Origin of the sequence: Brevibacillus sp. MCWH (genome assembly GCF_013096935.1) — a bacterium.
Taxonomy (GTDB): domain Bacteria; phylum Bacillota; class Bacilli; order Brevibacillales; family Brevibacillaceae; genus Brevibacillus; species Brevibacillus aydinogluensis.
The window spans coordinates 1-51,968 of the sequence record NZ_SDLF01000025.1; the positions used below are offsets into that span (position 1 = coordinate 1).

Here is a 51,968-nt window from a genome sequence, read left to right on the forward strand (position 1 = left end):
TCTGATAACGACCTTCGGCCTGTTGCTTGTTCAGCATGCTTCCACCTCTATAAAGCGTTGAATGTCATGTTTATTCGACAAAAAAGCGTGTAGACCTTGTACCTTCGGTACTTTGTCTACACGCTGAAACGCCCCTTGTATCCAAGGGGCGTTCCTCATGGTCGATGCGTAAGAAGATTGCTGCGGCCAATGGCGTTGGCGAGCCGGGCAAATTCCTCGATGCTCAGCGTCTCACCGCGGCGGCCGGGGTCGATGCCCAGCTCAACCAGCAGTCCAACCACGTCTTCTTTTTGCGTTTTGTCAAACAAGCCGTTCATCAGATTGTTCAGCAGTGTCTTTCTCCGCTGCGCAAAACAAGCCCGCACCACGCGGAAAAACAGCGCTTCGTCGTCCACCTCGACAGGCGGCTGCTTGCGGATCGTCAGCTTGATTACAGCCGAGTCCACATTGGGCCGGGGAATGAACACGCTGGCCGGCACCACCATCGCCACTTCCGTCTCCGCGAAAAACTGTGCGGCGACGCTGAGCGAACCGTAGTCCTTTGTACCCGGCTTGGCTGCAATTCGATCCGCCACCTCTTTCTGGATCATCACCACGATATGCTCCAGCGGCAGCCGTTCCTCCAGCAGCTTCATCAGAATGGGCGTCGTCACGTAGTACGGCAGGTTGGCCACGACGCTCACTTGTTCGTAGCCGGCCAGCTTGTCCGCCAGGAGCGCCCGCAGATCCAGCTCCAGCACATCCCCGTGCACCACTTCCACGTTTTCATAGGGAGCCAGTGTTTCCGCCAGGATGGGCAGCAGCCGTTGGTCGATTTCGACCGCCACGACACGGCCGGCCGCTCTGCCCAACTGTTCGGTCAGCGCACCGATGCCAGGGCCGATCTCCAATGCCGCCTTCCCCTTGTCCAGTTCGGCCGCTGCCACGATGTTGTGCAGAATGTTGGTGTCGATCAAAAAGTTTTGTCCCAGGCTTTTTTTGAACGAAAAGCCGTACTTCTCCAGGATTTCCCTGGTCCGCGTTGGCGTGGCGATATCTTTGCCGACGGCTCGGGTCATGGCTGCTCCCCTCCTTCGTCAATGGCCTTCATCGCGGCGAGAAACTCCGCCCGACTGATTTGAAAGGCGTTCAGGCGTTGCAGCATCTGTTTGGCATTGGCGTACCCGATGCCCAGCCGTTCACCCAGTTTGATGCGCCGCTGTTTGGAATCCGGACCCGAGGTCAACCCGTAGGCGATCATGTCGTCGGGCGTGATCTCCCCAGCCTGATCCGCCATATCGGTACGCACCTCGGAAAGCGCGCGAACGATCACTTCGGGAGAGGCGTTTTCCACGCCGATGTCCCCTTTTTTCGTCCCGTCTTCCTGGGTGATAAATGCGTGCTTGCAGCCCGGCACCGCCCGGCTGATGATCTTGCGGATTCTCTCCCCCTGATAATCGGGGTCGGTAAAAATAATAACGCCGCGTTTTTGCTGGGCCAAGCGAATCTTTTCGATCGTTTTCGCGTTGATGGCAGACCCGCCCGTCTCGATCGTGTCCGCCTGCACGGCCCGCTTGATGGCGGCCGTGTCGTCCCGCCCTTCCACGACGATGACTTCTTTGATCTTCATGTCGCTGCTCCCGCTTTCCTACCGTGTTGACATGGTATTAGTATACCAAAATCACGTACTGTTTCTGTGCGTGCGGCTGAAACGTTTCCGTTCCCCGCCCGTCATAATGGTAAGACGGCAAACAGAAGACAGGAGCGCAGGCTCCTGTCCTTTAAGGCTTGTGTGGTCCGATAATGTAAACCGTGCGATTTCGCTTGCGGCCGAATCGGATCGCTTCCGCTTCTGTGCTGACAAACACGTCAATCTTGTGACCTTTTATCGCACCGCCTGTGTCCTCTGCGCGACGATACCCGATTCCGTCGATATACACCCACCATCCCAGCGGAATGACTTTGGGATCGACGGCTATGGTATGCCCGGCTTCTGCCTTGACACCGGTAGCCGTGCGGCCATAACCCGGCGATCCGACAGGCTTGCCTCCCCCTGCCGGAGAGTAGGCGGTCAAGGTAACCCCGTTCAGTACCTTTTTCGGCCGGAACACTTTGCCACCGCGGGAGACCAACCCCGCTGCGGCAACGACCCGTTTTGACGTGTCGGCTTGAACGGATGCGGCCGTTCCTACCGCGACAATACGGTCTTTTTTCGGTGTGATGACATCTCGTTTTACCAGTTCACGGGATACTTGTTTTCCGTTTTCCGTAACCAGTCTGTAGTGCGCGATGACTTTCCCTTCCTGCCCGCTTTGCAGTACGCGGGTCTGTCCCTTTGTCAGAGAAGCATCGCCTTTGCGAATTTCCTGATATGGTACGCGCTCCTCAACCTTGACGATCTGTTCGCTGACCCGCGTGACAAAGATCGTCGAGTCTTTGGAGAGAGACGCTGTCAGTGCCGGTTCCACCCGGTCCTGTTTGCCCAGTGTAATGCCTGCGTCCTTCAAGACACCGGCCACATCACGGCTGAGCGTTTGCACGAGTTTTGTCTGCCCGTCCACGTGGACAGGGATTGCCCAGCGTGTATGTAAGGTGATGTTTATTCCGTCGGAAATTTTGGTGTCTGCTTCTGGCTGCAAGTTATCGTTATCTGTCACCGCAATCTGTCGTTCTTCCAAGAACTCTTTAACGGTTTTCGCCTTGGTCGCCACCTTTTTGGTGACACCGTCCAAGGTAAACGTGACCTGCTTCGGTTGCTTTGCTTGGGCAGATAAATAGCCAATCATGGGCACCAGCACCAGAGCGAGACAGCCCAGTATGGCAATTGCTCGCTTCTTTTGCCGTTCCCATATCGTGCGTAACTCCATTTCCCACACTCCTTTTTCCTGGAAAAGCACGAGGCTTTTCCCGTCTGGTCAGGCAAGGGTGATGAAATCGCACCAATATTTTGGAAATTGGCCAGTTCTGAACAAGGTCGGTCTTGATTGTATGCTACTTTCTCCGGTTTGTCAAATTGCCCCCTTCCTAGAACCAAATAATCGCTACCAGCCTAGCAAAAAGCTCATGGCGAATGGAAGCACGTTTGTGTCGAGCAGTTCTGTCGAGAGAAATGGAATCGTTCGACACATGGACTATGGTATGCAGGAGAAAACTGCGGGAGAACCTGGCTTGGCAGAAAATACTCGGCCACCTGCCGGAAAAACGCCGCCGGATGTGCGCAATCAACAAGCCGGAATTGGCAAAAAAGCCCTTCTGCGATGCGCTGATGCGCGTTCACAGAAGGGCTTTTGTCATAATAATGAGCTTTGAAGGCGCTATTCGGTACGGGCTTCCAGCCGGAACAGCCGGCGGGCGTTCTCGGCCGTGATCCGGGCCATTTCCTCGCAGGACAGACCGTGGATGTCGGCCATCGCCTCGCAGACGTAGCGGACGTATCCGCTCTCGTTTCGCTTGCCGCGATACGGATGCGGGGTCAGGTACGGGCAGTCGGTCTCGATCAACAGCCGATCGAGCGGCACCTTGGCCGCCACCTCTTTCGGCTGCTTTGCGTTCTTGAATGTGAGCGGACCGCCGAACGAGATGTAGAAGTTCATGTCGAGCGCCATTTTGGCCGTCTCCCAGCTCCCGGAAAAGCAGTGCATGATGCCGCCCACTTCAGCCGCCTTCTCCTCCCTCAGAATCGTGATGACGTCCTGATGAGCGTCCCGGTTGTGAATGATGATCGGCAGGCCCAGCTTTTTGGCCAGGCGAATCTGCTTGCGGAACACCTCCGCCTGCACATCCCGCGGCGAGGTGTCCCAGTAGTAATCCAGACCCATTTCTCCCAGTCCGACCACTTTCGGGTGGCGGCTCAGCTCCTCCAGCCACTCCAGATGCTCGTCTTTCATGTCCTTGGCGTCCTGCGGGTGCCAGCCGACCGCGGCATAGATGAAGTCGTAGCGCTCTGCCAGCTCCAGGCAGGTGGGGATCGTCTCGGCGTTGAAGCCGATGTTGACGATGGTGCTCACGCCGTTTTCCCGCGCGCGGGCAATCACCTCTTCTCGATCCTCGTCAAACTCCCGGGCATTGAGGTGTGCGTGCGTATCGAATAACACGGGATCTACCTTCCTTTCCCCTACTTTACGACCGCTCCGTTCGGCATGCTCGGGTCAACGGTCGCCAGCGTCAGTTGATCGCCTGCGGACGCGGCCAGGATCATGCCCTGCGACAGTTCGCCGCGCAGTTTCACCGGTTTCAGGTTGGCCACCAGGATCACCTTTTTGCCGATCATTTCTTCCGGCGTGTAGTACTTGGCGATGCCGGAAACCACCTGGCGCTTCTCATAGCCAAGGTCCAGCTGGAGTACCAGCAGTTTGTCGGCGTTGGGGTGTTTCACGCATTCGACGACTTGCGCCACGCGCAGTTCCACTTTGGCAAAATCGTCGATCTTGATTTCCTCTTTTACGTCGGCCGGTTTTTCGGCTGCCTGTGTTTCGGTTTGGTTCGCGGTTGTCTCGTTCACAGACACTTCTCCTTTCAATGCTTCCTGTTTTCGCTTGTTCTCTTCTGCCTGACGGCGCGCTTCCGCCGTGGATTCGTCGATGAACGCCAGCTCCGCCTGCACGTCCAGACGCGGGAAGAGCAGCTCCTTGCGGCTGACCGTGCTGCCGACCGGCAGACCTCCCCAGACGCCAGCCGACTCCCAGGTCAGCGCTTCCGGCTTGTCGAGGATGCCCAATTGGTCCCAGATTTTCGCCGGGGCTTTTGTCATGAACGGCTGAATCAGGATGGAGGCAATGCGGATGCTTTCCGCCAAATTGTACATGACCGTAGCCAGGCGGCCCCGGGTCTCTTCCGATTTGGCCAGGTTCCACGGCATGGTCTCGTCAATGTACTTGTTGGTCCGGCCGATCAGCTCCCAGATGTGGGCCAGTGCATTGCTGAAGCGCATTTCGTCCATGTGCTCCTCCACCAGTGCTTTCGTCTTGGTGGCCAGTTGGATGAGGCTGTCGTCCGGTTCGCCCGCCTCCTGCGGAGCAGGCACGATGCCGTCAAAGTATTTTTCAATCATCGTCGTGGTGCGGCTCAGCAGGTTGCCGATGTCATTGGCCAGGTCATAGTTGAGCCGTTGGATGAAAGCCTCCGGTGTAAAGACCCCGTCCTGACCAAAGTTGATTTCCCGCAGCAGGAAATAGCGCACGCCGTCGGAGCCGTAGCGGTCGATCAGGAGCTTCGGATCGATCACGTTGCCTTTAGATTTGGACATCTTTCCGTCCGGCATCAGCAGCCAGCCGTGGCCAAACACTTTTTTGGGCAGAGGCACGTCCAGCGCCATCAGCAGAATCGGCCAGTAGATGGTGTGAAAACGGAGGATATCCTTGCCCACCAGATGGACGTCTGCCGGCCAGTATTTGCGAAACTTGCTGTCGTCGTCAGACAGGTAGCCCAACGCGGAGATGTAGTTGGTGAGCGCGTCAATCCAGACGTAGACGACGTGCTCGGGATCGTTCGGCACCTTGATGCCCCAGTCGAAGCTGCTGCGAGAGACGGAGAGGTCCTGCAGTCCCGGCTTGAGGAAGTTGTTGATCATTTCATTGCGGCGGGACTCCGGCTGGATGAAGTCCGGATTTTCCTCCAGGAACTTCAGCAGCTTGTCCTGATACTTGGACAGGCGGAAGAAGTAGTTTTTCTCCTTCACCTTTTTCACTTCGCGGCCGCAGTCCGGACAGAAGTAGCCTTTGTCCTTCTTGCACTGCGTCTCGGTCCAGAACGCTTCGTCCGGCACGCAGTAGTAGCCCTCGTACTCACCCAGGTAGATGTCTCCCTGGTCCAACAGCCGTTTGAATACTTTTTGCACGACTTCCTTGTGGCGCGGCTGAGTCGTCCGGATAAAATCGTCGTAGGAGATGTCCAGCTTTGCCCACAAATCCTTGATCCAGTCGACAATCGGGTCGATAAATTCAAGCGGCTGCTTGCCGTCTTCGGCCGCACGCTCCTGCAGCTTTTGCCCGTGCTCGTCCGTACCGGTTAGGTAGTAGACATCGTAGCCGCGCAGCCGTTTGTAGCGGGCCATGGCATCGGCTGCAATAGTGGTGTAGGCGTTGCCAATATGCAGTTTGTTGCTCGGATAGTAAATCGGCGTGGTAATGTAGTACGTCGGTTTCATGCAGCAAAACCCTCCTGACATACAAAAAATAAAAGCCCGCCCCAGATTGGGACGAGCATACTTCTCGTGGTACCACCCAAATGCTCCGCCTTCTCACGAACAGCGGACTTGTCGAGTCAGACTGCTGCTGACTCACCCGTAACGCAGGTTTGCGTCGCGAACTACTTGGCGCCGGAAACGGCGGTTCATCCGCGAAACTCAGGGGCCATGTTCGGCTTGATCGCTTATACCGGATCGCAGCTACCCCGGCTCTCTGTCATAAGGATGGCAAGCCTACTCTTCCCGTCATGGTCGTTCGCTATGAAATACCTGATTCATCCTCTATTGTACACAACCGCCTCGTTTTGTAAACCACCCGCCTGCAACTTTGCGGAAGGACAGACGGAGCTTGAATAGACGGGACCAGGTTGAGGGGGAAAAAGGAACCGGTAGAAAAAAAAGCCACATTTGTCGAATCACCTCTCTATCATTCGACATAAGGTGTCGAATTCGACCTTCCATGCTTCCAGTTACTTTTTTCCAAGAATTCGATGCACATTAAGATAAAGCGCACCCAAACAATGGTCCTGTCATATCTACTAAATTCGCACCAGATGCAAATTCAAAGAATTGTAAAATTCATATTGACACCTTTGGGAATCGCTGGTATGATGGGAACAACGGAAATTGTCGAATATTGACGATTTATGATCCGATTTGCACAATAAACGACACTGGGCAACATTGTGAGAGGAGAGACGATTTATGATGAAATCGACGGGGATTGTACGTAAGGTGGACGAGCTGGGCCGCGTGGTGATTCCGATCGAACTGCGCCGCACCCTGGGCATCGCCGAAAAAGACGCGTTGGAAATTTACGTGGACGGAGAGCGCATCATCCTGAAAAAGTACGAGCCTGCTTGTATTTTCTGCGGTAACGCTGACCGTGTTTCCTATTTCAAAGGCAAAATCATTTGCCAGGACTGCCTGAACGAACTGCCTGCGGTCAAGCGCTAATCGTCCGCTCAACCATATAGCGCCGCTTTTCGTTGAGCAGATTGCTGCCATAAAAACGAAAAAGGCCGGGGATGACTCCCCGGCCTTTTTAGACTGAAGACAAAATGTACTTCGTTATCAATGAGATTCCGCAAGGAAACCATTCCATCATTGTCAGGCCGAAAGGCCTGAATATTGATCAACCGAAGGTGGAGATAAAGTACAGGCATGGAGTGATGGGCCAAGCGAGCTCCTTTGACGACCTGCTCAGCGAAAAAACGAAAGACGCGGGAAAAAACAGGGGGCACAAGTCTCACTTCATTGAAATACCCAGATGTTTGCCCCCTGCCCGCGTCGCGTTTTTGAGCGGACATCTTCCACTTCTTTGCTGGTCGTCAAGAGAGCGAGCGGGCCCGATCACCCATGCGCCACGGACTTTGTCTACACGCTGAAAGGTCGGGGATGACCCCCCGGCCTTTTTTCATGCGTGCGATCACGCTTGCGGATCGCGGTGGTATTCATTGTAGACGTCCCGCTTTGACAGGCCGCGATCCTCTGCTGCCTGTTTGATCGCTTCCTTTTTGCTCATGCCTTGCTCGCAGTAGCGGTCGACATGCTCCCGGATGTCAAGCGGCTGCCACCAGGCCGCTTCTTCTTCCGGAACGACCGGCTCGCCGCGGTATCCTTCCACGATCAAGCAGTACTCGCCTCGCGCCTCCCCCGCCGCCAGCAAGTCAATCAGATCGCCCAGCGGGCCGCGGGCAAACTCTTCGTAGCGCTTGGTCAATTCCCGCGCCAGCACGGCACGGCGATCGCCCCAGGCTTCCCGGATGGCCTGGAGCGTTTTCACGATACGATGGGGCGCTTCGTAAAACAGCAGCGTCTCCGGATAGCGCTCCAACCGCTGCAGTTCTTCCCGGCGCGCTTTGTTCTCGCGCGGCAAAAAACCGCAAAACACGAAGCGGTCTGTCGGCAGGCCGGAAGCAATCAGCGCGGTCAGCGCGGCGTTTGCACCGGGGACAGGAATGACGGGAAAACCGGCCGCCACAGCATCCCGCACCAGATCGGCCCCCGGGTCGGAGATGGCGGGCAGTCCGGCGTCACTCACCAGAGCAATCCGCTTTCCTTCCGCCAGCCATTGCAAGAGACCGCTGCCGCTGGCCTCCTTGTTGTGCTCGTGGTAGCTGACCGTCCGCTTCTCAATCTGAAAATGGTTCAGCAGCTTGCGGGTTTGCCGGGTGTCTTCGCAGGCGATCACATCGACAGTCCGCAGCGTTTCCAGACAGCGAACCGTGATGTCGTCCAGGTTGCCGATGGGCGTGGCCACCAGGTAGAGGACCCCTGTATGTTCGTCGGTGAAACTGCGCTGGACGTTCATGACGTACGACCACCTTCCTCGATCAGTTCTTCCTTTTGCGAGCGGGTCAGGCGTTTGATCGCTTCCTCCCGCCTGATTCCCCACGAGCGGTCCGTTCCTTCTTCCCAATACATCAGCTCCACCGGCCCTCGGCCCCGCGTGTACTTGGCCCCTCTGCCCTCATTGTGCTCCCGGATGCGGCGGGCCAATTCCGTGGCATACCCGGTGTAATAGGTCCCGTCCACGCAGCGCAGGATGTAGACAAAGTGGCTTTTATGCGAGGGAATCTCGCTTTCCGAAATAGATTTCCTGCAGTTCTTCACAGTATTCCTCTCCGTTTTCGTAGACAATCAACGGCGGCTGAATGCGTAGTTCCGGTCTGCCGTTGCGCATTCCCTCGATCAGCAGCATGTTGGGCTCAGCGTCGCGGCGCGGGTAGACCAGCCGCATCCGTTTGGGCTCGATACCGTACTGGCGCATCAGTGTGATAATGTCCACCAGTCGCGTCGAGCGGTGCACCAGGGCGATTTTCCCGCCGTTTTTCAGCAATTGGCTGCCCACCCGAATGACGTCTTCCAGCGACAGCAAGATTTCGTGGCGAGCGATGGCAAAATGTTCGCTGACGTTTTTCTCGCCGCTGGTGGCCGGCATGTACGGCGGATTGCAGGTAATCAGGTCAAACTTGCCGTGCCCGAACAACTGCACGGCGTCCTTCACATCGCCGTGGTGCATCGTAATGCGCGATTCCAGCCTGTTCAGCTTGACGTTTCGACTGGCCATGTCATACAGCCGCTCCTGGATTTCGATGCCTTCAAATACGGCTTCCGGCGACCGCGTCGTCATGATCAGCGGGATGGCGCCGTTGCCCGTGCACATGTCGAGCACCCGTCCCCGTTTGGGCACCGATGCAAAGCGGGCCAGCAGCACCGCATCCATGGAAAAGCAAAACACTTCACGGCTTTGGATGATTTTCATCTCATGGGTGAGCAGGTCGTCAATGCGCTCCGTCTCGTAGAGCGGCACGTTGATTTCCGGTTGCATCCGTTGTTCCAAACTCCTTTTTTCACTATCAGTCTCAAACGGCCTCTGCCCGTTGTCTGCAAAAAGCGACCTGCCGCAATGCTCAGGTCGCTTCGGTACAGGCCGTGTATCCTGTTATTTGTGAACACCACCGCTGAGGAAGGAGAGGCAGAACAAGCAATCTCCTTCTTTGCGCAAGCTGCCGAAATGAACGTTGCAAATGTGAAAACCTTCCGCATACAGCCGCGCCAGATTGTCATAGCCTTCTCCGACCACTTTCTTTTTGGCGGTTTCCTGCTTGTGTGTTTCTTTTTGTTTCGGCGGCGGACTGGCTGGCTTCTTGTCCAGCCGATTGCGAAGGTGTTGGTTCTCCACGAGTAATTGGGCGTTTTCCTCCATCAAGACAACAATGACGTCTTTCAGTTCGCCAATTTCCCGATACAGATCGCCAATTCGTTCCTCGATGCTGGCCATCTTGACGAAGATTTCCCGTTTGTCCACTTGCTCACCTCATCCCCGCTACCCAAATCTAACCTGCTCTGTCCTCTCGTCAGTCAAACGTCGGATGACCTACGACAATCTCATCGAGCGCAAATTCGATGGTGTGCTTGTTTTCCAAAAGCTCTACCTGAACGGACTGGTCGAGCACGTTGACGGAAACGACACGCCCCTCGCCCATCGGCGTGGTTACCATCGCGCCAATGTCCGGCATTTCATCCCGGGTGCTTTCGTAGTTGTCGTTTTCGTATTTCAAGCAGCACATCAACCGGCCGCAGAGACCGGAGATTTTGGCCGGATTCAGCGAAAGGTTTTGGTCTTTTGCCATCTTGATCGACACCGGCTCGAAGTCGCCCAAAAACGTAGAGCAGCAGAGCAGCCGTCCGCACGGGCCGATGCCGCCCAGCATTTTCGCTTCGTCGCGCACGCCGATCTGGCGCAGTTCGATACGAGTGCGGAAGACAGAGGCCAGGTCCTTGACCAGTTCGCGGAAATCCACCCGCCCATCCGCAGTAAAATAAAAGATGATTTTGTTGCGGTCAAACGTGTATTCCACGTCGACCAGCTTCATCTCCAGATTGTGTTCCTTGATTTTGGTCTGACAGATGGAAAACGCGTTCTTGGCAGCCTGTTTGTTCTCCTCCACCTGCTTGGCATCCCGCTCGTTCGCCATCCGGATTACCTTCTTCAGCGGCAGTACGACATCCTTATCGGCCACTTGCTTGCGGCCGATCACCACTTTGCCGTATTCGACCCCTCTCGCGGTTTCCACGATGACATGCGAATCCTTTTCGATCGGCAGTCGGTCGGGGTCGAAGTAATATATTTTGCCCGCTTTTTTAAAGCGGACGCCCACAACCTCGTACAAAGGTTATCCCTCCTGGATTTGAAGAACCAACCGCTCAAGGGCCAACTGTGCGTTGGCGTTTCGCTCTATCCGATTTTTCGTTTCCATGACCAGATCGATCCCATGCAAGAGCTCGGATTTCGTCCAGACCAGGGCTTGTCCTTGCAGCACATCCTGTTGGTCGCTGTTGATGAGATGGGCATGCCTGTCTACTTGCACGTACAGGATATCGCGCAGCCAAAGGATGAGCAAATCCAAAAAGAGGGGCAGTTCCTCCTTTATTTTGTCGCTTTTTTGCAACAAATCATGAATGGTATAGAGTGCAGCAGCATTGCGCTGTTTGCACTCCTGCACCAATTGTATCACTACATTTCTCAGCTGTGCAAACCAATCTGCCTGGCTGAGCGCACGAGCTTCTTCCAGATTTGTCGTGATATAGGAAGCTGCCCGAGCGATCCCGGCCGGCACGCCTTCTGTTTGCAGCTGCTCGGCGATGACGTCTGCGGACAGCGGCGTAAACGAGACAATCTGGCAGCGCGACAGAATGGTCGGCAGCATGGCGTGACTGTGTTCCGTCAAAAGCAGCGCGACCACTCCAGCCGGCGGTTCTTCCAAAAACTTGAGCAGACTGTTGGCAGCCTGGACGGTCATCCTGTCCACGTGCTCGACGATGTACACTTTGTGGGTCGATTCCACCGCCCGCATCGCCATTTCCTTTTGCAAGGCACGGATCTGGTCGATCTTGATCGAGGCCCCGTCCGGCTCGATCAACAGCACGTCGGGATGGTTGCCTGCCTCGATGCGCCTGCATGTGAGACAGGCCCCGCAGGCGTCCGCCTCCCTTTCTGGACAAAAAAGAGACTTCGCCACATGCAGGGCCATCCGTTTTTTTCCTGCACCTTTGGGGCCGGCGAACAGGTAGGCGTGCGCCAGCCGCCCGTTTTGCAGACTATGATGCAGCAGTTCCGCTGCACGCGGCTGCTGCGCAAACATCTCCCATGTCATCTTGTTCCACCTAAAAGTACAAGTTGATCAGCATGCCGCGAATTTCGCCGATGCGGGCCAACAGGTCGATCATTGGCGCCTGATCGCTCAACAGTTCGTCGGCAAGCTTGAGCAGTTCCGCGTCCACTTCCTTGACAATCTTGTACAGCCGGCTGCGACCCCGGCGGTTTACACCCCGTCTGTCGTCCAGCGCGATGCCGTGCTTGACGGCCTCTTCCATAAACTGCTTGACCAGATTTTTATAATGGTAAAAGTCGCGGATGGAGCGGGAACGGGCCAGAATCTGTCCCTGTTTGTCTATGTCCTGCAAAAGCCGGGTCAGCCGCTCCTGCGACATGCGTTGGTCTTCGCCTTTGATCAATTCCCCGAAATTCGCCTTTTCCACCTGCGGCCCTTTGCGCATGTCGGCCGCTTTGAGCAGATCTACCTTTGGCCTAAGCCCTTCTCCGATTTTCATGCCGCTCCCTCCGTCCCTGTCCGATCGTGTTTCTTCCTTACAGTATAAACGAAAGCAGGCTGAAAAAGGAGGGGGCTCTCCATCTGACGCCTAGAACGAATGGAATTGCTCGACGTCCAGCACAAACACGGCGGCACCGCCCACCTGCACCTCGAGCGGATACGGCATAAACGAATCGACGGCATTGCTCAACGGCGAGACAGGTGTGACCATCTGTTTGCGGGACTTGCAGTGCTGCTGAATGATCTCGATCACTTCCGGCACGTTTTCGTCGCTCGTTCCGATCAAAAACGTCGTGTTGCCGGCACGTAGAAAGCTTCCCGTACTGGCCAGCTTTGTAGCGCGAAATCCTTTTTTCACCAACTGCTGCGACAGACGACCACTGTCTTTGTCCTGAACAACAGCAACCACCATCTTCATCGGCTCTCACCCTTTCCGCACGCATATGGTATCTGGGTTACCTGTCTTTCTTCATTGTATGAAGGAAGGCTGGACGGTGTAACGATATTCTTCTTAATCATAGTATACAGCATGTACGTACCTGGACGGTACCTAAACCTTACAGACGCGCCTCCAGCGCAGCCAGCGCCTCTTCAAAGACGCGCTCCATCGGCTGTTCCGCGTCAATGACGACAAACCGCTCGGGAAAACGTTCCATCACCAGCCGGTAGCCTTCCCGCACTTTTTCGTGGAACCGCAGGTCTTCCATGTCGAGCCGGTTTACCTCCCGCCCCTTGGTCGCGTTAATGCGGGCCAGGCCTACTTCCGGCCGCACGTCGAAAAACAGCGTCAGGTCCGGCATGCAGTCCTCCACGGCAAAGCGGTTGATGGCAAACACTTCGTCGATTCCCAGGCCGCGTGCATACCCCTGGTACGCCAGGCTGCTGTCGATGAAGCGGTCGCACAAGACGAGCTTCCCCGCTGCCAGTGCCGGCAGCACCTTTTCCACCAAATGCTGCCGCCGTGCCGCCGCGTACAGCAGTGCCTCCGTCCGCTTGTCCATGGTGACGTGCTCCGGATCGAGGATGATCGACCGGATTTTCTCCGCGATCTCGATGCCGCCCGGTTCGCGGGTAAGGATCACGTCCCGTCCCCGTGCCCGCAGTTCGTCGCAGAGGCGGGCGATGACGGTAGACTTGCCCGCTCCGTCGCCTCCCTCGACGGTAATAAACCGGCCTGTTCCCTTCGTAGCCACACACATGCTCCTTTCACTCTTGTTGTCTTTCATCAATTACCCGTATCGTTTGCAGCCGGGCATCCTGCACCCCGTGGAAGCGGGTCTGTCCCTTGCGAAGCTCCAGCAAAAGCTCCAGCAAATCGGCATCAATGCGCTCACCTGGCACCAGCAGCGGGATTCCCGGCGGATAGGGGATCACCATTTCTGCGGCAATCCGGCCAAGCGCCTGTTCCAGTGCCACCGTCTCGCGGGGAGCGTCTATCGCTGCGTGCATCGGCATCGCCTGTTCGCGCAAAAAGCTGGAAGCCACCACACCCGGCTCCACCATACGCACTTTTCCCGATCGTCTCTCGGGGGAGACGGATTCCAGCAGCCTGGCCAGTGCGTCGAGATCGTCCGCTGAGGTCCCGGCAGAAGCCGCCAACAGCACGAGTCCGTTCTCGGCCAGTTCGGGATAGATGCCTTGTTCTTCCATCAGCCGCATCAGTTCAAAGCCGTCCGCGTCGGCGGTGCGCAGCACCAGCAGCAGTTTGAGCGGGTCCCATGTCGCACAGACGCTGTTTGGCACTGGTCGCGCCAGCTCCACCCACGAGACGCGATCCAGCCGTTCGCGAAGCTTGTCCAACTGCAGCAGCAGCCGTTCCCACTCCCGGGATGCTTCCATCACCAGGTGACGGCGCGCCAGGTCGAGCGAAGCCATCAGCAAATAGGACGGGCTGGACGACTGGATCATCGCCAGATTGCGCGCCAGACGTTCCCGGTCGATCCGCTCGCCCTGGATATGCAGCATGGACGACATGGTGAGCGCTCCGGTCATTTTGTGGGTGGATTGCACGGCGGCATCTGCTCCGCTCTGCATGGCCGAACGGGGAAACGCAGGATGAAAGCCGAAGTGGGCCCCGTGTGCTTCATCGACGAGAAGCGGCACACCAAACCGGTGGACGGTCGCCGCCATCTTGGCCAGATCAATCCCCATGCCGTAGTAGGTGGGGTTGGTCAAAAAAACCGCTTTGGCATCGGGATGGGCCTGCAGGGCGCGTTCCACGTCCTCCCGCCGCAGTCCGACGGCAGTGCCGGTCGCCGGGTCCACCGCCGGCACGATGTACACCGGCGTTGCCCGGGCCAGGATGATGCCGTGAAATACGGACTTGTGGCAGTTGCGCTGGACGAGAATCTTGTCTCCCGGACGGCAGACGGTCATGATCAGCGCGATGTTGCCCGCCGTGCTTCCGCCGACGAGAAAACGCGTCTCCTCCGCGCCAAACGCTTCCGCTGCCAACGCCTGCGCCTCGGCAATCACACCATCCGGCTGATGCAGGTCGTCCATGCCGGTAATCTCCGTCATGTCCAGTTCGAGCACAGGCCCAAACCGCTCCCTGCCGTGATGGTCAAAACTTCGACCCATCTTGTGACCGGGCACGTGAAACGGGTGGGGACGGCGCATGGCGTGCCGTACCAACTGTTCGTACAAGGGTGCCTGCCGCTGCCTCTCCCAAAAGTCGGCGCTTCTTTCCCGCACGGTCATTCACGTCCTTTTTTCAGAGTACCTCTTATTGTAACACGATTTGCACCCGCAAAACGGAAAAAGGCATCGGGGGTGCCGATGCCTTTTGGCCGAACGTGTCTAATCCGTGAGCCAGATGCGCCGCATCTGATGAATAAAGAACGTGTATTTTTTATCCTGTACATCCGTGTTGACCATTTCCTGTTCGCATTGCTGGCAGATAAACTGCTCACAGATGGCGATTCCGTCCGTCCGTTCTTCTTCACAGACGATACATCGCTGAGCAACTCTTTCCATTGTACAAACGCCTACCCTTTTCCTCAATCTACCAACCATTATACCCCATTATAATCCACTCCATTCCCAAACGTTCGTCTTTTCCCCGATGGTTCGGTAGATCATTTGCAGCGCCTCCGCTTCCGGCAGCGGAAAGCAGCCGCAGGCATCGACGACAATGGGTTGGCGCATGTGCCTGATCAACTCGGACAGGGGGAGTTCCATGAGTTCGGGGTCAGGCGAAGCGACAACCAGCAGATCGGCTTCGGCAAGCGCTGTTTGCCAGGTGGTGCACCGCTCCCCCAGGGTACCTTTACCGTTCGGAATTTGCTCGTCCCGAGGAACGTACAGCCGCACCTCTTTGTCCGCCATCCAGCCTGGCGGCATCTGCTTCCACAGGCTCGGCGGCCCCCACAAGGCGACGCGGCGCACGTTCGTCTTTCGCATGACAAAGCGACACTGGCGGACCAGCCATCTTCGCAGCGCTGCCCGCTCCATTCGCTGCGGGTCCAACCAACCCTGTCCGATGCGGCTGTCCATGCCCAACGCACGCGCGACCGTTTGCAGACGGACGCCGCGCCGGTCACAGCTCTCTCCCAGACGGAGGTAAAACCGCTCCTTCCAGGCCAGATACCGCGGCAGCTGGCGGATGACCTCCTCCGCTTCGCGCATCCCGCACACCATCGCGACCACGTCATGCTTCGCCAGTTGGCGGCTGATGATGCGGGTCCAGGGGCTGCGGAGATTACCGCCGACCAGCGCCCGCTCGCCGCCGGCAAAGCGATACAGACGGACAACTTCCCAGCCGGGATGCCGGGCAGCCAGTGCTTCTGCCGCTGTGCCCGCAACCCGGTCGCCGTATACGAGCAACAGTCCGGGACGGTCCCACTCGGCCAGGCTCGTCGACAGCCGTCCTGTATCCGACTCTCTTGCGATCAAAAAACCGCACGCCCCGGCCGCTTGTTTACGGTCTTTGGCCGGCACGACGGATATGCCGATTTCATCCAATTCGCCCGCCAGTGTGTCAGGGAACGGTGCCTCTGACACCTGTACGATCACTTTCACATCTGTGCTGGACACCTCAAGCACTGCCTCCTCTTTTCGCCGCCTGCTCCTGTTCGACCGCGCCTGTAAGCCCCGGCCATGCCTTTTGATTACGCGTCAGTCTGGCGGGGAGAGACGGCCGGCGCGTCAGCATCTGCAGCGCAGTAAACAGGTAATTGCCAAGGCGGCGGTGCCAGTTCCTCCCTTTTATCGTGCCCATAAATAAGGGGCCCATGACGTAACGGGCTCTCCGCACCGGCAGCGTCGCGAATCGCCGCACACGGGCAAACGCGCGTCCGGTTGACAGCTTTTCCGGCGCCAGCAGATTGTGCGATAATCATCTCAGCGGGAAAAACATAGGGAGAACCCTGCCCCTGTCCATTGGACAAAGCCAGGTTCTCCCCAGACACGGATCGGGTCTAGCCCGCTTGTACACCTGTAATCGCAAGAGGTCATAGACAAGATGAAAGAGCAAACCATTTACAGCTACAAACTGCTTCGCCGATTTCGCTGGCGATTGGCGGGCTGGCTGTTCCAGCTCCTGCTGATCTGCCTGTTTCCGCTCGCCGCCTCTGTCTGGCTGAAGATTCCGGCTGATCGCCTGGTGGTGACGCTGGCCGTGCTCCCGGCCATCGCCGCAGGTCATCTCTGCCTGTTCCGGCTTTACGCCGGCCTGCGCTCACACCACCCGCATACCACGCCGGACCTGCTCGTCTCTCCCTGGTGGGGCGCCGGTTCCCGCCATCCTGTTTCGCTCCGGGCATACCGCGGAGCGGAGGCGACCGTCCTCGCCGGCAGTCTGTTTTTGGCCGCCGCTGTCTTCGTCTGGGTGCCGCTGCCGTACGGAATGGCGCTGCTCTGGGGGACAGCCGTGCTGGGCTTGCCCCGGCTGCTGGCGCTTATCGCTTCACTGCGCCAGCCTCCGCACTGCCGGGTCAAGTACGAAAGCGGCAGTGTCGCCTTTTTGCTGACTGACGGCTAACCGCCTACATCACCCACAGCTTGATGATGATCAGCGCGGCCAGACCCGGCAGCCGCAGCAGCCCGGTCAATAACGCCGTTACCGGATTAATCGGGATGTGGAAGTCGGCCAGTTCTCCGACCAAATTGGCGAAAAACAGCAGCACCGCGCCAATGACCAACTGCATGGCGACAAACCCCGCCCAGCGAATCGGCCCCATGACCGACCTGCTGGCGGCAATCACCAACAACAGACCTGTGACAATCAAGGCGATGACCCATCCCGTATTCATTACTCATCCTCCCTGCGCGTGCCGACGTTCCCGCTCCCGTTTTGCTTGCGCGAGCAGGAACATGTAACGTTTTTCCGTCAATTGCAGATAGTAAATGGCATCCTCCAACCCGTCGTCCGGTTCGCTGATATCCATGAGATGACGGGCGTGCTGCCAATCCAACCGCGCGCGGTCGACAGCTTTATCCAGCGCCTCCGGCCCCCAATGCACGGCCGCTCGCGGTTTTCCCCACAATCTCACTTCTCCCACGCCCCTTCAGTGAAAGTAGTGCAGCACACCGGTCAGATTGTTGATCACATGCAGCACGACAGCCCCCCAGATGGACTGAAACCGATGCCGCAGGTAGCCCAGACACAGGCCGATGACAAACAGCGGAGCCAGCAGGGCGACATCCACATGCATCAACGCAAACCAGAGGCTGCTCAGTACAATGCCGACAAACGCTCCCAAACGCTGAACCAGAATCGTCTGAAACACACCGCGGAACAGCAATTCCTCGGCAATCGGCACCAGGATGCCGATGACCAGCACGGATGCAGCGACGGCCCAGATATCGCGGTCTTTGGCTTGAATGATTCCCTGTTCGATTTGCCGCTCCCGCTCCGAGTCCAGCGACAGGTGGAACCAGTCAGCCAGCGGGGTGGTGACGACCGCATCCAGCACCCACATGATCAGCAGAAACATCACCGCCAGCACGGCAATCATGCGCCCGATGCGGCGGGGACGGCACACGCCGATCTCGTCCATCCGGCCATGAAACCAAAGCGGCACCGCGATCAGGATAAACAGTTGAAGCGACGCCGACTCAAAAAAGCTGCCGACCGAGCCCTCGACAAACAGAGGGTACGGCAGTATCAGGCCGTACAGCAGCAGCGTGCAGGCGTGAAACACCTGCAGCCAGGCGACGACATGCAGCAGATCCGACCACGTCGGTGCGTCGTCATTGAGCAGCCAGGCCGTCCGCTGCCTGTCCCGCCAGACGTTGACGGCAAAGCCGATAGCCGCGACAAAGCTGATGACCACCACAGCCAGCACCGTCAGCGACAGCCACAGTTCAGGAACCTCCGCAGTCGACACGATCCACCGGCCATCCGGTCCGCGATCAAAGCGGAGCATCATCAATTCGGCGGCAAACACGATCCAGTATCCGACAAACAGCGGGATCGCCCAAGGCGCAGACCTGCGCTTCTCCGTCCCGCCCCGCAGCGACATCCCCGGTCCTGTCAGCATCTCCTCACACTCCTACTTCAATCTATGTCTTGTCCGGACAAAAAAGTCCTCCTGCTCCCATCTCCTGCAAACACAAAAAAGACAGGGAGTCCCCGTCTTTTTCTTGTCCTACAATTCCCGGCGACCTTCCAGGGCTTTTGTCAGCGTCACCTCGTCGGCGTACTCCAGATCGCCGCCCACCGGCAGTCCGTGCGCAATCCGCGTCACGCGAATGCCGAACGGCTTGATCAGCCGGGAGATGTACATGGCGGTGGCCTCGCCCTCGATGTTCGGGTTGGTCGCCAATATCACTTCTTTTACTTGATCGTCGCTCAACCGCTTCAAGAGGTCAGGGATGCGGATGTCCTCCGGCCCGATGCCGTCCATGGGAGAAATCGCTCCGTGCAGGACGTGGTAGTACCCGTCGTACTCCCGCGTCTTTTCCATCGCCACCACGTCCTTGGGCTCCTGCACGACGCAGATGACGGAAGCGTCACGCCGCTTGTCCCGGCAGATGTGGCAGGGGTCGATATCCGTGATGTTGTTGCAGACGGAGCAGTAGTGGAGCTGCCGTTTGGCGTTGACCAGCGCTTTGGCCAGATCCAAAACGTCGTCCTCTTTCATGTTGAGCACGTAAAACGCCAGACGGCTGGCCGTTTTCGGCCCGATGCCCGGCAGTTTCATAAAGCCTTCGATCAGTTTTGATACCGGTTCGGGATAAAACATCGGCTCGTACTCCTTAGAACAGACCCGGGATGTTCAATCCTCCGGTGAATCGGCCCATTTCCTTGGCGATCATCTCATCGGCCTGGCGCAACGCATCGTTGACGGCGGTCAGCACGAGGTCCTGCAGCATTTCCACGTCATCCGGGTCGACCACTTCCGGCTTGATCGTGATGTCGACAATCTGCTTGTGGCCGTTTGCCTTAACGGTAATCGCACCGCCCCCTGCAGAACTTTCCACCACTTTTTCCTTCAGGGCCTCTTGCGTCTTTTGCATTTCTTCCTGCATCTTTTTCATTTGTCGCATCATTTGTTGCATGTTTTTCATCGGGGTGTCCTCCTTCTTTTTTGCCGGTTCAGCTTATTCTTTCACTTCAATCAGTCCCTCACCGACCAGCCGAATCGCCTCGGCGACAAACGGGTCCTGCTCTTCCTGGGCGGGCTGTTCTTCCTGCCCGGCCTGCTGGCTCACGCTCTGCCACTCCTCCTCCATCACGGAGAGCAGCTGCAGCGGCCGCCCCAGAACACCCAGCATCACCCGTTCCACGACGCCCTTCAATTCCGGCTCCATGGTCTTCTCACAGTGAATGGGACTGGTAAAGGTGACGACGACAGCGTCGCGGCCGGCAGCAGCGGGCTGGCCGTTCACCAACCAGGCTTGGTATTGAATCTTGATTTTTTTGACATCGGCCAAAATCTGGCTCCACTGCCCGCGCACCTGCCGCGTCAGCGCTTCGTCCACCGCCTTGGCCACCTCCCGCACCTTGTTCATCGGCGTGCGGGAACTTCTCGCGGCCGCAGCCGGACGGCGCGTTTCCGCCCTGCGCGGCTCTTCCGTTCGCGGCTGGGCGCTCACGTGCGCCTGTCCCTGCATCAGTTGGGCCAGCCGCTCTTCCAGTGTGCGGACCCGGTTGGCCAGTGCGGCCAGCTCTGCTCCTCCGGCTGCGGCTGCCTCCGGCGCAGCGGCAGCCTCTTTGACCGGCTGGCACAGTTTGACCAGCGTCAGCTCCACCAGTACGCGGGCGTACGTGGACCACTTCAACTGGGCCAACGCCTGATTGCAGATTTCGATCGCGGCGTACACGTCGGGCAGGGCGTACATCCCGGCCACCTGGGCAAACTGGTCGTCCAGCATCGTCCGCTCGACGATCTCTTCCAACTGCGGCGCAGTCTTGAACAGCAACATGTCGCGGTAGTAGTAGAGCAGATCCTGCAAAAACTGTTCGGGATCTTTTCCCTGCACCATCACCCGGTCAAAATGCTCCATCACCCGGGACACGTCTCGTTCAGCGACGTATTTGGCCAGAACGGAAAAGTGCCCCTGTGAGACGGTGCCGGTAATCTGCATGATGTCAGCAGCCCGAACCTCGTCTTTGCTGTAGCTGATCGCCTGGTCCAGCAGGCTGAGTGCGTCCCGCATCCCCCCTTCGGCCATTTTGGCGACCAGGTGGAGGGCCTGCGGTTCGACCCGCACTCCCTGTGCCTCGCAGATGTATGTGAGCCGCTTCACCATTTCCTTTAGGGGAATCCGGTGAAAATCAAACCGCTGACAGCGCGAGATAATCGTCGCCGGCAACTTGTGGGGCTCGGTGGTAGCCAGAATAAAGATGACGTGGGAAGGCGGTTCCTCCAGCGTCTTCAACAGCGCGTTGAACGCCTCCGTCGTCAGCATATGCACTTCGTCGATAATATACACCTTGTACCGGACGTCACTGGGGGCGAACCTGACCTTGTCGCGGATGTCGCGAATTTCCTCGACACCGCGGTTGGAAGCGGCGTCAATCTCCAGCACGTCGGTAACGGAACCGTCGGTAATGGCCCGGCAGGTGGGGCACTGGTTGCACGGCTCTCCGTCCTGCGGCTGTTCGCAGTTCACCGCTTTGGCCATGATTTTGGCTGCACTTGTCTTGCCCGTACCACGGGGACCGTTGAACAAATAAGCGTGGGACAACCTGCCTTCACGCAACGCGTTGCGCAAAGTGGTCGTCACATGCTCTTGTCCCACCACGTCTTGAAAGGTTTGCGGTCGGTATACGCGATACAGCGCGGTATAAGCCATGATGGTGTGACACTCCAATCTGCACAGTCCTCTTCCGAATCCTAACTATTATACACCATCCGCCCTTGCTCTTACAAAGAAAACGCCCCGTACGGATGACGGGACGCCGGGCCGGATAACCGTTGTCAGAGATACGGGAGCAAGATGTGAAAAGTGGTGCCATATCCTTTGGACGAAACGCGGATTTGGCCGCCAATGTCGTGAATGATTTTCTGACATACGGAAAGACCCAGCCCCGTTCCCTCCTCCTTGGTCGTAAAAAATGGATCAAAAATTTTGTCGATGATGTACAGCGGAATGCCCGGCCCCGTATCGTGGATGTCGATGCTGACCTTGTCCCCTTCCGGATCGATGTGATGGGAAATGTGCAGCGTCCCCTTCTCCCCCATGGCCTCGATGCCGTTTTTGCAGATGTTGATGAAGACCTGTTTGAGCAGTTCCGTGTCCCCCACCACCAGCGGAAGCTGTCCCCGCGAGGAGAACTTTACGTCGATGCCGAACAGAAGCGCCTGCGACTCCACGATCGGGAGAATCTCCTCAAACACCGTGTTTAAATCGACCAGGGAATACTGGACGTCGCGCTGCTTGCTCAGCAGCAAAAATTCGCTGACCAGCGAATTGATCCGATTGATCTCCGTCAGCATGATTTCCGTGTAGGTACGCTCCCGCTCCATGCCGTTGTCGCTGAAGGATTGCAGGAACATCTGCAAAAAGCCCTTGATCGACGTGAGCGGGTTGCGGATCTCGTGAGCCGTGCCGGCGGCAATCTGTCCGATCATCGCCAGTCGCTCGTTGCGCTCGATTTTTTGTTCAAACGAGCGCAGGTTGGTAATATCCTTGAACAAGACGAACGCGCCGACGGTATTGCCGGCCTCGTCCTGAAGCGTGTGGGCGTCCACGATTAATTCGTAGCGCTGGTTGTCGTTTGTCCAGGACGTGGCGATATTGTGAAGCTTCACCCCGTCGAGCAGTTCCCGCTTAATCAGGCGATGCTCTTCAGGTATGCCGGCAAACACATCGTCCACGTGCCGGTTGAGCACATGCAGCCGCTCCATTCCGAGGAGCTTACAGGCCGCGTGGCTGGCTTCGACGATCTGTCCCTGCTTGTTGAGCACGAACAATCCCAGGCTGGTATCGGTAGTCAGTTTTTCCACAAGCCGCTGTGACAGCCCGTAATCCGTCTCTTTGGTCAACTGATACAGGTGAACCAGATACAGCAGCTCCTCCTCTGTCTGCTGCCCCAAAATCATCGCCGGTGTTTTACCGCTTCTGCCCTGCCTGTCACGCCATTCCACTTCTGCGGGCATATCTGTCTCCGCTTCCCGGCGCAGCAGATCCTGATACAGTTGTTCGATCGTGCCCCGGTACGGCAGCAGGACGTGAAACGGCTGGTTCACGAGTTCTCCGCGTTGGTATCCGGTAACGCGAAGAAGCTGTTCATTCACTTCCACGATACATCCCGTTTGCGTCACCAGAAATACGGCCGTCGGGAAGTATTGCAAAAATTTCGTCAATCGTTTGGACGAACCGGCGAGATGTAACGAGAATGATGCACTCACAGCTTGTCCCCCCCTGACCCTTGACGTTTTTACAGGCAATCATCGCATTCTGCACATTCCTACACATTCGTCACCCTATCAGGAATGCCCTGCCTGTACAGAATGATTCTGGAAGGAAATGTTTCGCTAGAGATCGTCAGAAATCAACAAAAAATGGCCTGTTCCTCATGAACAGGCCACTTGATGTTCTTCGAGAAGACCGTGCACCTATCTTCGATACTCCCCATCCAAGCGTTACATATGGGGGCAGCTCAGACCAGGCTCCCCTGCGGCACACGCGATGATCCACTTATGGCTGCTTCCTTCCGGACCTGACCAGGTTCATGGGTTCGCGTTGCACAGGACCCGATCCTCAACACCGCCGCCCATATGGCAGCCTTACATGAGAAGACCTCTGATAGGAATTCGACCCTGCTATTGCGGATTGCAGGTTACAGGGCACCGCAACCTCCCCGTCTAGCACGGCACATTTAGCATACCAAAGAACCGGAATGATCGCAAGGCAAAAAGCCATCCATAACAGGAAAGCGTCCCCTCACGTGACGTGGGCTGCCGCTTTCTGCACTTCATGCCCGGCGTCGGATGAAATCATGCTGGCGGCAATCGCCTGATACGCCCGGCAAAACGCCCGGACAATCTCCGGATCGAATTGAGTGCCGGAGCAGCGGACAATTTCCGCATACGCTTCTTCTGCTGTCATCGCCTTGCGGTAGGAACGCGTTGAAGTCATGGCGTCAAAGGTGTCGGCGACGGCCAAAATACGCCCCAGCAGGGGGATATCCTCCCCTTTCAGTCCGTCCGGATACCCGTATCCGTCCCAGCGCTCGTGATGATGACGGACACCGGGACTGACGTGGGCCAGGCTCTCGATCCTCTCCACGATGTCGGCTCCAATGGTGGTGTGCAGCTTGATCAGTTCGTACTCCTCGTCATTCAGCTTGCCTTCCTTCAACAGCACCCGGTCGGGAATGGCCACCTTGCCGATATCGTGCATCAGCCCGGCATAACGCAGATCGTTCCGGGATATGGTTTGCTTTTTCGCATCATCCAAATAATCGTAGATAAGCAGCGCGTACCGGGTAACCCGCTCGCTGTGGCCGGCCGTGTACGGATCTTTCATCTCCACAGCCAGGTAAAAGCTGCGAACAATCTGGTCCATCCCCTTCTGCATGTACTCCCGTTCCCTTCGGATCAGAGTGTCCAACTGCTCGGCCATCTGATTAAATTTGTTTCCCAAGCGCGCCATCTCTTCCATCCCGTCCACCGGCACGCGAATGGAAAAATCCCCTTTCTGCAAAGCCTCCGTCGCTTCGACAAGGGTGGAAATCGGCCGGTCCATCCACCGGGCGACCAGCCGGGTCTCCATAGCGGCAAACAGCACCACCAATAACGTGACGATCAGCAAAATCAGCTCCAGACGGCCGAGATGACGGTCAATCACTTCGGCCGGCAGCAGTTCCACGTAGGTGTTTCCCGTATGCGGGGAGACGTATCGAAAGAGATGCACCATCCCGTTCAGCCGGCTGTCATACCGCACTTCCTCCGTTAGGCCCGCATTGTGCACCTCTCTTACATCTGCATAAGACTCCACCAGCAGCCGCGCACCCGAGGACTCCGGTTCGACCTGAATCAGCGGGTGCCCGTCGGAGGTAAACACCAAAAGCGTACAGTCGTGCCGCTCGGTGTCTGTTTTCAGCCACCTTTCCAATAAATCGGGCTTCCATTCTGCCACAAGCACGGCGAACGGCCGCCCCTGCTCGTTCGTTACCGCCTGCACCGCGTACAGCCGAGACGGATCGGCCCCCGCTTCCGCTCCAAGCAGCAGCCGGGGAGCGATGTGCCACGCCTCCAGTGTGTCGCGGTACCATGACAGACTGCGGACATTTCCGTCCATCCATTGCTCGTCGGTAAACAGGGAGAGACGTCCACCATCGACGGCGAGCAGATGAACATTGCGGACAGAGGGATTTCTGCGTTGAAAGTCCCGGAACAGCTTCTCCGCCGCAGCCGTTTGTGCGCTGCGCGGCAAAAGCGCCAACTGTCCCTCCGTGCTGCGCACGGCTGGTTCGTTGGCCAGCCGTTGGACGCTGTCCAGCAAGAGCTGGGCATACAGCGAAAACTGCTCGTCCGTGTGACGCAAACGCTCGCGAATGCTGGTGGCGTACTGTTCGTACACCACCGTTCTTGCCGCGTCGTAATTGACAAAGCTGACGACGAGTATCGGGATCAGGCACAAGCACAGCAGTGCTGCAAATAAGCGGTCTCTTACCTTTGTAAACACGGGCCTCCCCCTTGCTTCTTTCCCGAGGTGGACGGGCACAAGCTCCCTCCTGCTTCGTGCACGCTGTGAATCTCCAACCGACTGGGAACAATGCCCATATCTATGACATTCTTTACCTACCACGGGGAAGCAGCGCCTAAACCTCTTTCAGGGGTTTTTGCAGAAAAGTTTCCTCCCTATGCTTTCATGCAGTCACACAGCAAAAAATCCTCCATAAAATACGGAGGATTTTGGCGATTATATTCGATTACTCGCTCAGACTGCCCTTTGGCCCGAAGAATTCGAAATGGATGCGTTCTTCCGGCACGCCCCAGTCTTTCAGCGCCTGGTAAACGTTTTTCATGAACGGCACCGGTCCACAGAAGTAGAAATCGGCATTGTTGTCGGGCAGAATCGACTGCAACCACGGCAGGTCGATGAAGCCCTCCTTGTCAAAACGGCGCTCAGCCCGATCTTCTTCGGTCGGTTCCGAATATGCTGCATGGAAAGTCAGCGCTTCGTGCTTATCGGCCAGCGCGGCCACGTGCTCCTTCATCGCGTGCACCCGGCTGTTGCGTGCAGCGTGGATAAAGTGAACCCGTCGCTGCGGCTGCCGCTCTACCAGCGTATTCAGCATGCTGATCATCGGCGTGAGACCAACGCCTCCGCTCAACAGGACGACCGGCGTCTCTTTTGACGTATCCAGGACGAAGTCACCTGCGGGCGCGCTGATCGGCAGCACGTCTCCCTCCTTAATGTGGTCGTGCAGGTAGGTGGAGACGATCCCCGCCGGCTTGCCATCTACGGCATCTTCCCGTTTGACGCTGATCCGGTAGTAATCCTTGCCCGGGCTGTCCGACAGGCTGTACTGACGGATGTGCGTGTAGGTTTCACCCGGGATATCCAACTTCACACTGATGTACTGCCCTGGCTGGAATGGCGGAATGAGGCCGCCGTCCTGCGGTTTCAGGTAGAAGGAGGTAATCACGTCGCTCTCTTTTACTTTTCGGTCCACGACAAAGTTGCGGAAATCCCGCCAGCCGCCGGGCAACTGTTCCGCTTCCCGGTACAATTCCTCCTCCAAATTGATGAACACGTCGGCAATAACGCCGTACGCTTCCGCCCATGCGTTGATGATCTCGTCAGTCGCTGCGTCGCCGAGCACGTCCTTGATCGCCGCGAGCAGGTTTTTCCCGACGATCGGGTAGTGTTCCGGCTTGATGCCCAAACTGCGGTGTTTGTGCGCAATTTGCTTGACGACCGGCAGGATGGCTTCCAAATTCTCAATGTTGGCCGCCGCCGCATAGACGGAGTTGGCCAGCGCGGTCTGCTGCCGCCCCTGTTTTTGGTTGGCGTGGTTGAAAATGTTCAGCAGTTCCGGATGGTTGGTAAACATCAACTGGTAAAAACGTGTCGTAATCGTCCGGCCATGCTCCTTCAGGACGGGAACGGTCGACTTGATGATGTCTATCGTATGTTGACTCAGCATGTTCGCTCCTCCTTGATGATACCGTGATGGTTCGTGTCGCCTTTAGTATAAGGCGCTGTGATTTTGTTCACTGTGATTGCAATCACATCGCCGGTGGAGGTTTTGTGAACACCTGTACCGAGCATGTGTAGCCGTCCTGCGCTGTCCTCCGTCTGCGGTCGGACGTGCCGATCGCGCTTGCGTCGGTTGGAGGGTTTGGTAATATGAGGTACAATAATTATGGGGGCAGTCATAACGCTTCTCAATACAGGGAGGTAGCAGAATGGATCACAAGGGAGTCAAGGCGATCACCCATGCCAGTTTGTTCTTCGCGCCAATCCTGGTGCCGCTGGTTGTCTGGCTGCTGATTCAAGACCGGCATGTAAAAAACATCGCCTTGCAGGCATTGCTGTTTCATGTCATCATGAGCATTCTTTTCTCCATTTCCCTCTTTCTGTCGTTTTTCGTGATCGGCATTCCGTTCGTGCTTGTATTCGGCTTTATGATCCTCTACTATCCGATCAAGGGGATCGTTTACGCGCTGCAGGACAGACCGTTTCGCTATCCGGTCATCGGATCGCTGATCGGGTAGATGAATACCATAACACAAGGCGGGAGTGAGCAATTCACTCCCGCCGCTTCGTTCTCGGCAATGAACAAATGACCTGTTGTATAATTATTACATATTTGGTGATGTAATCATGTTGGAAAAGAGGTGGAAGAATCAACATGAAAAAAGCTCATTGGTTTACACTGATGGCGTTCATCTTGGTTTGTTCCCTGCTTGTCATCATGATGAACAGCAAGCAATCACATGTTGTTCCAGAGATCACATTGAAAGTCGGAAACGATGATATCAGCTCGACATTAAAGTCAAGAACATTGGAAGATCCAGCAGATTTTGAAGATGCGTCACTGTTCCGATCGATCATGAATGATCCCGCGATAACGATTCCATACGTCAAGCTTGGTGAGACCGTACATATTTCGCTTCATCCAAAACCAAAATCATTTGAAGTAAGGGAGAGCATTCTTCTTACAGATGGCGATTTTAAATATAAACGTCAACCAGCGCAGCAACAGCCAGTAACGCTTAATTTTAATGATAATGAAAATGAAGCAACATTTACTCTGAATGAAAACGTCTTTGCCCTCTTAAGTTCTAACAGTCAAGATTATCAACCGGGCGGGACCATCCGAGGTTTTCGCCTGGTATGCAAATGGGAAGACCGCACACAGGAATATGCATTTGTCATCAAAACGGATGCCCACAAACCTTCCACTGCCAAGTAAATCAAAAAGCACAGGCTGGCTGCCAACCTGTGCTTTGCGTACGATTTGTATGGCGGAGAGAGTGGGATTCGAACCCACGCACGCCTCACGACGCCTAACGCATTTCGAGTGCGTCCCCTTATGACCACTTGGGTATCTCTCCACTGTATGCTAGAAGCAAAATTAACTATAGCAAAAGATTGCCCAATGCGCAAGAGTAAATCTCTACCACCCCTTGATTTGCCGTCAGCGTTGGGCCAATATAGTAACAGCACAGCGAAAACGAGCAGAAACGGGGAATTCAATTGAAGCGAGAGCGTTTGGACAAGGTCCTCGCCAACATGGGCTTGGGGACGCGCAAGGAAGTGAAACAACTGGTAAAGCAAGGGCTGGTGGAAGTAGACGGCTCCGTCGCCACTGACCCCGGCATGCACGTGATACCGGAAACGCAGGAGATCACGGTCGAGGGGGAGCCGCTCAACTACAAACGCTGGCTGTACATCATGTTGAACAAGCCGCCCGGCGTCGTCTCAGCCACGGAAGACAACCTGCACATGACGGTGGTGGATCTCCTGCCGTACGAATGGGGCCACAAGGTACACCCGGTCGGCCGGCTGGACATCGACACGGAAGGACTGCTGCTCCTGACCAACGACGGACAGCTCTCCCACAATCTCCTGTCGCCAAAGAAAAAGGTGGAAAAGGAGTACTTCGCTCGCATCCAGGGCCGCGTCACCGACCAGCACGTGGAGGCGTTCGCCCGGGGCGTCGAGCTGGAAGACTTTACGACCCTGCCGGCCAAGCTGGAGATACTCTCTTCCGGCGACGTCTCGGAAGTCCGGGTCACGATCATGGAAGGAAAATTTCATCAGGTGAAGCGCATGTTTGCCGCATTTGGCCTGCAGGTGGTCTACCTGCAGCGCGTCCGCATGGGGCCGCTCCATCTCGACACGACGCTTTCCCCCGGGGAATACCGGGAATTGAGCGAGGAAGAATTGGAACAGCTTCGCAGCCATATCCAGAAGAACAGCCCGGTTTAATCCTGACCGGGCTGTTTTTTCTTCCGCAGACCGCGAAAAAAGTCTTTCAGCATCTGGCCGCATTCCTCCGCCAGCACCCCTTCCACGACCGGCACCTGGTGGTTGAATCGCGACTCATCCAGCAAGTTCATCAAGGTGCCCGCGCATCCTGCCTTCGGATCACGGGCCCCGTACACCACCTGCTCGATGCGGCTCTGCACAATCGCTCCTGCACACATCGGACACGGCTCCAGTGTCACGTACAGCGTGCAGCCGATCAGCCGCCAACCGCCGAGCCGGGCGCTTGCCTCCCGAATGGCAATCATTTCCGCGTGCAGGGTGGGATCTTTTTTCGTTTCCCGCAGATTGTAGCCGCGGCCGACGATTTCCCCGTCGCGAACGATGACCGCCCCGATCGGCACCTCGCCGATGGCCGCTGCCTTTTTCGCTTCTTCCATCGCGGCTCTCATGTATGTCTCGTGTTCCTGCATCTCCATCACGTGCGTCCAAATACTCCTTTAAACACAGTCTCAGACAGTTCCCGACGCCCCGACGGTTTTTCCCGCTCCTGCAATTGCTCGGGCAGCGCGTCCTTTTCCCCTTGGTAGCCAATCGCGATGACCCCGTGCAGCTCGTATTCGTCCGGCACTTTCAGCACCTCGCGTGCCTTGTCCGGATCAAAACCGCCCATTGCGTGGGCAATCAGGCCGCGCCGTGCTGCTTCCAGAGCCAGGTATCCCCATGCCGCGCCGGCATCAAACGCATGCGCCCGGTTGTTCACTCCTTTGGCATTGACCGTTTTGGACAAAATCAGCGCCAGCACCGGCGCTTTTTCGCACCAGACGCGGTTGCCGTCGGCGATGAACGGGTAAAAGCGCTCCCTCTCCTCTTTGCTGCGGGCCAGGATAAACCGCCAGGGCTGTTCGTTGTTGGCCGACGGTGCCCAGCGCGCCGCTTCGAACAGGCTGAACAAAACCTCGTCGGGAATCGGGTCTGACTTGAACGAACGGGGCGACCAGCGATTGAGAAATACCGGGTCCACCTCGTAGGATGCTTTCCGGTATTCTGCCACCTGGGGCAGGTACTGATTCATCATGGTTCGCAAACCTCCTTCATAGTTTTTCATTTTTATAGAATAGGGCTGGATAAAATCAGCCAACCTGGCGTATAATGGGAACTGAAGGGAACACATGTTCCCGAAACTATTGGAGGGAGGGTTTTTCATGTTTTCAAGCATTTCCACTTTTCTAAAGGTATGGGAAGACGAGGCACAGATGACCCAGCGCATTCTCGACGCCTGTACCGACGATTCCCTGCAGCAGCGCGTCTCCGCTGATGATCGTACGCTGGGCAGGATTGCTTGGCACATCGTGTGCACCGTGCACGAAATGATGTCCCGCACCGGCCTGCAGTTTGAAGCGGTCAGTGAGCACCAGCCCGTGCCGTCCTCCGCGCGCGACATTGCCGAAGCGTGGCGCAACACCAGCGCTTCCTTTGTCGAAGCCATCCGATCCCAATGGAGTGACGCCACCCTGCAGGAAGTGCGCGAGATGTACGGCGAGCAATGGTCCAACGGCTATACGCTGCAAATGCTGATCCTGCACATGGTCCATCACCGCGGGCAAATGACCGTCCTCATGCGCCAAGCTGGTCTGCGTGTGCCGGGCACATACGGACCCGCTCGCGAAGAGTGGAGCAATATGAGCATGGAGCCGCCTGCCCTGTAATCGCCCATTCAGTCCGCCGCCTCGACCGTCTCACTCGGCAGTTTCGGTAAGCACGCAGCATTCCGCGCGAGGATTTGTCTCTTCCATTCACATACTCTCTTCGTGTTTACATACATTAACAGTGTAAGCGCACGTATGTATACAACCTCTGTGAGGGGGGATGTGAGTGGGAGTAACCCCTGTTAGCCCCGTCCTGTTCGACCGATTTTACAGTCCAACAATCGGCCTACTGGACAAGGCAGCCGTTTTTTCCAACATCGAGCAAACCGTATCCTCGACAGCCGGGACGTGCGAAATCATTGTCGGCGCCGACTCGAAACTGCGGAACCGCAGCACGTCCTTTGCCATCGTCATCACGCTGATCCGTCACGGTCGCGGCGGCAATTTTTTTTACCACACGTTTCAGGAACGACATTATGCTTCGCTGCAGCAGCGCATTTTCCAGGAGGCGATTTACGCTGTGGGGTTGGCTTCCGAACTGCGCCACTATCTGCGTGAACGCAATATCGACATCCCCATCAGCCTGCATTTCGACATCGGCAAGAACGGTCCCACCCGCAAGTTTATCCAGTCTTTGCTAAGCCTGGCAAAATCAAACCACTTCCGGGCGGAAATCAAACCATACGCGTACTGCGCTTCCTCCATTGCAGACAAGTTTACCAGATAAGAAACATCTGTTGCAGAACGCTGCCCCAACCTTGCCGTTTTTTTGGACGGCAGGAACGATTTCGCTTCGCCCGCGTCTTTTCCCTGCATGATTGACAACGGAAAGCCAGTGCGTTATCATGAAATTGACAATGAAGCGTTTTCACATAAGCGTGTTACTGGTAATGCAGGCATGAGCTGAGAAGATCTTTTTTTCACCCAAAAAAGGTTTTTTCAGCTCTTTTTTGTTTGTAAAGGTGGGTGGTAACGGGTGTCTCGTGAAAAACCGTATACGATCACGCGCGTCCTCAACCACAACGTGGTCCTCGTCGAAGAACCCGACTCCGGCCAGGAGATTGTGCTGTTCGGAAAAGGCATCGGCTTCGGCACCAAACCTGGGAACACCATCCTTCCCCACGATGCACGTGTCGAAAAACGCTTCCGCTTGGAAAATGAGAGCCACCAGCAGCAGTATCAAACCCTGCTCAGCCAGATCGACCCGGCCGTAGTGGGGATCGCCGAAGAAATCATCGCCCTGATTGCCAAGGAAATCACGCCGCACGTAAACGAACACGTCCATGTCGCCCTGCCGGACCACATCCAGTTTGCCATCTACCGCCTGCGCAACGGCATGGATATCGTCAACCCGTTCCTGTTTGAGATCCAGACCTTGTACAGCAAGGAATACGCGTTGGCCAAACGAGCGGCCGAGATGATCAAAACGGCGTTTTCCCAAGAGATACCGGAGAGCGAGATCGGCTTTCTGGCCCTGCACATCCATTCGGCCGTCAGCTCCATGCCGGTGAGCAAAACCGTTCAATTTACCAACATCATCGCCGAGCTGGTCGGCATCATCGAGGAGCAGACGGGCAGATCCATCGATCGCAACTCGATTGATTACGTCCGCCTCATCACACATCTGCGGTTTGCCTGCGAGCGCATCCGGCAGCAGAAATCGATTTACAATCCGCTGTTGGACCGGTTGAAAGAGACCGCTCCAGAGGCCTACGCCGTGGCCGAAAAATTGGCCCGGCACATCTCGAAGCGGCTGGACATGAACGTGCCCGACGATGAGATCGGTTACATGGCAATGCATGTGTACCGTCTGACCCAGCAACCATACGAATAAACAGAATCAATACCATACCTGCGTGTTACTAGTTCGACTAGGCATGAGCGGTGAGAGCATGCGGACATGGCAAACGATGCCGCATTGTTTCCCCGTTCATGCCTTTTTTCATACACCTTATTTCATACAGCAGACGCAAAAGGAGGAGCTTATGTTACGCAGTTTGTTTTCCCGCAAAAAAAAGCAGCAAGAAGTGACGATCCTGGCCCCCTTGACGGGCGTGATGGTGCCGTTGAGCGAAGTGCCTGACCCGGTCTTCGCACAGCAGGTTGTCGGTGACGGCGTAGCAATCGACCCGACTGAAGGGGTGCTCGTCTCCCCCGTAGACGGGAAAGTGACCCATTTGTTCCCCACCCATCATGCGATTGCCCTGACCAGCGACAACGGTCTGGAAATTCTCCTCCACATTGGCATTGATACAGTGAAGTTGAACGGAGAAGGATTTACGCCGTTCGTGTCTGTCGGCGATCAGGTAAAAGCCGGCGACAAGCTGATCGAGTTTCAACTGGATACAATCCGGCAGGCAGGATGCGCAACAGTGACGCCTGTTGTCATCACCAACGGCGATGTGGTCGCCGAGAAACAGGTGATTGCTCCGCCCAACGTGCATGCCGGTCAGGAACCGGTGATGAACGTCGTAGTAAAGTGAGGCACCGCATAATGTAGTTTCAGGTAAGCATCACGGGGAATGGCGGGCTGCACGCCCGCCCCCTGTTGGTAAATTGTTCCGCCCAGTCCCGCTCGACCGTCACGCTGAACCCATATTGCACTCTGTCACGGCAACAGAGGCATCCCGTCAGCGGGAAGGCAGAACCGCATCACAGGTTTCGCCAGCTTCGAATTGCAAACGCTTACAAACCGCGATTCTCCCTTCGTCAGATGAGTCACTCTCCGGCCGTGTCCTAATTATCGCTCCTAATTGAACGTACTCCGGAGAGCGGCTTTCTGAATATCACTTTCATCCAAGGAGGTTTTATCCATGCTTGCTTTCATGCAAAGGCTCGGGAAAGCGCTCATGCTCCCTGTAGCCGTACTGCCTGCCGCGGCGCTGCTGGTGTCCTTTGGTCTTCTCGACTACGAGAAGAACATCCCGCTCGGCTCCGCAGTGGGTGGTTTTCTGAACACGTACGTCGCTCCCTTCCTCAATGCCGGCGGTACTGCGATTCTCGGCAACCTGGCCTTGATTTTTGCGGTGGGTGTCGCCATCGGTTTTGCAGGTGACGCGATTGCCGCCCTGGCGGCGGTCCTGGCCTACCAGGTGCTGGTGGGAGTACTGGCCAAAGTGCCTGCCGCCATGCCCTTCATCGATGACAAGGTGGAACTGAACATGGGCGTACTCGGCGGATTTCTCGCCGGCGGCGTCGCCGCTTACTGCTACAACAAGTACCGCGACATCAAGATGCCGGATTGGCTCGGTTTCTTCAGCGGCAAGCGGTTTGTGCCGATCGTGACCTCGCTGTTCATGGTGGTGATCGGGATCATCATCGGCTGCATCTGGGGGCCGATCCAATCCGTACTGGACGCCTTCGGGAACTGGGTTGTCGGACTGGGCGGCATTGGCGCGGCCATCTTTGGCTTCTTCAACCGTCTACTCATCCCGTTTGGCCTGCACCACGTGCTCAACGCCATCGCCTGGTTCCAAATCGGCAGTTTTACCGATCCCGCCGGAAATGTGGTTCACGGCGACCTGTGGCGCTTCTTTGCCGGTGACAAATCGGCCGGCATGTTTATGACCGGCTTCTTCCCGATCATGATGTTTGCCCTGCCGGCAGGTGCTTTTGCCATTATCCACACGGCAAAACCGGAAAAGCGGAAAACCGTCGCCGCCATCTTCCTTAGCTCAGCCCTTGCTTCCTTCCTGACAGGGATTACGGAGCCGATTGAGTTTGCGTTCATGTTTGTGGCTCCCGTCCTCTATGTGATTCACGCTGTCCTGACGGGCATTTCCGGCTTTGTTGTGTACGCCTTGGGCATCAAACACGGCTTTGGCTTCTCCGCGGGCCTCATCGATTACCTGGTCAACTTCCACCTGTCGACCAACGCGCTGTTGATCATTCCGGTCGGCCTGGCCTTTGCCGCGGTGTACTACTTCCTCTTCCGCTTCCTGATCGTCAAGCTGAATCTGAAGACACCGGGCCGCGAAGACGACGAAGAGGAGACGGCATCCCACGCGTCCGGCAGCGATGCGATGCACGAAAAGGCACAAAAAGTGCTGGCCCTCATTGGCGGCAAGGACAACATCGTCAGCGTGGACGCCTGCATTACCCGCCTGCGGCTGGTCTTAAAGGATGACAAGGTCGTCGATGAAAAAGGCCTGCGCAGTCTCGGGGCGGCCGGCGTGATGAAACTGGGGCAGGGCAGCGTGCAGATCGTCTTCGGTCCCCAGTCGGAAGCGCTGAAGGACGAGATCAAAAAGATGTAAACCTGTCGTCACCGCTCGCCTGACGGCACGATTCCACCCGGCAGCGCCCTGACGTGCCGGGTGGACTGCTTTATAACGGCACAATATTTGTTACTGGGAGGAAGACGATGAAACGATTGTTGGACTGCACAGCTTCCGATTTCTCACGGATGACCGGGCAGGATGTAAAGCGGGCAATCAAGGCCTCTGAAGGGCGAGTGCTGGTAGCCGAAGTGATCTCCTCCGTCTCCCCACTCTACCCCAGTGTTACCAATGCAGAATTGGCCGCCGCTTTTGGTGCCGACATGATCCTGCTCAATCTCTTTGACGTGTTTCAGCCGCACGTGGAAGGACTGACCGCTGCGCCCGATGAGACGGTACATGAGTTGAAACGGCTCATCGGACGGCCCGTCGGCCTCAACCTGGAACCAGTCGACCCACAGGCCAGAGCGGCAGAACAACTGCTCCCCCTGCCCCCAGGGCGGCTGGCCTCGGCGGAAACCTTTGTCGAGGCAAAACGGCTCGGTTTTGACTTCCTCTGCCTGACCGGCAACCCCAAGACCGGAGTGACCAACCGGGAAATCAGGCAGGCGATCCGCACCGCCCGTGAAGTCATGGGCAAAGACGCCTTGATCATGGCCGGGAAAATGCACGGCGCTGGCGTAGCAGATGAAGCCGGTGGCAATTTGATAGAAGAGCAGACGATTGTCCAGTTTATCGAAGCAGGGGCGGACATCATCCTGCTCCCCTCGCCCGGCACAATTCCCGGCATCACGCTTGATGCGGCCAAATCCATGGTCGATCTGGCCCACCGCCACGGCGCATTGGCCCTATTGGCCACCGGCACCAGTCAGGAAGGGGCAGACGAGGCGACCATTCGCCAGATCGCGCTGAACAGCAAAATGGCCGGGGCCGATCTGTATCACATCGGCGACGCCGGTTACAATGGCATCGCTATCCCGGAAAACATCATGCACTACTCCATCGCCGTGCGCGGAAAACGGCATACCTATGTGCGGATGGCCGCATCGGTCCTGCGGTAACGCCAGACAGCACAACGAAGCGGTTTCCCCCGTGGGCTCGTCCGTTTGGGGAAACCGCTTTTTCTCACGGCACCTGCCCGGCAATCGGGGCGGTCAGTGCCGCGTCGCTCTCCCTTTGCAGTTCCCGCTCAAACGACTCCAAGCGACGAAGGAAATCCTGACAGGCAGAAACGCTTTGGGGCTCCATCATCGCTAGCTCGTATGCCAGTGTCCTTTTCCAGATTTCCAACTGCCGCATGTTGGCTTCCCGGACTTCCACCTCTTTCCCCCCTGACCGATCTCTTGCCATATCGCTCTGTGATCTGTTTGTCTCTGTATTTGTCATATCAGCAAAATCAAGCACTGAAACAAGTCGCGCAGTTCGCATTTCAGCTTTCTGGCCAACACCGGCAGGTGATTCGCCTTGAAGTCGTACTCGCCCTTTTCGTATTTCAGATAGGTAGACGCGTTCTTGAAGCCCAGTGATTCCGCCATGTCCTGCAACGTGATTCCCGTTTCGAGCCGTCGCCTTGCGATGAATCCCAGATTGACTTTGTTCAATCAGCATCCCCCTTTATTTGCCAAATTAGCAAATCTTTAACCATTATAATACCGTTTCAATTTTCACAAAGTCAACACGTTCTTTGTTAAATTAACAAAAATTGTGTTTTCCGTTATGGAAAATTGTTAGAATAATTATTGCCATAGCGGAAAGGTTGTGACGAATGATGTCAACAGTCGGTCAACGGATCAAATGGCTCCGGGAACAAAAGCGGTGGTCCCAAATCCAATTGGCCGAAAAACTGCAAATTCACAACACGGTGCTCTCACGGATTGAGTCGGGTGAGAAAAAGAGTGTGGACAACCATCTGCTCTCGAAAGTTGCCGATGTGTTCAACGTCTCCGCCGATTTCCTTCTCGGCAAGACGAATGACCCGACGCCCTCATGGGGAACCCGGAAAAATCCGGAGGAGCATATTTCGTTCTTTGACTTGGAGGGATTGAGCCCATCCGAGATTGAAGAAGTGAAAAAGCACATCGACTATTTGCGGTGGAAAGCCCGACAGTCGGACAAACCATGACCGGCAGGGGCAGGACGTGTCTTACCAAACACTGTCCCGTGCACGGCGTTTTCTTTTCGCACAATACCGAACATACGTTCTGTTTCTTGCAAAGGAGGAATGCACATGCTCCGCGATTACAAACAAACGGAACTGGAAAAATGGGTGGGCGCTTTTTATGCCAGACTGGGGATGCGACATGCGGGAGATTTGCGCGAGGAAACGGTCGCCGAAGCCCTCGGCATTGAGCTTGTGTACCGTCCTTGTCCATCGATGCGGTACGAAGCCGGCGGCTATCGCTGCATCACGATCAATTCCGCCCTGCCCCGGCCAATCCAGCGTGAGCAGTTTTTTCATGAGCTGGGGCATATATTGCGCGGACATACCGGGAAACAGCTGGAGATGAGAAAATCGTTCCACGACCTGCAGGAGGCCCAGGCTTCGCAGTTTCAACTTTACGCGGCCCTGCCGTTTTTCATGGTATCCAGGTTGAGACTGACCGACTGCCAGACTCATCCGGCCTGCTTGCTGGCCCAGGAGTTTGGCGTAACCCGGCAGCTGGCGGAAAAGCGGCTCGCTCAGATTCGCCGCCGCATCATCAGCGAACGCCTGCACCGCCAGTTCGTCGCCCGCCTCCACGGCAGGGGCCCGCGTCCGGCTTGAGATGCGCGGCGCAGCCGAAGCACGTCCGAAACAGTCCCTTGCAGGGAACGGCCTCGCATTGAACGATGCGGTCCTTTCCAAGCAAATCAGCGCCGTACACAATGTCCGGCGCTTTGTTCGTAAGTCCGTTCAGTTGACTGTTTTCTGATCCAGTTCGATCCACTCTTGTGCCCATTTCTCGATGCCTTTGATGATCGGTTCCAGTGCGCGTCCTTTATCCGTAAGCGAATATTCCACCCTCACCGGAGCGGAATCCGTATAGACTTCCCGATGCACCAGTCCTTCCTTCTCCAGATCCTTCAGCCGTTCCGACAAAAGCCTGCCGCTGATCGGAAGCGCCTCTTCAATTGAACAAAAACGCTGCGGTCCCAAAAGAAGCTGGTGCAGGATCAGCCCTGTCCAGCGTTTGCTCAGCAGATGCATGGCTTTTTCAAACTTCGGGCACAGAGAAGACTGCTTCATGGAAATCACCCCATTCTCCATTCAGTATATCGCTCTTTTTTCCTTGCATCAAAATCTGGCCCGCAACCATCCTAGTGAATGGAAACATACGGAGGTGAGTGCTGCATGCCCGATCAAAAAGAGAGAGCCATGGCCATTTTTGAAGTGGAAGACAGGATTCCGGTCGGTTCCATAGACAAGACCCGAGCCGAAATGCCCGATCGCTCCGAACAATATCCCATTCCGGCCCCCCGTCCCGTCCCCTGGGAGGAGGCCTGAGCACATCCGGCCTTCCCGCTCCATGTGGCAGGGAAAGGCCGTTTTGTATGGGTTGCCAACCTGTTTTTTCCAAAAGCGCCTGGTCGCGGCAGGCACATAACTTGCCAACGTTGATGGGACAATATCGCTAGGTAAAGGGAAGCCTATTGTCACAAAGGAGGGCAGGTTACCATGAAGCGCCTTACCATTTTGTCCGCTGTCTTGCTGCTCGTAACCATCGTGTTGGGGCATGCGGCTGCCCATCCCGATACGGCGTACCACTTTGGCTTTAAAAAGAGCAGGGACGGCAAACTTCCTTCCATTGACCAGGAAGGATTCAAATCCGTTGTGGAGAAGCACGGGGCTATCTTTTTGGGAGATACGACCAAAAAAGAACTGTATCTGACCTTTGACAACGGGTACGAAAACGGCTACACCGCGCAAATATTGGACACGCTCAAGGCCAAAAAGGTGCCGGCCATCTTTTTCGTGACCGGACATTACGTAAAAGACCAGCCCGACCTCATCAAACGGATGGCGGCAGAAGGGCATCTGATCGGAAACCACTCCTGGAGCCACCCCGACATGACGAAACTTTCCAACGAACGCATCCGGGAAGAGCTGGAGAAGGTACAGACGGAAGTAGCCCGGATCACTGGTCAAAAAGAGATGCGCTTTTTGCGTCCGCCAAGGGGAATTTTCAGCGACCGCTCCCTTGCGGCCTGCAAGCAGCTGGGCTATACCAGCATCTTCTGGTCGATTGCCTACAAAGACTGGGACACCAAGGTGCAAAGAGGCTGGCGGTACGCGTACGACAGCGTCATCTCACAGCTTCACCCGGGTGCCGTCATCCTGCTGCACGCCGTCTCCCGCGACAACGCAGAAGCGCTGGGTGCAATCATCGACGAGGCGCGCAAACGGGGGTACGAATTCAAGAGCCTGGATCAGCTGGTCCCGCACAATCCCTCGACACCTGTTCCGTAAAACGGCCTGCCAGCAAAGGGCTGATTGCCGCCTGTCTCAAGCACAAATACGCCCATACAGGGGTTGCACCCATGAAAAAGCCGTCTCCCATCAGAGAGACGGCTCAGATTGAAGACAAACTGTTTATTTAGTAAGCGTCCACAAGAAAACGATTTTCATAATTCCCAGGCCGGAAGGCCTGCACATTCATCAACCGAAGCTGAAGACAACGTACATCGCATGGAGGGATGGGCCAAGCGAGCTCCTTTGACGACCTGCTCAGCGGAAAAACGAAAGACGCGGGGATAAACAGGGGGCACAAGTCTCACTTCGTCGAAACACCCAGATGTTTGCCCCCTGCCCGCGTCGCGTTTTGGAGCGGACATCATCCACTTCTTTGCTGGGCGTCAAGAGAGCGAGCGGGCCCGATCACCCATGCGCCACGGACTTTGTCTACATGCTGAGCCGTCTCCCATCAGAGAGACGGCTTTTTGCCCAGGTTCGCTTTCGTTTCAGCATCTTCACGTTTTTCTTTATAACAATCCATGCATAGCTCGTTGTTGTTTTCAATTTCATACTCCGTCAGACGAACCCGACATACTCGACATTGTCTTTCGGTTAATACCAAATTCAATGAGTATACCCCTTTCTTCTCACGGTCGTCATTGTCATTGACATTGTATCCCATAATGAGGGGAAATGAATCCGCTCGATGTTAAAATTGTGTGAATTATTAAATAAGTATTATTCCCATTTATTTACAATGGATTGGTGTAGATCCTTTCAATTAATTCGTGGATGGGGCTGTTATTCCCGATCGTTTCATATATTTTCCATACAGTTCAGAGTGCGAATAATACTCAGTGCCACGCCTAAGAACCAATTTCCTGTCTTACTCTCCACATAAAAAGAAAAAAACCTTGGATTCCCAAGGTTTTTCATGGAATGGCGTCCCCGAGAGGACTCGAACCTCCGACACGCAGTTTAGGAAACTGCTGCTCTATCCAGCTGAGCTACGAGGACGTATTGCACCTACTCTAATTAATTATATGAGGGAAGTCGATTTTTTGCAATTGGGAGGACCAGGGATGATGCCCTGGTCCTGACGTTTCATCAGCTATGGGTAAACTGTTCTTCCTCCGTGGAGCCTTTCAAGGCCGTGGTCGACGAGGTGCCGCCGGCGATCACCTGGGCCACTTCGTCAAAGTAGCCGGTGCCGACCTCGCGCTGGTGGCGGGTCGCGGTATATCCGTATGGCTCGCTCGCAAACTCCGCCTGCTGCAGCTCGGAGTAGGCGGCCATGCCGCGCTCGCGGTAGCCTCGGGCCAGCTCAAACATGCTGTGGTTGAGCGAGTGGAAGCCAGCCAGGGTGACGAATTGAAACTTGTACCCCATCTCGCCCAGCTCATCCTGAAAACGGGCGATCGCAGCTTCATCCAGCTTCCGTTTCCAGTTGAACGACGGGGAGCAGTTGTACGCCAGCAATTTCCCCGGGAATTGTGCGTGAATGGCTTCAGCAAACCGGCGCGCTTCCTCCAGATTGGGCTCCGAGGTTTCGCACCAGATCAAATCGGCGTACGGCGCGTAGCTGAGGCCGCGCGCGATAGCCGCATCCAGCCCGCCGCGCATGCGGAAGAATCCTTCGGGTGTGCGCTCGCCGGTGAGGAACGGCTTGTCGCGGTCGTCGATGTCGCTGGTGATCAAAAAGGCTCCGTTGGCATCCGTACGAGCGATGATCACGGTCGGTACGCCCATCACATCGGCGGCAAAGCGGGCTGCGATCAGGTTGCGAATGGCCAACTGCGTGGGAATCAGCACTTTTCCGCCCATGTGGCCGCACTTTTTCTCCGAAGCCAGCTGGTCTTCGAAGTGAACGCCGGCGGCTCCCGCTTCGATCATGCTTTTCATCAGTTCAAACACGTTGAGCGGTCCGCCAAAACCAGCTTCCGCATCAGCCACGATCGGCGCAAACCAGTAGATGTCGCCGGTCCCTTCCGCCTGCTGGATCTGGTCGGCCCGCTGGAACGCCTGATTGATCCGCTTGACCACATGGGGAACGCTGTTGGCCGGATACAAGCTCTGATCGGGGTACATCTGCCCGGCCAGGTTGGCGTCAGCCGCTACCTGCCAGCCGCTCAGGTAGATGGCTTTCAAGCCCGCTTTCACCTGCTGAATTGCCTGGTTTCCGGTGAGGGCACCCAGCGCCTTGATGTGGTGTTCCGTGTGGAGCAAATGCCACAGCCGCTCTGCCCCCATCCGTGCCAACGTATGTTCAATCTGCACCGAACCGCGCAGCCGGACGACGTCCTCTGCCGTATACGGGCGGACAATCCCCTTCCAACGCTCCGCCTTCCAGCTTTCCTCCACCTGTCTGATTGCCTCTTGCTTGTTCATCCTCTTCCACTCCTTTTTATTCAAGATAGCCATAGCCCGGGATGGTCAAGAACTCTTCGAATTCGTCTGCTGTCACCAGCCGCAGAAACAGTTCGCCCGCCAGCTGGAATTTGCCGCTCTCGTACCGTTCCTGGCCGATGGCTTGTTTCAAGGCTTGCAGTTCCTCACTCACCCACTGTTTGACCAGTCCGGCGGTAATCTTCCGCCCGTCCGGCAGCACGCCCCGGCGGTGGCGAATCCACTGCCAGACCTGGGCGCGGGAAATTTCCGCCGTGGCCGCGTCTTCCATCAGGTTGTTGATCGGCACCGCGCCGTGGCCGCGCAGCCAGGCTTCGATGTACTGGATGCCGACGCTGATGTTGGTGCGCACGCCCTCTTCCGTAATCGGCCCTTCTGGCACCGCCAGCAGGTCGGCAGCCGTGACCTGCACATCCTCCCGCTTGTACCAGATCTGATTGGCTTCCGGCATCAAGCGGTCAAACACTTCCATCGCTACCGGCACCAATCCGGGATGGGCCACCCAGGTGCCGTCATGGCCGTCGTAGGCTTCCCGCTCCTTGTCGGCCCGCACCTTGGCCAGCGCTTCTTCGTTTTTGACCGGATCGTTTTTGACCGGAATTTGCGCCGCCATTCCCCCGATGCAGGGAGCCTGCCGCCTGTGGCACGTCTTGACTGCTAGCGTGGTATACGCCCGCATGAACGGCACCGTCATCGTCACCAAAGCGCGGTCGGGGAGGATGACATCGGGCTGGTTGCGCAGTTTTTTGATGTAGCTGAAAATGTAGTCCCACCGGCCGCAGTTGAGTCCGGCGCTGTGCTCACGCAACTCGTACAGGATTTCATCCATCTCAAACGCGGCCAGAATCGTTTCGACCAACACCGTCGCCTTGATCGTGCCGCGCGGAATCCCCAATTCGTCCTGGGCAAACAGGAAGACGTCGTTCCAGAGACGGGCTTCCAGGTGGTTCTCCAGTTTGGGCAGGTAAAAGTACGGACCCGAGCCTTTTTCCAGCAAGACACGGGCGTTGTGGAAGAAATACAATCCGAAGTCAAACAGACTGCCGGAGAGCGGCTGCCCATCCAACAACACGTGTTTTTCTTCCAGATGCCAACCGCGCGGACGGACGATCAGCACAGCCGTTTTTTCCTTCAGCGCGTACTGCTTGCCTTCCGGGCTGGTGTAGGTAATGGTGCGCCTCACCGCATCGCGCATGTTGATTTGTCCCTGGATCGTGTTGGTCCACGTCGGCGAGTTGGCGTCTTCAAAGTCGGCCATAAACATCCGGGCTCCCGAGTTGAGCGCGTTGATCACCATTTTGCGGTCGCCGGCCGGACCGGTAATCTCCACCCGGCGGTCCTGCAGGTCGGGCGGCAGGGGAGCCACCGTCCAATCAGCCTTGCGAATGTGGGCGGTCTCAGGCAAAAAATCGGGCAGCTTCCCGCAGTCAATCTCCTCCTGCCGTTTGATCCGCTGTTTCAACAGATCCCGCCGCCTCTCGCCAAAGGCCCGCTCCAGTTTGATCAAGAATCGGATTGCGTCGGGAGTGAGAATCTCCTCATACTGCGGCGACAGCGCGCCGGTGATCGTCACTTCGGCTGGGTAATGGTTGGTGTGCAGCGTAGTCAAAACAGGTTCCTCCTCTCCTGAACCAAAACGTTATTATGATACAGAAGAAAATTTAATCAATCTATTATAGTACAGTACTGCCAAAAAAAATGGCCTTAATCCAGATACCCGCTGCCGCTGCAGTGGCTGCAGCTTACACAGCCGTCACCGTGGCAATGATGGCACTCCACCCCGTGCTCGTCATAGCCCGCTCCGCCGCAGTGCGGACAATTCTGTTCGCCGTTTCCTTCACACCGAAAGCAGTTCATTTCCGTTCCCTCCACTCCTGTATTAATACAATAATCAACTTTCTTGCCGTTATTATATAACAGTGGTTCGTACAACGCAACACCATTTTCGAAAAATTCCGCTGTTTTTGTTACATAAAAAAACCGGCTCCCCATCCAAATGGACGTGAGAGTCGGTTTTTTCTATGCTGACTGTCTGTATGCTGTACGTCGTCAGCGGCTTTCCTTCGGCACGATCTTTTCCATTCCGCCCATGTACGGACGCAGTACCTCCGGAATGACAATGGAGCCGTCTTCCTGCTGGTAGTTTTCCAGCAGGGCGGCCACGGTGCGGCCGATTGCCAGACCGGAGCCGTTGAGTGTATGGACGAACTCCGGCTTGCTCTTCGCGTCGCGGCGGAACCGGATGTTGGCCCGACGCGCCTGGAAGTCCTCAAAGTTGGAACACGAGGAGATTTCCCGATACGTATTGTAGCTGGGGAGCCATACCTCCAGGTCGTACTTTTTCGCGGCGGTAAACCCGAGGTCGCCGGTGCACATGTTCATCACGCGGTACGGCAGGCCGAGGAGCTGCAGCACTTTTTCCGCGTTTTTCACCAGCTTTTCCAATTCGTCGTAAGAGTCTTCCGGTTTGACGAACTTCACCATCTCCACCTTGTTAAACTGGTGCTGGCGAATCAGTCCGCGCGTATCGCGGCCGGCCGATCCGGCTTCGGAACGGAAACAAGCGCTGTACGCGGCGTAATAGATCGGCAGGTCGGCTGCATCGAGAATCTCGTCGCGGTGAATGTTGGTCACCGGCACCTCCGCTGTCGGGATCAGGAAGTAATCCGGCCCATCCAGTTTGAAGGCATCCTCCTCAAATTTGGGAAGCTGACCGGTGCCGGTCATGCTGGTGCGATTGACGATGTACGGCGGCAAAATCTCTTCGTATCCGTGTTCGCTGGTATGCAGATCCAGCATGAAGTTCATCAGCGCCCGCTCCAGACGCGCTCCCAGCCCCTTGTAAAAGACAAACCGGCTGCCTGTTACCTTGGCCGCCGCTTCAAAGTCGAGGATGCCCAGATTGGCAGCCAGCTCCCAGTGCGGCTTTGGCTCAAACGTAAAATTGCGCGGTTCGCCCCAGGTCCAGGCCACTACGTTGTCTTCTTCCGACGTACCGATCGGCACGCTCTCGTGCGGCAGATTGGGCAGGCTCAGCAAAATCTGCTCCAATTGTTCGTCCAGCTGGCGCAGTTCTTCGTCCAGCGCCTTGATGCGCTCGTTCACCTGTTTCATTTCGGCGATCAGGTGGTCGGCGTTTTCTTTGTTGCGCTTCATGATCGCCACTTGTTCGGAGACCGTGTTTCGCTTATTTTTCAACGATTCCGCTTCTTGAATAACCTGGCGCCGCTTTTCATCCGTCTCGGCGAACTGGTCGAGCGCGGAAATGTCTTCGTTGCGATGTGCCAACCGGCGTTTTACCTCTTCCAAATTGCTGCGCAAAACTTTCACGTCAAGCATGTAATTCCCTCCTAATCTCTATGATTCCTTATTCTGGAAAGAGTAGTTGTCCAGATGTGAATGGCGAAAGCGCGTTCCTGCGGGACAGTAAAAAACACTCGTCCCCTCTGTAAGGGACGAGTGCTGTATACCCGCGTTGCCACCCTTGTTGGCAAATGCGTTTGTCCGTTTCCATCCGCATTTGCCCGCTCTCATCCGTCGTAACGGGACGGTTACCGGGCAAAGTTTGAAGCTTTGCCACTCCGAGGTGGATTCCCTTGCACGCCGGATCGGTTTTCACCCGCCACCGACTCTCTGGGCCTGGCTTATGCAAAGTACTGGCCTCATCATCGCATTCAATATTCGATACATCTATTGTTAACTGTACTACAGGTTCTATACCTGTGTAAAGGAGGCGGTTGACAAAAAAACCGGCACCACGTGCGGTACCGGTTTTTTATGTGAGTGCGGGATCAGGCCTGAACTTTATCGGCCCGGTACTCCTTCACCATGTCAAAGAAGAATTTGTGGATGCGCGCATCCTCCGTCAGTTCCGGGTGGAAGGCAGCTGCCAGGTAATGGCCTTGGCGGGCGGCGACAATTTTGTCTTCGTACTTCGCCAGCACCTGACCGTTTTCCCCCAGTTCCATAATGTACGGCGCCCGAATAAAGACAGCCGGAAAATCGGGAGCGATGCCCGCCACGGGCAGATCGACTTCAAAGCTCTCCTTTTGACGTCCAAACGCGTTGCGCTCCACCTTCATGTCCATCAGACCGAGGTGGCAGTCATCCTGGCCGTTGATGCGGTTGGCCAGCAGGATGGCGCCGGCACATGTGCCAAAAATCGGTTTTTTGGCTTGGCCAAACTGGCGGATGGCTTCCATAAAGCCGTATTTGTGCATCAACTTGCTGATTGTGGTGCTTTCCCCGCCGGGGATCACCAGACCGTCCAGATCGTTGAGCTCTTCCACTTTTTTCACCGGGACCGCTGTTGCACCGACTTGTTCCAGCATGCGGATGTGTTCGGCTACAGCTCCCTGCAGGGCAAGTACGCCAATTTTCATGTTGTTCACCTTACCAGCCGCGCTCTTGCATGCGATCTGCTTCGCGCAGTTTGGAGATTTCGATACCCGGCATAGCCGTACCCAGTCCTTTGGAGACGCGGGCAATCAGATCGTAGTCGGTGTAGTGCGTCGTCGCTTCGACGATGGCGCGGGCGTATTTCTCCGGATTCTCCGATTTGAAGATACCGGAGCCGACGAACACGCCATCTGCCCCAAGCTGCATCATCAGTGCAGCGTCGGACGGCGTAGCCACACCACCGGCTGCGAAGTTGACAACCGGCAGCTTCCCGTTTTTATGCACGTATTCCAGAAGTTCGTACGGTGCACCCAGGTTTTTCGCTTCCGCCATCAGTTCGTCGTAGGACATGCTTTGCACTTTGCGAATCTGTGCCTGCATCGTGCGCATGTGGCGAACCGCTTCCACGATGTTGCCCGTACCCGGCTCCCCTTTGGTGCGGATCATGGACGCGCCTTCACCGATGCGGCGCAGCGCTTCGCCCAGATCGCGGGCACCGCAGACAAACGGAACCGTAAAGTCTTTTTTGTTGATGTGGAACATGTCGTCGGCAGGAGTGAGCACTTCACTCTCGTCGATGTAGTCAACGCCCATCGCCTCGAGCACGCGTGCTTCAACGAAGTGGCCAATCCGTGCCTTGGCCATGACCGGGATGGATACCGCTTTCATCACTTCTTCCACGATGCCCAGGTCAGCCATGCGCGCCACTCCGCCGGCCGCGCGAATATCAGACGGTACGCGTTCCAGTGCCATAACGGCAACGGCACCGGCCGCTTCCGCGATCTTCGCTTGTTCGGCATTTACGACGTCCATGATGACGCCGCCTTTTTGCATTTCAGCCATACCTTTTTTAACGCGGGACGTTCCTACTTGTACCATGCTTTTTGCCTCCTACCCATGTGGACTCTAGATCTGCACGTTTTTGTGCAAACGTTGTCGTAATATTCACCATTGTAAACGAAGTGTGATTTTCGACACAACCACTTATTTGCCGGTGACGCTGCTGAAAATGTTACTAATAAATTGGATGATGCTGCGGAAGAACAGGCGAATCCAGCTTGCTTCCTCTACGTCTTGTCCAGCCACGAGGTCGACGCCCCCCTTGGTCACGTCTTCCGGCTGCAGGTAGTCGCTGTCCTTTTCTCCTTCTTCTTTAAAGACCACTTTCCCGATGACCTGTCCTTTCGTCAGCGGCGCATTCAGATCCTGGAAGGTCACGACCGGCGTAAACTTGGTGTCCTCGCCAATTTGGGTCAGGACGTTTACCTCTTTACTCGTTACAGCTGGTACGGTCAGGTCCACACCGTTTTTCACCGGCGCGGTTTCAAAGCCTTTTACCGCGGCTCCCTTCTCCACCTTTTTGGTCAGCTTGAAGTTGCTGAAGCCGTAGTCAAACAGCTTTTTGGTTTCTTCAAAGCGCTTCAACTCGCTGCTGGTCCCCATGACGACGCTGATCAGGCGCATATCATCCCGTGTTGCCGTACCGGTGAAACAGTATCCCGCCGCCGACGTATAGCCGGTCTTCAAACCATCTACCCCCGGATAGTAGCTGAGCAGTCCGGGAAGCATCCAGTTGTAGTTTTTCTTTTTGATCACGTTTGGCATACCTTCACGGAACGCCAGCTCCGGAATTTTGGAGTATTCCAACGCTTCCGGGAAATCGCGAATCAGCGCGCGGGCCAGGATCGCGGAGTCCCGTGCGGACATCATGTTTTCCTTTTGTTCGGATTGCGGTGCATACGGCCCCAGATCTTCAACGGGCAAACCGGTCGACGTCACGAACGAGGTGTTTTTCATCCCCAGTTCCTTGGCCTTTTTATTCATCATTGCCACGAAGTTGGCTTCGCTGCCGCCCACTTTTTCCGCAAGCAGCACGGTTGCGTCGTTGGCGGACACGATCGCCATGGCCTTGTACAGATCCTTGACGGTATGAGACTCGCCCATGTTCAGGTAGACGCCTGCGGAGTCCGGCATTTTGGCGATGTAAAAGGCGTATTCGCTCACCTGAACCTTTTCGTCCCACTTGATTTTCTTTTGTTTAATCGCTTCCAGCACGAGGTACTCGGTCATCATCTTGCTCATGCTGGCCGGCGGCAGCGGTACATCCGGATTGCTGCTGTACAGCACCTTGCCCGTGGACGCTTCCACCAGAATGGCCGATTTAACCGCCAACTGCAGGTTGGGCTGTGCAGCTCCTGCGCCGTCAGACAAGCCGCCCCACGCGGTCAAAAACACAGCGACAGAAAGGAACAGTCCCATCAATCGCCTCGTCCATCTTTTTTGTTTCATTTGCTTTACTCACTCTCCCGTTTCTGTCGTTCTTCGCCACGATTGGCATGAGCACACAAGTGTAAGTGTACCATACAAGCAGGGCTTCCTTGAAGGTTGTTTCGACCTGTTTGTCCGCGTCGGAGACTGGAAAAAAACCACTCTCCAATCTTATATAGACGAAAAATCGCGGTGCAAGGTTATGAACGCTTCACAAAAACAGCAACGTTCCACTCACCTTCTATTTGTAAAGGCGAGTCTGCTTTTTTCTGTCCGAAAGCGATCCGGTACACCATTTCTTCGTATTGTTGAAACAAGGCAAGGTAAGCCGCATCATTGCCCGACTGTGCCTGTTTTACGAAGGCAACAACGTCCATTCAGTTTCACTCTCTTCGACACTTAATTAGACAAATCACCCAGGTGTTTGGCTTTCGAGCTTACGTTTTCCAAATTATCTGTTTAATATTGGCAGATGTATAGGTTACACAGTTCCGTTTGCACAGAAAAATGCACCCCCTGCTGTAGGGGGTGCATTTCACAATCGTGAAAGGGTTTTTCGTCAATCGCCCTAGGAGATGGAGTAGTTGGGCGCTTCTTTGGTAATCTGCACGTCGTGCGGGTGGCTTTCCCTCAGACCGGCACCAGTGATGCGGACAAACTGGGAGTTTTCGATCAGCTCCCGAATGGTTTTGGCCCCGCAATAGCCCATGCCGGCACGCAGCCCGCCAACCAATTGATAAACTACGTCAGCCAGCGGACCTTTGTACGGAACGCGGCCTTCGATGCCTTCCGGAACCAGTTTTTGTTCGTTTTCCTGGAAGTAGCGGTCCTTGCTGCCCGCTTTCATTGCACCGATCGACCCCATGCCGCGGTACACCTTGAACCGGCGGCCTTGGTAAATTTCGAATTCGCCGGGGCTTTCCTCGGTTCCGGCGAACAGGCTGCCGATCATGATGGCCGACGCGCCCGCGCCGATCGCTTTTGTCAGGTCACCGGAGTATTTAATGCCGCCATCGGCAATAATTGGAATATTGTACTCTTGGGCAACGCGCGCACAGTCGTAAATGGCGGTAATCTGCGGTACGCCGATACCGGCTACGACACGCGTGGTACAGATGGAGCCGGGTCCAATCCCTACCTTAACCACGGAGGCACCTGCTTCGATCAGGTCGCGGGTTGCCTCACCCGTAGCCACGTTACCCGCCACGATGGTCAGGTCCGGATAGGCTTGTCTCAACTTCTTCACGGTGTTGATGACGTTGATAGAGTGGCCGTGTGCGGTATCCACCACCAGTACGTCTACGCCAGCCTTCACCAGCGCATCCGCCCGTTCAAACGTGTCGGCTGTCACACCGACTGCCGCACCGCAAAGAAGACGTCCCTGCTTGTCTTTTGCAGCGTTCGGGTACTGGATCGCTTTCTCGATGTCCTTGATGGTAATCAACCCTTTGAGAACGTTATTTTCGTCCACCAAGGGCAGTTTCTCGATCTTGTGTTTCTGCAGGATGGCTTCCGCCTGCTGCAGCGTCGTTCCGACAGGAGCCGTTACCAGATTTTCTCTGGTCATGACTTCTTTAATGGGAGTGGAAAAGTCGTGCACAAAACGAAGGTCCCGGTTGGTAAGAATCCCAATGAGGTGGTTCTGCTCATCGACGATGGGGACGCCGGAAATGCGGTATTTGCCCATGAGCTGGTCCGCATCGGCGACGGTATGGTCCGGAGTCAACGAGAACGGATTGGTGATGACGCCGCTTTCCGAGCGCTTGACGCGATCCACTTCACTGGCTTGTTGTTCAATGGTCATGTTTTTATGGATAATCCCGAGACCGCCTTGACGAGCCATGGCAATAGCGAGCTTAGATTCTGTCACCGTGTCCATGCCGGCACTGATCAGGGGAATGTTCAAGGTAACGTTTTCGCTCAGCTTCGTCGTGATGTCGACGTCCCGGGGAAGCACTTCCGATTTGGCCGGAATGAGGAGAACGTCATCAAACGTCAAACCTTCTTTCACGAATTTGTCTTCCCGCACAATAATAAGCTCCTTTCGCCAAAATATTTATCGCCAGTGTAACAAACGGCTTAATTTACTGTCAAGGAAAGCTTGTATCGTTCGGGTATGCCGTCAATTATCCAGATAAATCAAAAAAAAATACCAAGAAAGCGTTACCATTTTACGAAAGTTAACCAAAGGTGATGACGATGCAGGATGCATGGACCACACTGCGCTTGCTGGAAACGGAGCCAGCCGCGCGCAGGTATTTGTCCCACTGCTACCAATCTAGGGGGCTGCCGCACCCCGACCGCCTGGCGTTCCAGCAGAGCACCCGCTTTTTATACACCTGGCAGCAGGCGCGGCAGTTTTACGAAACGGCTCATGGCGCCTCGCTCTCGGTTCGCCCGCTGCTGCTGTTTTACGGGTATGTGCATCTGCTGAAAGGATGGCTGATTACCTGCGACCCTGACTATCCGCAAAACAGCCGCGTGCTGCAGCACGGCGTGACCACGCGCAAGCGGAAGCGCGGAGTATACCATCTGTTGGAGGATGAAGTTCGGCCGCAAAAGGAAGGATTGTTCGCACACCTGGCCCGTCTGTTCGCTCCTACGCCCCTCAATGATCGGTACTCGCTGGATGAACTGTTTGCGTCCTTGTCGGAGTTGAGCGGTCCGTATGCAGTCGTTACCGGAAGAAAATCGCCGTGGGTCCGCCTTGACCTGGGCATCGTAACGCCACACGATGACCAACAGGGAACCGTGTATCGAATAGCGTTCCCCACCGGTTCTGACGGGCCGCTGGCATATTCTCCCGAGACGCTTCGACAGTATATTCGACGGCTTGTTCCCGACGGCTGCGACGCTTTCCTGTTTGAATGGGCAGACAGCATCGGCAGGGAAGCGGTTGTCACTTCGGCCGCTCTTTCGGAATGGGAAAGGCACCCGCTGTTTTCTTTTCATCACGGCTCCCTGTTTTTCTGGAACGGTGCGCCGGAGACACTTCCTCTGCCAACCTGGGCCAGCCACTACCTGATTTTGTACGTGCTCAGCATGCTCTGCCGGTACGAAACGGAGTGGTGGGGGGAGCTGGCGCTAACTTCCTCCTACGCGGAGCGCTATCTCGTGGAGTGCTTCCTCGACAGCCATGCGTACACCTTGCCTACGGTTATTCTGAAGCAAATGCAAAAAAACAACCCCCTCTTTTTCGAGTAAGAGGGGGAAAACAAAACAGCCTTCCCAACGACATGGTTGAGAAGGCTGTACCTCATTCCCTGAAAACTGGATATGCATGGTGCAAAGGATCATTGGAGTGGATAAGTCCTCGACCGATTAGTATTCGTCAGCTCCACGCGTTGCCGCGCTTCCACACCGAACCTATCAACCTCATCGTCTTTGAGGGGTCTTACCAGCTTGACGCTGTGGGAAGTCTCATCTTGGAGGGGGCTTCACGCTTAGATGCTTTCAGCGCTTATCCCGTCCGCA

General features: G+C 56.1%; 58 protein-coding genes, 2 tRNA genes, 1 rRNA gene, 1 other RNA gene and 2 other annotated features. Of the genes, 17 read left to right on the forward strand and 45 right to left on the reverse strand.

Annotated elements, in window-relative coordinates; genetic code table 11:
- Positions 1-155 precede the first annotated feature (155 nt).
- The 3 genes from rsmA to ETC00_RS17200 form a co-directional block, all read right to left on the reverse strand.
- Positions 156-1,058: a 16S rRNA (adenine(1518)-N(6)/adenine(1519)-N(6))-dimethyltransferase RsmA gene (gene rsmA / locus ETC00_RS17190; protein ID WP_171567357.1), complete on the reverse strand. Its 903-nt coding sequence runs from the start codon at positions 1,056-1,058 to the stop codon at positions 156-158.
- Positions 1,055-1,609 (reverse strand): ribonuclease M5, encoded by a 555-nt coding sequence (gene rnmV / locus ETC00_RS17195; protein WP_171567358.1) that lies wholly within the window; start codon positions 1,607-1,609, stop codon positions 1,055-1,057. Before rnmV ends, rsmA begins: the two co-directional genes overlap by 4 nt.
- 151 nt (positions 1,610-1,760) lie before the next feature.
- Positions 1,761-2,846, reverse strand: a complete 1,086-nt coding sequence (locus ETC00_RS17200; RefSeq protein WP_171567359.1) for a resuscitation-promoting factor — start codon at positions 2,844-2,846, stop codon at positions 1,761-1,763.
- Positions 2,847-2,907: 61 nt separating this feature from the next.
- Here ETC00_RS17200 and ETC00_RS17205 point away from each other — a divergent pair, with 61 nt between their 5' ends.
- Positions 2,908-3,288 carry a hypothetical protein gene (locus ETC00_RS17205; protein WP_171567360.1) on the forward strand — a complete coding sequence of 127 codons (381 nt, stop codon included), beginning with the start codon at positions 2,908-2,910 and terminating at the stop codon, positions 3,286-3,288.
- A gap of 5 nt (positions 3,289-3,293) precedes the next feature.
- On the opposite strand, the gene ETC00_RS17210 is transcribed toward ETC00_RS17205, so the two are convergent.
- Together ETC00_RS17210 and metG are read right to left on the reverse strand one after the other, a co-directional pair.
- Positions 3,294-4,073 (reverse strand): TatD family hydrolase, encoded by a 780-nt coding sequence (locus tag ETC00_RS17210; protein ID WP_171567361.1) that lies wholly within the window; start codon positions 4,071-4,073, stop codon positions 3,294-3,296.
- Between the two features lie 20 nt (positions 4,074-4,093).
- Positions 4,094-6,124, reverse strand: coding sequence for a methionine--tRNA ligase (metG, locus tag ETC00_RS17215; RefSeq protein ID WP_171567362.1), 2,031 nt, complete (start codon positions 6,122-6,124; stop codon positions 4,094-4,096).
- A 44-nt stretch (positions 6,125-6,168) separates the two neighbouring features.
- Positions 6,169-6,422: a binding site (T-box leader), on the reverse strand.
- A gap of 446 nt (positions 6,423-6,868) precedes the next feature.
- On the opposite strand from metG, the gene ETC00_RS17220 reads away from it, so the two are divergent.
- Positions 6,869-7,120: an AbrB/MazE/SpoVT family DNA-binding domain-containing protein gene (locus ETC00_RS17220; RefSeq protein ID WP_029098042.1), complete on the forward strand. Its 252-nt coding sequence runs from the start codon at positions 6,869-6,871 to the stop codon at positions 7,118-7,120.
- 472 nt (positions 7,121-7,592) lie between these two features.
- Here ETC00_RS17220 and rsmI read toward each other — a convergent pair whose 3' ends face one another.
- From rsmI to ETC00_RS20980, 13 genes are all read right to left on the reverse strand, one after another.
- Complete coding sequence (gene rsmI / locus ETC00_RS17225) at positions 7,593-8,477, reverse strand: 16S rRNA (cytidine(1402)-2'-O)-methyltransferase (protein WP_171567363.1); 885 nt, start codon at positions 8,475-8,477, stop codon at positions 7,593-7,595.
- Positions 8,474-8,779 carry a GIY-YIG nuclease family protein gene (locus ETC00_RS17230; protein WP_171567364.1) on the reverse strand — a complete coding sequence of 102 codons (306 nt, stop codon included), beginning with the start codon at positions 8,777-8,779 and terminating at the stop codon, positions 8,474-8,476. The genes rsmI and ETC00_RS17230 overlap by 4 nt, the downstream gene beginning before the upstream one ends.
- A complete protein-coding gene (locus ETC00_RS17235; RefSeq protein ID WP_029098045.1) occupies positions 8,730-9,497 on the reverse strand; it encodes a tRNA1(Val) (adenine(37)-N6)-methyltransferase in 768 nt (255 codons plus the stop codon). The genes ETC00_RS17230 and ETC00_RS17235 overlap by 50 nt, the downstream gene beginning before the upstream one ends.
- Positions 9,498-9,611: 114 nt before the next feature.
- Complete coding sequence (yabA, locus tag ETC00_RS17240; protein ID WP_171567365.1) at positions 9,612-9,977, reverse strand: DNA replication initiation control protein YabA; 366 nt, start codon at positions 9,975-9,977, stop codon at positions 9,612-9,614.
- A 49-nt stretch (positions 9,978-10,026) separates the two neighbouring features.
- Positions 10,027-10,842: a PSP1 domain-containing protein gene (locus ETC00_RS17245; protein WP_171567366.1), complete on the reverse strand. Its 816-nt coding sequence runs from the start codon at positions 10,840-10,842 to the stop codon at positions 10,027-10,029.
- A gap of 3 nt (positions 10,843-10,845) precedes the next feature.
- Complete coding sequence (gene holB / locus ETC00_RS17250) at positions 10,846-11,826, reverse strand: DNA polymerase III subunit delta' (protein WP_171567367.1); 981 nt, start codon at positions 11,824-11,826, stop codon at positions 10,846-10,848.
- 10 nt (positions 11,827-11,836) lie between these two features.
- Complete coding sequence (locus ETC00_RS17255; RefSeq protein ID WP_171567368.1) at positions 11,837-12,283, reverse strand: YaaR family protein; 447 nt, start codon at positions 12,281-12,283, stop codon at positions 11,837-11,839.
- A gap of 90 nt (positions 12,284-12,373) precedes the next feature.
- Positions 12,374-12,703, reverse strand: coding sequence for a cyclic-di-AMP receptor (locus ETC00_RS17260; protein WP_029098050.1), 330 nt, complete (start codon positions 12,701-12,703; stop codon positions 12,374-12,376).
- A 139-nt stretch (positions 12,704-12,842) separates the two neighbouring features.
- Positions 12,843-13,484 (reverse strand): dTMP kinase, encoded by a 642-nt coding sequence (gene tmk / locus ETC00_RS17265; RefSeq protein WP_171567369.1) that lies wholly within the window; start codon positions 13,482-13,484, stop codon positions 12,843-12,845.
- 7 nt (positions 13,485-13,491) lie between these two features.
- Positions 13,492-14,979 (reverse strand): aminotransferase class I/II-fold pyridoxal phosphate-dependent enzyme, encoded by a 1,488-nt coding sequence (locus ETC00_RS17270; RefSeq protein ID WP_171567370.1) that lies wholly within the window; start codon positions 14,977-14,979, stop codon positions 13,492-13,494.
- A gap of 105 nt (positions 14,980-15,084) precedes the next feature.
- Positions 15,085-15,261 (reverse strand): sigma factor G inhibitor Gin, encoded by a 177-nt coding sequence (locus ETC00_RS17275; RefSeq protein WP_171567371.1) that lies wholly within the window; start codon positions 15,259-15,261, stop codon positions 15,085-15,087.
- Between the two features lie 48 nt (positions 15,262-15,309).
- Positions 15,310-16,320: a Rossmann-fold NAD(P)-binding domain-containing protein gene (locus ETC00_RS17280; RefSeq protein ID WP_171567372.1), complete on the reverse strand. Its 1,011-nt coding sequence runs from the start codon at positions 16,318-16,320 to the stop codon at positions 15,310-15,312.
- A gap of 1 nt (position 16,321) precedes the next feature.
- A complete protein-coding gene (locus ETC00_RS20980; protein ID WP_171567373.1) occupies positions 16,322-16,519 on the reverse strand; it encodes a hypothetical protein in 198 nt (65 codons plus the stop codon).
- A gap of 228 nt (positions 16,520-16,747) precedes the next feature.
- On the opposite strand from ETC00_RS20980, the gene ETC00_RS17290 reads away from it, so the two are divergent.
- Entirely contained in the window at positions 16,748-17,266 is a 519-nt protein-coding gene (locus ETC00_RS17290) for a hypothetical protein (protein WP_171567374.1), read from the forward strand.
- 4 nt (positions 17,267-17,270) lie between these two features.
- On the opposite strand, the gene ETC00_RS17295 is transcribed toward ETC00_RS17290, so the two are convergent.
- The 10 genes from ETC00_RS17295 to hmpA all read right to left on the reverse strand — a co-directional run bounded on the left by ETC00_RS17295 (position 17,271) and on the right by hmpA (position 26,836).
- The gene (locus ETC00_RS17295) at positions 17,271-17,537 is read right to left on the reverse strand and encodes a pro-sigmaK processing inhibitor BofA family protein (protein ID WP_171567375.1); all 267 of its coding nucleotides are present in this window, start codon (positions 17,535-17,537) and stop codon (positions 17,271-17,273) included.
- A gap of 3 nt (positions 17,538-17,540) precedes the next feature.
- Entirely contained in the window at positions 17,541-17,777 is a 237-nt protein-coding gene (locus ETC00_RS17300; RefSeq protein ID WP_171567376.1) for a DUF2508 family protein, read from the reverse strand.
- Between the two features lie 15 nt (positions 17,778-17,792).
- Positions 17,793-18,767: a CPBP family intramembrane glutamic endopeptidase gene (locus tag ETC00_RS17305; protein WP_171567377.1), complete on the reverse strand. Its 975-nt coding sequence runs from the start codon at positions 18,765-18,767 to the stop codon at positions 17,793-17,795.
- A gap of 108 nt (positions 18,768-18,875) precedes the next feature.
- Positions 18,876-19,472: a recombination mediator RecR gene (gene recR / locus ETC00_RS17310; RefSeq protein WP_171567378.1), complete on the reverse strand. Its 597-nt coding sequence runs from the start codon at positions 19,470-19,472 to the stop codon at positions 18,876-18,878.
- Positions 19,473-19,485: 13 nt separating this feature from the next.
- Positions 19,486-19,797, reverse strand: coding sequence for a YbaB/EbfC family nucleoid-associated protein (locus ETC00_RS17315; RefSeq protein WP_171567379.1), 312 nt, complete (start codon positions 19,795-19,797; stop codon positions 19,486-19,488).
- 33 nt (positions 19,798-19,830) lie between these two features.
- Positions 19,831-21,528 carry a DNA polymerase III subunit gamma/tau gene (dnaX, locus tag ETC00_RS17320; protein WP_171567380.1) on the reverse strand — a complete coding sequence of 566 codons (1,698 nt, stop codon included), beginning with the start codon at positions 21,526-21,528 and terminating at the stop codon, positions 19,831-19,833.
- Between the two features lie 125 nt (positions 21,529-21,653).
- On the reverse strand, positions 21,654-23,087 hold the full coding sequence (locus ETC00_RS17325; RefSeq protein WP_171567381.1) for a PAS domain-containing sensor histidine kinase: 1,434 nt from the start codon (positions 23,085-23,087) through the stop codon (positions 21,654-21,656).
- Between the two features lie 199 nt (positions 23,088-23,286).
- Positions 23,287-23,552, reverse strand: an RNA gene (gene ffs, locus ETC00_RS17330) — signal recognition particle sRNA large type.
- A gap of 70 nt (positions 23,553-23,622) precedes the next feature.
- Entirely contained in the window at positions 23,623-25,368 is a 1,746-nt protein-coding gene (locus tag ETC00_RS20985) for an HD-GYP domain-containing protein (protein WP_171567382.1), read from the reverse strand.
- Between the two features lie 247 nt (positions 25,369-25,615).
- Positions 25,616-26,836 carry an NO-inducible flavohemoprotein gene (hmpA, locus tag ETC00_RS17340; RefSeq protein WP_171567383.1) on the reverse strand — a complete coding sequence of 407 codons (1,221 nt, stop codon included), beginning with the start codon at positions 26,834-26,836 and terminating at the stop codon, positions 25,616-25,618.
- 262 nt (positions 26,837-27,098) lie between these two features.
- Between hmpA and ETC00_RS17345 the strand changes: the two genes are divergently transcribed.
- Positions 27,099-27,407: a DUF4870 domain-containing protein gene (locus tag ETC00_RS17345; protein WP_171567384.1), complete on the forward strand. Its 309-nt coding sequence runs from the start codon at positions 27,099-27,101 to the stop codon at positions 27,405-27,407.
- Between the two features lie 137 nt (positions 27,408-27,544).
- Complete coding sequence (locus ETC00_RS17350) at positions 27,545-28,108, forward strand: hypothetical protein (RefSeq protein ID WP_171567385.1); 564 nt, start codon at positions 27,545-27,547, stop codon at positions 28,106-28,108.
- A gap of 50 nt (positions 28,109-28,158) precedes the next feature.
- Here the strand turns inward: ETC00_RS17350 and ETC00_RS17355 are convergent.
- A tRNA-Ser gene (locus tag ETC00_RS17355) sits at positions 28,159-28,250 on the reverse strand.
- A 142-nt stretch (positions 28,251-28,392) separates the two neighbouring features.
- Between ETC00_RS17355 and ETC00_RS17360 the strand changes: the two genes are divergently transcribed.
- A complete protein-coding gene (locus ETC00_RS17360; RefSeq protein ID WP_171567386.1) occupies positions 28,393-29,127 on the forward strand; it encodes a pseudouridine synthase in 735 nt (244 codons plus the stop codon).
- Here the strand turns inward: ETC00_RS17360 and tadA are convergent.
- Both tadA and ETC00_RS17370 read right to left on the reverse strand, forming a co-directional pair.
- Positions 29,124-29,603: a tRNA adenosine(34) deaminase TadA gene (gene tadA / locus ETC00_RS17365; RefSeq protein WP_171567409.1), complete on the reverse strand. Its 480-nt coding sequence runs from the start codon at positions 29,601-29,603 to the stop codon at positions 29,124-29,126. The genes ETC00_RS17360 and tadA overlap by 4 nt on opposite strands.
- Positions 29,603-30,199 (reverse strand): nitroreductase family protein, encoded by a 597-nt coding sequence (locus ETC00_RS17370; RefSeq protein ID WP_171567410.1) that lies wholly within the window; start codon positions 30,197-30,199, stop codon positions 29,603-29,605. Before ETC00_RS17370 ends, tadA begins: the two co-directional genes overlap by 1 nt.
- Positions 30,200-30,329: 130 nt before the next feature.
- On the opposite strand from ETC00_RS17370, the gene ETC00_RS17375 reads away from it, so the two are divergent.
- The 6 genes from ETC00_RS17375 to ETC00_RS17400 all read left to right on the forward strand — a co-directional run bounded on the left by ETC00_RS17375 (position 30,330) and on the right by ETC00_RS17400 (position 36,051).
- Positions 30,330-30,833 carry a DinB family protein gene (locus tag ETC00_RS17375; RefSeq protein WP_171567387.1) on the forward strand — a complete coding sequence of 168 codons (504 nt, stop codon included), beginning with the start codon at positions 30,330-30,332 and terminating at the stop codon, positions 30,831-30,833.
- 166 nt (positions 30,834-30,999) lie between these two features.
- On the forward strand, positions 31,000-31,500 hold the full coding sequence (locus ETC00_RS17380; protein ID WP_171567388.1) for a ribonuclease H-like YkuK family protein: 501 nt from the start codon (positions 31,000-31,002) through the stop codon (positions 31,498-31,500).
- Positions 31,501-31,749: 249 nt separating this feature from the next.
- Positions 31,750-32,607 (forward strand): glucose PTS transporter transcription antiterminator GlcT, encoded by an 858-nt coding sequence (gene glcT, locus ETC00_RS17385; RefSeq protein WP_171567389.1) that lies wholly within the window; start codon positions 31,750-31,752, stop codon positions 32,605-32,607.
- A 151-nt stretch (positions 32,608-32,758) separates the two neighbouring features.
- Positions 32,759-33,256 carry a PTS sugar transporter subunit IIA gene (locus ETC00_RS17390; RefSeq protein WP_171567390.1) on the forward strand — a complete coding sequence of 166 codons (498 nt, stop codon included), beginning with the start codon at positions 32,759-32,761 and terminating at the stop codon, positions 33,254-33,256.
- 330 nt (positions 33,257-33,586) lie between these two features.
- Complete coding sequence (gene nagE, locus ETC00_RS17395; protein WP_171567391.1) at positions 33,587-35,029, forward strand: N-acetylglucosamine-specific PTS transporter subunit IIBC; 1,443 nt, start codon at positions 33,587-33,589, stop codon at positions 35,027-35,029.
- Between the two features lie 107 nt (positions 35,030-35,136).
- Positions 35,137-36,051, forward strand: a complete 915-nt coding sequence (locus ETC00_RS17400; protein WP_171567392.1) for a DUF7916 family protein — start codon at positions 35,137-35,139, stop codon at positions 36,049-36,051.
- Positions 36,052-36,115: 64 nt separating this feature from the next.
- On the opposite strand, the gene ETC00_RS17405 is transcribed toward ETC00_RS17400, so the two are convergent.
- A complete protein-coding gene (locus ETC00_RS17405) occupies positions 36,116-36,310 on the reverse strand; it encodes a hypothetical protein (protein WP_171567393.1) in 195 nt (64 codons plus the stop codon).
- 62 nt (positions 36,311-36,372) lie between these two features.
- Positions 36,373-36,591 carry a helix-turn-helix domain-containing protein gene (locus tag ETC00_RS17410; RefSeq protein WP_171567394.1) on the reverse strand — a complete coding sequence of 73 codons (219 nt, stop codon included), beginning with the start codon at positions 36,589-36,591 and terminating at the stop codon, positions 36,373-36,375.
- A gap of 164 nt (positions 36,592-36,755) precedes the next feature.
- Between ETC00_RS17410 and ETC00_RS17415 the strand changes: the two genes are divergently transcribed.
- Both ETC00_RS17415 and ETC00_RS17420 read left to right on the forward strand, forming a co-directional pair.
- On the forward strand, positions 36,756-37,112 hold the full coding sequence (locus ETC00_RS17415) for a helix-turn-helix domain-containing protein (RefSeq protein WP_230077596.1): 357 nt from the start codon (positions 36,756-36,758) through the stop codon (positions 37,110-37,112).
- Between the two features lie 105 nt (positions 37,113-37,217).
- On the forward strand, positions 37,218-37,754 hold the full coding sequence (locus tag ETC00_RS17420; protein ID WP_171567395.1) for an ImmA/IrrE family metallo-endopeptidase: 537 nt from the start codon (positions 37,218-37,220) through the stop codon (positions 37,752-37,754).
- A gap of 129 nt (positions 37,755-37,883) precedes the next feature.
- On the opposite strand, the gene ETC00_RS17425 is transcribed toward ETC00_RS17420, so the two are convergent.
- The gene (locus ETC00_RS17425; protein ID WP_171567396.1) at positions 37,884-38,216 is read right to left on the reverse strand and encodes a winged helix-turn-helix transcriptional regulator; all 333 of its coding nucleotides are present in this window, start codon (positions 38,214-38,216) and stop codon (positions 37,884-37,886) included.
- Between the two features lie 105 nt (positions 38,217-38,321).
- Here ETC00_RS17425 and ETC00_RS17430 point away from each other — a divergent pair, with 105 nt between their 5' ends.
- Together ETC00_RS17430 and pdaA are read left to right on the forward strand one after the other, a co-directional pair.
- Positions 38,322-38,474, forward strand: a complete 153-nt coding sequence (locus ETC00_RS17430) for a hypothetical protein (RefSeq protein WP_171567397.1) — start codon at positions 38,322-38,324, stop codon at positions 38,472-38,474.
- A gap of 171 nt (positions 38,475-38,645) precedes the next feature.
- Positions 38,646-39,437, forward strand: a complete 792-nt coding sequence (gene pdaA, locus ETC00_RS17435; RefSeq protein WP_171567398.1) for a delta-lactam-biosynthetic de-N-acetylase — start codon at positions 38,646-38,648, stop codon at positions 39,435-39,437.
- Positions 39,438-40,362: 925 nt separating this feature from the next.
- Here the strand turns inward: pdaA and ETC00_RS17440 are convergent.
- The 10 genes from ETC00_RS17440 to guaB form a co-directional block, all read right to left on the reverse strand.
- Positions 40,363-40,439: transfer RNA gene (locus tag ETC00_RS17440), tRNA-Arg, on the reverse strand.
- A gap of 90 nt (positions 40,440-40,529) precedes the next feature.
- Complete coding sequence (aceA, locus tag ETC00_RS17445; protein ID WP_171567399.1) at positions 40,530-41,810, reverse strand: isocitrate lyase; 1,281 nt, start codon at positions 41,808-41,810, stop codon at positions 40,530-40,532.
- 16 nt (positions 41,811-41,826) lie between these two features.
- Complete coding sequence (gene aceB, locus ETC00_RS17450; protein WP_171567400.1) at positions 41,827-43,437, reverse strand: malate synthase A; 1,611 nt, start codon at positions 43,435-43,437, stop codon at positions 41,827-41,829.
- Between the two features lie 95 nt (positions 43,438-43,532).
- Entirely contained in the window at positions 43,533-43,685 is a 153-nt protein-coding gene (locus ETC00_RS17455; protein WP_171567401.1) for a hypothetical protein, read from the reverse strand.
- A 192-nt stretch (positions 43,686-43,877) separates the two neighbouring features.
- On the reverse strand, positions 43,878-45,167 hold the full coding sequence (serS, locus tag ETC00_RS17460; RefSeq protein ID WP_171567402.1) for a serine--tRNA ligase: 1,290 nt from the start codon (positions 45,165-45,167) through the stop codon (positions 43,878-43,880).
- 109 nt (positions 45,168-45,276) lie between these two features.
- Positions 45,277-45,506, reverse strand: a binding site (T-box leader).
- A gap of 113 nt (positions 45,507-45,619) precedes the next feature.
- A complete protein-coding gene (gene pdxT, locus ETC00_RS17465; RefSeq protein ID WP_171567403.1) occupies positions 45,620-46,210 on the reverse strand; it encodes a pyridoxal 5'-phosphate synthase glutaminase subunit PdxT in 591 nt (196 codons plus the stop codon).
- Between the two features lie 10 nt (positions 46,211-46,220).
- Positions 46,221-47,105 carry a pyridoxal 5'-phosphate synthase lyase subunit PdxS gene (gene pdxS, locus ETC00_RS17470; RefSeq protein ID WP_171567404.1) on the reverse strand — a complete coding sequence of 295 codons (885 nt, stop codon included), beginning with the start codon at positions 47,103-47,105 and terminating at the stop codon, positions 46,221-46,223.
- 105 nt (positions 47,106-47,210) lie between these two features.
- A complete protein-coding gene (locus ETC00_RS17475) occupies positions 47,211-48,515 on the reverse strand; it encodes a D-alanyl-D-alanine carboxypeptidase family protein (protein ID WP_171567405.1) in 1,305 nt (434 codons plus the stop codon).
- Between the two features lie 179 nt (positions 48,516-48,694).
- Positions 48,695-48,871, reverse strand: a complete 177-nt coding sequence (locus tag ETC00_RS17480; protein ID WP_171567406.1) for a hypothetical protein — start codon at positions 48,869-48,871, stop codon at positions 48,695-48,697.
- Positions 48,872-49,062: 191 nt separating this feature from the next.
- Entirely contained in the window at positions 49,063-50,523 is a 1,461-nt protein-coding gene (guaB, locus tag ETC00_RS17485; RefSeq protein ID WP_171567407.1) for an IMP dehydrogenase, read from the reverse strand.
- 170 nt (positions 50,524-50,693) lie between these two features.
- Between guaB and ETC00_RS17490 the strand changes: the two genes are divergently transcribed.
- Positions 50,694-51,698 carry a YaaC family protein gene (locus ETC00_RS17490; protein ID WP_171567408.1) on the forward strand — a complete coding sequence of 335 codons (1,005 nt, stop codon included), beginning with the start codon at positions 50,694-50,696 and terminating at the stop codon, positions 51,696-51,698.
- A 97-nt stretch (positions 51,699-51,795) separates the two neighbouring features.
- Here ETC00_RS17490 and ETC00_RS17495 read toward each other — a convergent pair.
- Positions 51,796-51,968: ribosomal RNA gene (locus ETC00_RS17495) — 23S ribosomal RNA — on the reverse strand; the annotation flags it as partial.

Coding starts and splice junctions, on each gene's coding strand:
- rsmA (WP_171567357.1), bottom strand. CDS start 1,058: ATGACCCGAGCCGTCGGCAAAGATATCGCCACGCCAACGCGGACCAGG.
- rnmV (WP_171567358.1), bottom strand. CDS start 1,609: ATGAAGATCAAAGAAGTCATCGTCGTGGAAGGGCGGGACGACACGGCC.
- ETC00_RS17200 (WP_171567359.1), bottom strand. CDS start 2,846: ATGGAGTTACGCACGATATGGGAACGGCAAAAGAAGCGAGCAATTGCC.
- ETC00_RS17205 (WP_171567360.1), top strand. CDS start 2,908: ATGAAATCGCACCAATATTTTGGAAATTGGCCAGTTCTGAACAAGGTC.
- metG (WP_171567362.1), bottom strand. CDS start 6,124: ATGAAACCGACGTACTACATTACCACGCCGATTTACTATCCGAGCAAC.
- ETC00_RS17220 (WP_029098042.1), top strand. CDS start 6,869: ATGATGAAATCGACGGGGATTGTACGTAAGGTGGACGAGCTGGGCCGC.
- rsmI (WP_171567363.1), bottom strand. CDS start 8,477: ATGAACGTCCAGCGCAGTTTCACCGACGAACATACAGGGGTCCTCTAC.
- ETC00_RS17235 (WP_029098045.1), bottom strand. CDS start 9,497: ATGCAACCGGAAATCAACGTGCCGCTCTACGAGACGGAGCGCATTGAC.
- holB (WP_171567367.1), bottom strand. CDS start 11,826: ATGACATGGGAGATGTTTGCGCAGCAGCCGCGTGCAGCGGAACTGCTG.
- ETC00_RS17255 (WP_171567368.1), bottom strand. CDS start 12,283: ATGAAAATCGGAGAAGGGCTTAGGCCAAAGGTAGATCTGCTCAAAGCG.
- ETC00_RS17260 (WP_029098050.1), bottom strand. CDS start 12,703: ATGAAGATGGTGGTTGCTGTTGTTCAGGACAAAGACAGTGGTCGTCTG.
- tmk (WP_171567369.1), bottom strand. CDS start 13,484: ATGTGTGTGGCTACGAAGGGAACAGGCCGGTTTATTACCGTCGAGGGA.
- ETC00_RS17275 (WP_171567371.1), bottom strand. CDS start 15,261: ATGGAAAGAGTTGCTCAGCGATGTATCGTCTGTGAAGAAGAACGGACG.
- ETC00_RS20980 (WP_171567373.1), bottom strand. CDS start 16,519: ATGGGCCCCTTATTTATGGGCACGATAAAAGGGAGGAACTGGCACCGC.
- ETC00_RS17290 (WP_171567374.1), top strand. CDS start 16,748: ATGAAAGAGCAAACCATTTACAGCTACAAACTGCTTCGCCGATTTCGC.
- ETC00_RS17295 (WP_171567375.1), bottom strand. CDS start 17,537: ATGAATACGGGATGGGTCATCGCCTTGATTGTCACAGGTCTGTTGTTG.
- ETC00_RS17305 (WP_171567377.1), bottom strand. CDS start 18,767: ATGCTGACAGGACCGGGGATGTCGCTGCGGGGCGGGACGGAGAAGCGC.
- recR (WP_171567378.1), bottom strand. CDS start 19,472: ATGTTTTATCCCGAACCGGTATCAAAACTGATCGAAGGCTTTATGAAA.
- ETC00_RS17315 (WP_171567379.1), bottom strand. CDS start 19,797: ATGAAAAACATGCAACAAATGATGCGACAAATGAAAAAGATGCAGGAA.
- dnaX (WP_171567380.1), bottom strand. CDS start 21,528: ATGGCTTATACCGCGCTGTATCGCGTATACCGACCGCAAACCTTTCAA.
- hmpA (WP_171567383.1), bottom strand. CDS start 26,836: ATGCTGAGTCAACATACGATAGACATCATCAAGTCGACCGTTCCCGTC.
- ETC00_RS17345 (WP_171567384.1), top strand. CDS start 27,099: ATGGATCACAAGGGAGTCAAGGCGATCACCCATGCCAGTTTGTTCTTC.
- ETC00_RS17350 (WP_171567385.1), top strand. CDS start 27,545: ATGAAAAAAGCTCATTGGTTTACACTGATGGCGTTCATCTTGGTTTGT.
- tadA (WP_171567409.1), bottom strand. CDS start 29,603: ATGGAGATGCAGGAACACGAGACATACATGAGAGCCGCGATGGAAGAA.
- ETC00_RS17370 (WP_171567410.1), bottom strand. CDS start 30,199: ATGAATCAGTACCTGCCCCAGGTGGCAGAATACCGGAAAGCATCCTAC.
- ETC00_RS17375 (WP_171567387.1), top strand. CDS start 30,330: ATGTTTTCAAGCATTTCCACTTTTCTAAAGGTATGGGAAGACGAGGCA.
- ETC00_RS17390 (WP_171567390.1), top strand. CDS start 32,759: ATGTTACGCAGTTTGTTTTCCCGCAAAAAAAAGCAGCAAGAAGTGACG.
- nagE (WP_171567391.1), top strand. CDS start 33,587: ATGCTTGCTTTCATGCAAAGGCTCGGGAAAGCGCTCATGCTCCCTGTA.
- ETC00_RS17400 (WP_171567392.1), top strand. CDS start 35,137: ATGAAACGATTGTTGGACTGCACAGCTTCCGATTTCTCACGGATGACC.
- ETC00_RS17415 (WP_230077596.1), top strand. CDS start 36,756: ATGATGTCAACAGTCGGTCAACGGATCAAATGGCTCCGGGAACAAAAG.
- ETC00_RS17420 (WP_171567395.1), top strand. CDS start 37,218: ATGCTCCGCGATTACAAACAAACGGAACTGGAAAAATGGGTGGGCGCT.
- ETC00_RS17425 (WP_171567396.1), bottom strand. CDS start 38,216: ATGAAGCAGTCTTCTCTGTGCCCGAAGTTTGAAAAAGCCATGCATCTG.
- ETC00_RS17430 (WP_171567397.1), top strand. CDS start 38,322: ATGCCCGATCAAAAAGAGAGAGCCATGGCCATTTTTGAAGTGGAAGAC.
- pdaA (WP_171567398.1), top strand. CDS start 38,646: ATGAAGCGCCTTACCATTTTGTCCGCTGTCTTGCTGCTCGTAACCATC.
- aceA (WP_171567399.1), bottom strand. CDS start 41,810: ATGAACAAGCAAGAGGCAATCAGACAGGTGGAGGAAAGCTGGAAGGCG.
- ETC00_RS17455 (WP_171567401.1), bottom strand. CDS start 43,685: ATGAACTGCTTTCGGTGTGAAGGAAACGGCGAACAGAATTGTCCGCAC.
- serS (WP_171567402.1), bottom strand. CDS start 45,167: ATGCTTGACGTGAAAGTTTTGCGCAGCAATTTGGAAGAGGTAAAACGC.
- pdxT (WP_171567403.1), bottom strand. CDS start 46,210: ATGAAAATTGGCGTACTTGCCCTGCAGGGAGCTGTAGCCGAACACATC.
- pdxS (WP_171567404.1), bottom strand. CDS start 47,105: ATGGTACAAGTAGGAACGTCCCGCGTTAAAAAAGGTATGGCTGAAATG.
- ETC00_RS17475 (WP_171567405.1), bottom strand. CDS start 48,515: ATGAAACAAAAAAGATGGACGAGGCGATTGATGGGACTGTTCCTTTCT.
- ETC00_RS17480 (WP_171567406.1), bottom strand. CDS start 48,871: ATGGACGTTGTTGCCTTCGTAAAACAGGCACAGTCGGGCAATGATGCG.
- ETC00_RS17490 (WP_171567408.1), top strand. CDS start 50,694: ATGCAGGATGCATGGACCACACTGCGCTTGCTGGAAACGGAGCCAGCC.